Raw genomic sequence first — 57,671 nt, forward strand, 5'->3', positions numbered from 1 at the left:
GAATTTCACGCAGGACTTACAGAGGATGGAAAAGAATCATTTGTTTCCAAATCCTTTCAACAGATCCGCAACCGCGCAGACAGCGCTCCGCTTTACGAAGCTGCTCAGGCTCTCGCTTCCCTTCAATCCCTTCCCGTTTCCACCATTGTCCGTACGAATGAATACAGCCTGCACCACCTTGCATAAAAAAATATACCAATCACCTAAAGGAGCTGTCCCCTATAATGAATAAACGACTTGAACTGCGCTTTGAGAACGAAGAAGGAAAACTAGTAACCATCACGTTGGAGCAGCCTATTGAACCGGCTGACCCCATTGCTGTAGAAGCCGCAATGGACGCTGTTATTGCCTCTGCCGCTTTCACTTCTTCCGGCGGACTATTCGTCGGAAAGCGGGATGCCCGTATTGTAGACCGCAGTGTCGATGTTATTTTCGAAGCATAAATTATCTCTAAAAGCCGGGCCGCACCCGGCTCCCCTCTTTTTTTATTCAGACGTAAAGGAGATACAGTTGTGAATGCAGATCTCTGGATTCAAGTAGTGAGTGATCATGGCATCTCAGCGGCTATTGCTTTTTATCTGCTGCACCGCATGGAAAAAAAGCTGGATATGCTGATTTATACCGTTCATCAGACTCCGCCCCGTTCCGCATCCCATTCTGAACCCCATCCTTCCCCCTCATCCCCATTCGTGAAAGGAGATTTTTCTTAATGACTGATATACAGCAATCCCGATTAGTAATTGAATTTTACACCGGTATGAACAGTGCCGGAAAAGATACATTCAAAAAGAAGACGTTTCCCAATATCTCAAGCTATTGTGAGGACGAAGCGCTGGCCGGTGCCGCCTCCGCTCTTATCAGTCTTCAGCAGCATCATATGATGACGATTATACGCTCCAACGAGTATATGCTGGAAAATACAGACAGCTAACCAAAAACCCCTCCGTTTATAAAAACGAGAGGGGTTTTTCATGCTTTATAAATAGGTGGTTCCTAAAAAAATAGCAATCGGAAGCACAAGCAGACTCAAGAGAGACGACAATAATATAGCTGTAATACCTAAATTCTGTGAACCATCTCCTAAATACCGTTCAAACAGAACAATCGCCAGAATAAATGTCGGCATAGAAGCCTGAATAACAATAATATAAGCCAGCTCCCCTTCAATCGGCAGAAACAAAAGAGCGGTAAAAGCTATTGTCGGAAGCAGAAGCACTTTGATAGAAACCGCCGCACCGATAAAGCGTTTGTAGGCATCACGCACCGCCTTGTAGCTCGAAGAGGGAATCGTCGGGATAAGCAGGCCCAGATAAATCATGGCAAGCGGCGCAGATATTCCAGCGAGCGTACCGGCCAGCTCTGTAAAGTACATGGGGATTTCCACCCCTGTAGAGACAATGAGCAGACTCACAACAAGCGTTATAAACGGGGCATTGACTAATGAACGCAGCTGTTTGACAGAAAAGCGCTCCCCTTTTAACAGCAGCACTCCTACTGTAAATACGAGCGTCATCGTAGAGGCGTCATAAATGGCTGCATATACACCGATCGTCGAGCCAAAAATCATATAGGCCACAGGAATTCCAATAAATCCCGTATTTCCACAGCCTGCTAAAATCGCAAGCTGCCGCCTGGAGCTGCTGTCGTATCCCATGCTTTTGGCTGCAAAATACCCAGCAGCCATTCCTATACTGCTTAAAACCAAACCGAATATGTAAATAACGGCAAAGTTATTCCACATTTCCCGGTCCAGCGGAGTTTGAAAAATACTGTTCGCAATCACCGCAGGAAGGGCAAAGTTAATTACGGTAAAAGATAAAAACTTTCGGGTCTGAATCGATATATCCATCTTTTTTGTGATGAAAAATCCGACAAGCACGATGGTCGCCATCACAAAAACAGGGGTCATTAAGCAGCATAAAGTATGAATCCTTTCTATTCTTCAAACTTTTTCATGAAAAAAATAGAGCTTATGCCGGGCTCTGTTTCTTAAAGAATAAACAGCCGGCATCACTTAACAGATTGTACGCCCCTTCGTTTAGGCATGCAAGCGAAAGTGAGCTTTATCCCTTTCATGACAGCGCTTAAACCAATTTCAGCGCAAAAAAACCGGCTTCCCATTCAGGCAGCCGGTTCTCTTTTCCTATTCTACAGCTGATGCAGTAACTACCAGTCTTTCCCGGTGGGTACCGGCATCATTATCAAACTCTCCCGTACATGTGATCAACTGAAGCTTTCTATCATTTGATGCACCGAAAATCTGCTGGATTGGTGCATCGTCATATGGATAAGACGCAGAAGATTCCATTTCAAATGTAATAGCTTCTCCGTCCTCTCCAGTCACTTCAATTAGATCTCCCGGCTTTAGTTTATCCAGATGATAGAATATGGCCGGTCCGGACCGGTCATTTACATGACCAGCTATAACAGCATTTCCCTGCTGGCCCGGCTTGAATCCCGGCGAGAACCAGCCGGTCTCCTCTCCGTTATCCGGAACTTCCATTCCCCCGCTCTCTGTATAACCCATCTCATCCACGGCTGTATCGAGTTGAATAGCATCTATCTTTATTTCAGCAGGAACTACAGACTCCTTCTGAGATACAGACACTGTTTCTACCTGATCCCCTGTTTCTGCCGCTTCAACTTCTTCTATTGCCGTTTCTGTAAATGCTGTTTCTGCTTCCCTGTATTCTTCTGAACTGCCGCTTAAAAAAAGAATCAGAAGCGCGAAGACAATACTATGAAGAAGCGCCCGCGCGGCGGCGTACATAGTATCCAGCTCCAAGACCAGCTGCCAGCATGCCGGCCAATACATACATCATGGTGTTATCAGTACCGCCTGCACCAGTCTGCGGCATTTCAGATGGCATGCTTTCACTGGACGGAGTAGCAAGAACAATGGCATCAAGAGCAGGATCGCCCTCTGCAAAGCCGACAGCCAATACAGAGTAGCTCGTGCCGCCTTCCAGCTCGGTGCCGGCAAGATCAAGTACTACATCTTCCGTACCTGTAGGACGTACTTCCAGATCATAAGAACCTGCTTCTACTTCAAGATAGTCCGTTACGCCGGTAAATGGTGCATCTTCAAACAAAATATCTCCACCTGTTAACGCTACATCTACATTAGGTGCGTCAAGAGAGAAGTGTGCCACTCTTACGTCTGACATGCCTTCTGCTGTATCCTGTTTATCTTCAAGCACTGTCAGCTCAAGCTCGTCAAGCGTGTTCGTTGCTGCAGCTGTATACGCTTCTCCACCCTCTACATCAAGCGTAGCTGCAATCACAGGATCTCCTTCACCCTCTTCTCCAGCTGCAAAAATTTCTACTTCACGTTCCCCTTCGGGTACGTCTAAATAGTCTGTTGCATCCTTAAACGCCGCCCCTTCGACCACTGCCTCTCCATCAACATATACATCAACTTCCGGTGCATCAGGAGACGCGTGAACGATTCTTACCATTCCACTATCTTCCGATGCTCCGTCGTCTGTATCGTGACTGTCGGCTAAAGCTGTGCCTCCTCCAACCAATCCAAACGCCAGCACACCTGTTAACATCGATCCTGCAAACTTTTTCATACCTTTCCCTTCTTTCTATTAAGATACGCGTCTAAGGGACGGGAAATGTACAACTAACTATTAAACATTAGTTGTACATACTATATCCATTTATTATACGCCTCAAACATTAATTTTTCAATTTTCAAACAACTAAGGAAATAAAAACATAAAAAAAGCCTGCTCCGTTAGGAAGCAGGCTTGCTGACTTTTATTTAGAAGCTGACATAGTTTCTTGGATCCACTGCATTTGATTTCGCACCGTTCCATGCGCCTTCATGAATTTCAAAATGAAGGTGTGTACCCGTAGACTGTCCTGTGTTCCCCATGATACCAATAGATTCGCCCTGACCGACGCTGTCTCCGGCAGAAACATTAATAGAATCCAGGTGCGCATAGAGCGTTTCGAATGTTTGACCATTTACTGTGTGTTCTACAATTACGGTATTACCATAACCGCTCATCGTCGTAGCCTGCTTTACTGTGCCGGATGCAGATGACTTAACCGCTACGTTGGACTGGCCGCCGGATGCAACGTCAATTCCGTGATGCATGCCGCCGCCGCGAGGGCCGTATTCAGAGCTTACGGGTCCATTTGCCGGATTTACAAATCCAGTGGACTGAGAGGCTTCTGTTGTAGAAGCTCCCGCTACTTTTTCGGCAGAAGCACTTGAATTAGATGCAGCTGATGCTTCCAGATCCATTGCGCCGAATGTGTTGTTTCCAGCAATTCCATCCACGCTCAATCCTTCAGAAGACTGAAGAGACTTTACAGCGGATTTTGTGTTCGGTCCGAAGACGCCGTCTACAGATCCTGCTTCATGGCCGTTTTCGTTCAACCACTCCTGCAGTTCGGATACGTCTGAATGATTCATTCCGTCACGAAGTGTCTGGTCACCTACTGCAGCATCTGCACCTGCAACGGGTCCTGCTAAAAGGGCTGCGCCCACGATTGAAGTTAAAACAAATTTTTTCATAAATGTACGAAGCGTTATTGATCAATTCGCCGTTGATACCACATAGTTCCGAATTCCATAACTCGATTAATCTATGTATTTCCTTTTTACGGCTTTCTTGAATAACGCTCGTTCACCTCCTGAGTTTATTATTGTGTTTCGCTGATTGGCAATAGTGTCTGTTTGACTAGTTGAAGTATAGGCACTCTAATCTGCTAATTCAATAGATGATCGATGCTTGTTAGAAGAGTGTAATCATAAAACGAAATCCCGTCATTTCCTCGTTAAATATGTAATACTTTGTAATTTAAGCATCCATTTCACTGGAAGTTCACTGTATAATGCCCTCACAGCGAACGATGCGGCCTGTATTTTCATGTAATATATCTTTAATTCTGGTTTTCCTTCATTTAATAAAAGGCGCAGAAAGCGGTTTTTTTCCATTTTAAATATTACATATGTTTAGACAAAAAAAAGAAACCAGCTGAACTGGTTTCCGGGAGACTGGTAACTATTTTTCAGAAGCATTTTGTTCTGGTTCAGGTTTTGGCAGGTATTTCATAAAGTAAGCACCCAGCAGCAGCAGAATCGTAAATGCTGTCCAGCTGATAATCGACGGCCATTCCATCCACAGCACGATCAAGTTCATTATCGGAACGAGCAGAAAGCAGAGTGGCGTAAGTGCACTTTTGAAATCGCTGAGACCCTTTTTCCGGCGCATCATATAAATGCTGTAGCCTACGATAACGATAATAACCAGATAAGCAATGGTTAATGTAATGGGAAACACAAATGATCACTACCTTTCCTTACTGCCTCCAGTATACAGGCGAAAGGCAGCCTTGTTAAACCTAGGCTTTCTGCCTGGCGAGAAGATAAAGAAAATAAGGCGCGCCGATGACGGCTACAACTACCCCTGCTGGAATTTCGGATGGCTCAATAATCGAGCGGCCGATCGTATCTGCTGTCAAAAGCAGCAGACCTCCGAGAAGAGCTGAAGCAGGGAGCACCATTACATGCTGGCTTCCGACCAGCCTTCTTGCTAAATGCGGGGCAATCAGTCCGACAAATCCGATACCGCCGCTCACAGACACCCCGGCGGCGGCAAGAGCTACGGCGGATACAGTAAGAATGATACGTTCTTTTTCCACCGTGACGCCCAGACCGGTCGCCATTTTATCACCAAAGGCCAGCGTATCGAGGTCTCTCGCCCGGAACATAACAACAGTGAATAAAATAAGGAACCACGGCAGCAGCGACAGCACCTCATTCCAGGTAGAGCCGCTGATGCGTCCGGCCAGCCAGACAGCTACAAAGCTGTACTGCTCCGGTGCCAGACGGAGCATAAGTATTGTCATTAAAGCGCTGATTCCTGCCGCAATAGCAATTCCATTCAATATCATCCGATAGGGAAGCAGCCCGACATTTTTTTCATAGGATAAAACGTAAATAAGAAAAGCAGTTATCGATCCACCGAGCAGGGCAAGAAAAGGCAGCGTAAAAGCAGAAGCCGCTTCAAAAGAAGACGAATAGGAAATATACAACACAACAAATAATCCGGCACCTGTCGTAATGCCTAAAATACCAGGGTCTGCCAGGCTGTTGCGCGATACTCCCTGTAAAATACAGCCGGAAATGGCCAGGCAGGCTCCTACGAGCAGAGCAAGCACAATCCGAGGAAGACGGAATTCAAATAAAATCAAACTGCTCTGAGTGTCTCCCATCCCTACGAAGGTTTGGATTACTTCTATTGGAGACAGGCTCGTAAAACCTGTATTCATGCTGTAAAAGAAGACGACCATAATAAGAAGAATAATAACGGCAAAGAAAAACAGCTGTTTTTTCCGCAGTTGTTCCTGAACGAATGATTTCATAAACTCTCTCTCCTTTCTTTACGGGCAATATAAAGAAAGAACGGAACGCCGATCAGCGCAAACAAAGCGCCGATAGGTGTTTCATACGGAGGATTGATCATTCGGGCACCGATATCAGCCAATGTCATAAAAATACCTCCAACGATAATAGAGCCTGGAATAATCAGCTGATAATCGGCTCCGACAAAGTAGCGTACGATGTGAGGAATAACAAGCCCCACAAATGCAACCGGGCCGACGATAGAAACGGACAGCCCTCCTAAAATAAGGACGGCAATCACACAGAAAAGCTTGATCCAGCGCACTCTCGCTCCCAGTCCTGCGGCAATATCCTCCCGAGGCTGAGCAGCGTAATAGAACGGGACAGCACGACGGCCATCCCAAGACCGACAGCGAGCCACGGCAGCGCGGGCAGCAGCTGCTCCCATCTCACACCTGCCACTCCTCCTGCATACCAAAAAGCCAGATCCTGGCTCAAATTGTAGTAAATAGCGATTCCTTCACTTAATGCAGTAAACAAAGCGCTGATAGCCGCTCCTGCCAGTACAAGCCTGACCGGAGAAAGCCCTCCTTTTGTCATCGCGCCGATTCCAAAGATCAGTCCGAGACTCATCGCGGCTCCTGCAAAGGAAAATAGAATAAGATTGCTGTAGGAAAGACCCGGAAAAAAAGCAAAACATACCGCCACCATAAAGATGGAACCGGCATTGATACCAAAAATTCCGGTTTCCGCCAGCGGATTGCGCGTCATTCCCTGCAGAATTGCTCCGGCCACCGCAAATCCGGCCCCGACCACTACATCAGCTGTAGAACGAGGAAGGCGCAGCTCCTGAATAATCACATGTTGATTATTAGAAGCATCAAAGGAAAAAAGCGATGCCCAAACTGTCTGCAGATCAATATCTGCGGCTCCTACCGAAATAGAGAGCATAAACATTAAAAACAAAAGCGGCGTTCCAATAATAAATAGGAAAGCCGCAGAAAGCGGTTTGCGCTTCACCTTATCTGATCGTTTATCTTTCATATGTAACCCTCATTAGTTTGTATTATTTTGAGTGAGAATCATTTTCAATCATAAAAAGCTTAGCAATAACTACAGCAAATGTCTAGGTGTTTCCTCATAATAAATAAGTTGCAAATTAACGTAAAAGATTATACGATAATGATAATCTTTATCAATTAAGAAAAAAGGAGATTTACTATGCATAAATGGATACATAGAAGTATGTTTACTGCTTCAGCAGCGGCAGTAACGCTTTTGGCAGCATGCGGCGGCGGAACAGACAATGAGGAAGAGACAGAGGATACAGAGTCCTCTGCAGAAGAAACACAGGAAGAAAGCTCCAGTGATACCGTAACGTATGAAGGTCCCAACGGTTCCTTTAATATACCGGAAGATCCGCAGAATATAGTAGTACTTGCCCCTTCCTATGTAGGGTATTTTCTCGCGCTTGATGAAAAGCCGATAGGCGCCACCACTCAGGCCCTGGAAAACCCCTATTTTGACGAAGAGATGACAGAAGGCATCGAAGATTTAGGAGATGGCACCTCCGTTGAACAGGTACTGTCCCTCGAACCTGACCTTATTGTGACATTAAGCTCAGATGAAAATCTGGAACAGCTTCAGGATGTCGCTCCAACTGTTACCATTGATTATGGCCAGCTCCCCTTTAAAGAGCAGCTTCAGGAATTTGGTACGATGACTGGTGAGGAAGAGGCAGCCGAAGAATGGATTACGGAGTGGGATTCCTCTATTGAGGAAAACCGCGCTTCCGTCGAAGAAAGCGTAGGAGACCGCACCATCTCGCTGATACAGCCATTTGAAAAAGGTGTTTATGTATTTGGCAATACATTTGCCCGCGGGGGCGAAATTATCTATGATGAATTTGGCCTGTCCGCACCGGAAGCTGTACAGGAGGATGCTATCGACAGCGGAGAAGGTTTTGTAAACGTATCGCTGGAAGCACTGGATGATTACGCCGGAGATATTATTTTTACGAGCCCATGGCAGGAATCAGAAACCGGTTCTGCTGACGAGGTTTATGAGAGTAATGTTTGGCAGAACCTGCCTGCCGTAGAGGAAGATAATGTATACGAGCTGGATACAGCTGCATCATTCTTCAATGATCCTGTTTCTCTCGAAAGCCAGCTTGATTTTGTCGTTGAAAGTCTTGAGGCCAGCGCGGAAGAATAAACCTGCTCCTTGTTATACTAAAAGCACGACCGTCCCAAAAGAATACCAGTGATCAACAAAACGCAGCCAATCCAACCAGGCGCACGCTTTCGGCAGGCCATGCCTGAGTCGGCGCCTGGTTATTTTCATGAGGATTTATAAGAATCAGCTAAAAAAATACAAACCTCCACTACGTGAAAAGAACCTCGCATCCCTTGTAACAAGGGTGCGAGGTTCTTCATATATTTTCTCATAACATGATAAAAATAATTTTGGGACAGCCCTTTTTTATTTTTTAATAGAATTGTTTTCTCTTTCCAGTGATCTAATGGTGGCAAGGCTCTCTTTATATTGTTCTTTATAGTCCTTCCAGCGCCGGCGTTCCTGTTCTTTCTGGTATTCTGCTTCTTCCTTATCGTTCTGGAGATCTTCTACCTTTTTCTTCTTTTCCAGTGCAGCCGTTTTTTTGTAAGGCTCATAGGAGTGCTCTGCTTCGATAAATTCATCCACCATTTTCCGCATCGCTTCGTTGGCTTCCCGCTTTTCTTTCTTTTCATCCATATACGTTGTTACGTGCGCCGCCGTCCGATTCATCATGCTTCGAAAGCCGGCCCTGGGGTTATGCTTTCTGCGCTGTCGTTCGATTTCATTTAAACGGTTCATGGCTTCTCTGTATTCCCGGCGGTAGGAAGCAAATGTTTCATTAATCTCCCACTCTTTTAACCCACTCGTATATAATGACAGCCAAATATCATTTTTAGCTTCATCCAGAATAGACATGCTTCGATCCATTTCCTGCTTCAAAGTCTGTACTTTCTGCTCCTGGGAACGAATGACTGCTTCCTGGGATGATATTTTATTCTTCAGTTGTTCGGCGCGTTCTAATTCTTCCTGATAAAAAGCCATCCGTTTCTTCCACGCTTCCAGTATCGGCTCGCAGGTTTCTTCTTCATCTGCATATGAAGACAGCAGCGAAATGTACACGATCGTACTTGGCACCAGCAGTTTCTTGAAATAAAAATGCTGGGCACCATGAGAAAAGAAGCTGTTTCCTAAAATAACCGGCAGAAAAAAGAAAGGTGAGGCAAAAGCTGCCGTCAAATAAGAGGTATCCGTTTGTTCGGCAAACGGAACCTTTACTCCTTTGCGCTTTAACAGCACCGGAAGCAGCGTTTTCACTCCCAGGTAAGAAGAGACGCCTTCAATTTCTGTGGATGCAGAAAACAGCGTGCTAAGCTCGGATCGGCGGATGATACGTTTCACTTCTGCGGTGGTCGATACAGGCTTTCCAATCTGATAAGCCAGTTTCTGCTTCGATTCATCCGGCAGTTTTTCGAGATAGCTATGAAGCGCTTCCGCCGATTGTTCCAGTTCTTCTTCCGAATATTCTCTCGATTCCGTATCAATGATGTCGAGCAGGGACAGCATAATAAAATGAATCATATGGTCGAGCTTTGTACCGCTTTTCTGCACTTCGGCGAACTGCTTAAATACTTTATTCTGCTTCTCTAAGTAAGAATAAGCGTGCTCTAAAATACTGTCCGCCTGTTCTTTAAATACATCCTCACTCGTGAGCGGAGACTGCGTTATGTTCATCAGCCGGCCAAGTTCTGAAAAGATATCCAGCTGGAGCAGAGCATCGTCTTCCTGCTCCAGCTGGCTGATTTCTCTTTCCAAATGTGATCCGAAAGCATCTTCGCTTTCGGGAGAAAGGGCCTCCCTGCCTCTTGAAATCAATAAATCAATGGTATTTGTTCTCTGCAAAAGAGCATATACCAGACGAAGCTTGTGTCCTTTTAATGATATCAGCCCTTTGCATAAAGAACTTCCATCCATCGTATTCACCATCCCATGTCTTAAGAATTACATGATTTACAGCCATAAGGATATTTTATACAACTCGAAGCTATTATTCTATCCATTTATGAGAATAATTGTTAATTATGACGCTTTTTTTATGCACATTATGAACCTTTTTTCCATTCTGCTGACAACCTCTCTGTTCTGACTGCATGGAAATGGGAAGCTATTTCCGTCAATGCATCGGCCGCCTGCGGATAATATCCTAGTTTGTCTACGAAAGCGTGGTCCATTCCTTTATATTCCCACATGCTTACAGGAACACCGGCTTCCGCTACCTGTCTGGCATATTCCTGTCCTTGTATTTTCAAATAATCATATTCGGACGTTACGATAGCCATTGGCGGCAGCCTGTGTTTATTTTCACTGAGAATAGGAGAAACGAGCGGCGAATTAGCATCCGTTAAATCCTGGAGGTACAAGGATTGAATAAATACGGTCGACTGCTGCATACTTGTTAATTCCTGCCGGATCAGTGCTTCGTCGTTATAAAATTTGTACTGGTCAATTTTCCACTGTTCTCCGGTAAAATCTGCCAGGTCAACAAGCGGATACAGAAGAGCGATATGCTTAATATCCCATTTTTCTTCAAGGCTCAACTCACTTACGCCAAGTGCAAGGTTAGCACCGGCGCTCTCACCGGCCAGACTAATGTTATCTGTATCTATCTGCAGCTGTTCTGCCTGCTCCCATACCCATCTTGTGCCCTCCAAACAATCATTTAACCCGTCAGCAAACGGATGCTCCGGCGCAAGGCGGTAGCCAACCGAAATGACAACGGCTTCTGCTTCCTGCGCGAGCCATTTACATGGATTTTCAACCATTTTTATATTACCGCTGAAAAATCCGCCGCCGTGAAAATATAACATGACCGGCTTTTTTCCACCGCCTTCATTGTATATGCGAACAGGAATGCTCCGATCCTCCAGTTCAATTGATAACTCGCGGCTGGAAATAGAAGGAGCTATATCTGTATTCGGAAAGCCTTCATGCTCACGAATTTCCTCCAAATCATCTACTTCCAAAGGTCTTCTCGTTTTGTCAGGTTCTGCTGTCACCATCCACTCTTTCACTCTAGGATCCAGTCCTCCGGTTTCTTCCTGGTCCGGAATATGCTTGATGATTTTCTCCATGTTTCCTTGTATGTGACGCGTTTCTTTTTCCTGCATCTGTTTTCTTAACTGATCATGGCTTGCCATAGTTTCCATCTCCTTAAAAGAGTTCGGAAGCAGTATTATATCTTTCTGCCTGCCTCTTTTATTTATATATTGCCGCTGCCGCACTTTATAGTTCTTCTGTCCTCTTCCCGTATCCACTTATTTTTAATCAGCTGCTGCACATTTTTTTTCATACAAAAAACCACCTTCATAAAATGCCGGTGGTTTTAAGATAAGCACTATATATTTTCTTTAAAATGACGGGAAATTTCTGTGATCGCATCGGCCGCCTGCGGATACCAGCCCAGCTTTTCTACAAAAGCATGATCCATTCCTTTATATTCAATGTGGCGGACAGGGACCGATGCATCGGCCATCTGCCTGGCAAATTCCGCCCCCTGAATTTTTAAATAATCGAATTCTGCTGTAACAATGGTTACAGGAGGAATATTTTGTTTCACTTCACTCAGTACAGGCGATACAAGTGGCGACATAGCCTGTTCAAGATCGTTTAAATAAAGGGACTGAATAAAAAAAAGAGACTGCCTCATATTAATAAGTTCTCTTCGGATTAATGCTTCGTCTTCCGAAAAGTCATAGGCTGACGTATTCCATTTCTCTCCTGAAAAATCCGATAGATCCACAAGCGGATACAGCAGGCCCAAATAAGAAATGGTCCAGGGCTCACCAGAACTTAAATGATTTACGCCTAGCGCCAGATTCCCTCCTACGCTGTCACCGACGAGGCCAATGGTATCCCGGTCTATAGAAAGCTCATCAGCAAATTCATATACATAGCGGACTGCTTCCAGACAGTCCGTCAGTCGGCGGCATACGGAAATTCCGGGGCCAATCTGTACTCTACGGAAATAACGACGGCGCCCGTCTCCTGTGCGAGAAGCTTGCATGGGTTTTCCACTACGTCCATATCGCCTTCAAAAAAGCCGCCTCCATGGTAATAGATAATCGCAGGTTTTTTTCCTCTCCACGGTTATAAAGGCGGACACGAAGTGTACTGTCTTCCTGAAAAATATTTTTGTGCTCCACGCGGATTCCCCGGCTTAAGTCATCGTTCTTAAAACCGCCGCTGCTGCGGATTTCTTCAAGATCCGCCAGTTCAATCGGTTTTTTTAATTTTGTGCTTTCCTCATCCAGAATAAGCTGCTTTACTCTTGGATCCAGTCCTTTTTTACCTTCTTGAAACGGAATTCCTTTTTCTATCTTTTCTAAGCCGTTGCTGTAAACAACAGCGTTCGTTTTTAAACGTTGGACTAGTTCTTCCTGGGTATACTGCATAACCGGTCCTCCTTGTGTGACCTCATCTTTGTTCTCTGTACTGCTAAGCAGAGTCTGCTTGTTCACTATAACTATTACTTCCCGAAATAAAGACTCTCTTAACATCTGTTTTTCCGAAAACAACAAAAAAAGAGCCGCACCGGCTCTTTTAGTCTGCCTCTATTTATACAGCAAAGTAGGATATAAAAGGAAACAGCCCCTTTACTTCTGCCTCAGCTTCATGTTTATCCAATATTTCACCTACTACATCGTCCTGTGTTTTTCCATTTACATCTATGTTGAGGACATCCGCTGCCTGCTTTACCTGTACCGATTGAATATCTTTTATCACATCAACTGGTTCTTTCTCTCTTATCGTTACGTCGTAACGAAGAGCCGCTTCCTGAAGAACAGCGGCTTCGATTTCTTCGATCACATCAAGTCTTGCTTTGTTTTCTAAATCAATATCATATTGGGAGGCAATCTGTTTCAGGGCTGTCTGCCACTGATAGGCGATGGTGTCGTCTTCTGCTTTTTCTTCTGTAGAAGCAGTGGACTGATCGGCTGCTCCTGCCGCCTGGGCAGGAAGAACGCCGGATGTACCTATAGCAAAACCCATTGCTGCTGCAAGCATCCATTGATTGTCCATATCGTTACCTCCCGAATGGTTGTTCTCTTTCTTTTATAGTAAGTGTCTTCTCCTGCTGTGTCCAGTGCCTGCAGGCTTATTTATTTTTTTATATTCTATTGTTTTTGAAAAAAACGAGAAAACAGTCTGTTCATGTATTTTCTTATTATATATATACTTTCATATAACATCAACACGTCGATCACGTGTTCAAACCTCTATTTTATTGTTTAAGCTCATTTTGAGTGTTTAGTCCTATTTAATTTCTCGTAAATTGTAAGCGTATAAGGTATAATGAGTGGTAGTGTTTTTGCGAAGAAGCTGTGTGAACTATCTGATATTAGTCAAAAAGCGTTCACATATTATTGACAACATCCCGAACTCTTTCTTGATTTCAGGATTTGATAGTATTAATATGATACATTGGTTACATAACATTTCAACACAAGGGGGAAGGAGACGCAGATGAGAAGTGAAAATATCGAGCATAACGCTCAACAGGACTCTCTCCTCGTTCCACAGCAGGCACTCCGTAAAGTACTTGCTGAGACGATAAAAACCGGAATTATTAAATCCAATTTAATTGTCATGTTCGCGGGGATCAGCCTTGCACTATTTATAAATGGCATTTCTTTTTTTGATCAAATAGGTACAATCATTCTTGCTGTTATAGGATCGGGACTCGTTATCGGGCCGCAGGGACATTTAACAACGTATATGACCGGGACATTGATAAAGTGATGGACCGCACAAAAAACAGGCCTACGGTAACCGGACGTATGAATTCCAGGAACGCTCTTATTCTCGGGACCATCATGTCACTCTCCGGAATCGGTTTTCTGGCCTTCGCTTCACCACTTGCTGCTCTCATGGGATTTCTGGGGCTGTTTCTTTATGTTGTGCCCTATACCATGTGGACGAAACGCCGGACAATTTATAACACAGAAGTAGGCAGCATCAGCGGGGCAGTGCCGCCGTTAATCGGCTGGGCCGCTATTACAAATGACTTTATGCATTTAGAAGTATTAGGTCTATTCATCGTTATGGTTATCTGGCAGATGCCGCATTTCTATGCGATTGCGATCCGTCGTCATGATGAGTACAAAGCAGCCGGCATCCCCATGCTTCCTGTTGTGAAGGGCAATCGCCGCACGTATATACAAACGAATATTTACCTTATTGCACTTGTGCTTTCCAGCTTTCTTTTCATTCAGCTCAGCTCTTTTATTGTAGCTGTTGCTTTTATTTTAAGTGCCGCCTGGTTGATTACAAGCATTGCTACCTATAAAAAAATGGTTCCGGAAAAATGGGCAAAAACGATGTTTATTTTTTCTTTAAACCACATGACACTGCTTTTTGCTGTCATTATCGGCTATTCGCTTATTATGCCATTTTTCCAGTAATCGATACGAAAGACCGAAGGGCTCGTGCCCTCCGGTCTTTTTTTTATTACATAATATTTGTTTTCTTTTCGGTTAACAGGAAAAAGGCAGTCATGCCAAGTATCGTTGTGCTGAACATAATCGCTCCCATTGGAACAGCTGTCGTTTCATCAATACCAGCAAGCGGCGAAACAATCGATCCAATTAACAGCGGCAGCATACCTAAAAGAGCACTAGCACTGCCGGCCCGATGTCCCTGCTTGGCAATCGCCAGCGTAAAGGAGCTCGTTAGTATCATGCCCATTGCCGTCATGTAAATAAAAATAGGAATAACAATGAGCGCCAGCGGCCCTTCTATTATAGTCATCATAAGAAGAAATGCCGTAGCTCCAGAAGCAATCAGAACGGCAGTACGCAGAAGCGTCCGTTCCGTTACAATGCCGGAAAGACGACCGATCAGGAAGCTTCCTATAATAATAGCAATACCGTTAATACCAAACAGGACGCTGAATACCTGCGGAGATACATTATAAATGCCTTGGTAAACAAACGGCGTACCGGAAACATAAGAGAAGCTTCCGCCATGCACAAATCCTAGTGTAAGGGCGTAGCCGATAAAAGCTTTGTCCTTCGTTAAGTCAAAAAGCGTTCCGACCGACTGTTTGAGTGTACTCGGCATCCTCTTTTCCATAGGAAGGGTTTCTTCCAGCCGGAGACTGATAATATAACAATAATCAGTCCAAGAAGGCCGAGAAAAATAAAAATAGTCGACCAGTTGGCGAAAGGCAGAAGCAGGATAGCACCGCCGGCGATCGGGGCTGCCATCGGGGCTGTAGCATTGATGACCATTAGAAGCGAGAAAAACTTCGTAAGCTCGCGGCCGCTGAATATATCCCGAACGACCGCCCGGGATAAAACGACCCCTGCCGCTGCAGTGAATCCCTGCAAAAACCGTCCGATGATTAGTGTAGTAATATTCGGCGCAACCGCACAAAGAAATGAAGCGATCGCAAATAAAACTAAAGAAATGATCAGCGGCCTTCTTCTTCCTTTCGCATCACTGATCGGTCCGACAACGATCTGGCCGACGGCAAGACCAATTAAACAGGTGGTTAAACTGAGCTGGACCATGGAGGCACTGGCGTTCAACTCTTCAGCAATGTTGGGAAAGCTGGGCAGATACATATCAATATTAAGCGGCCCAAGAATAGCAAGCAGGCTCAAAAGCACTGCCAGACCGAGCCGCTGCCTGCCCTGCGGGTTTTGTATCATATACGTTGAACACCTTTCTATTCCTAGCATCTTTTTTCCTTCTATAAGCATACCTGTTCCCTTCTGTCAGTTACAGCCCTTAATTTGGAAAAAAAAGAAGTAAAAATAATCGGAAAAAAAAAAAAGACTCCTCTCAGTGAAAGGAGTCGTTCCTGTTAACTATTCTACATCAGACAATTCGTCTTCAGACACCCCATTATGATTGGATACTTCTTCTCCGCCGTCTGTTGGAGTGACGTAATCATATAAACGGTCGTCATTCAGCTGAATCTATTTCCGCTTCTGTTCCCATCATACCTTCCATGTGATCTGTGTTCATCACGGCAGTATCACGGGCTGAAGAGGCTCTTCTCCTGGTTCCTCCAGCTCTTCGTGAACGACCCATTTATGATTCTCTACAGGATCTCCGCCATTTTCCGGAGTGTACGATACAGCATAGGCTGTTGTATCATATGCGCCTTCAATAACAGCTTCCGCCCCTTCCATTCCTTCCATGTGGCCTGTTTCAATCATGGCAGTGCTGCCTTCTTCATATTCAGGATTGTCTGCTTCCTGGAGATCTTCCGGCACTTCTCCCGAACTGGAGTGGTTCATGTGGCCTTCTGAGTCTTCGCCCATCATTTCCTGTTCAGACATATCCTCATCCATCATTTCCTGCTCGGACATATCCTCGTCCATCATAGTGTCCTCATCCATCATATTTGTTGGCTCTTCTTCGTTCCCGCAGGCTCCTAAAGCTATAATGGCTGCAAGCAGCGTACTTCCTATTGTGATTTTTTTCATCGGTAAGGTGCCTCCCTCTTTTTTTCTATTTCTCTGTACCTTTACAGCGTACCGTACATGTATGAAGAATTCGTGAAGAATGCAGATTTTTTTCTGGTACTTATTGACAGAATAATAAATTCGTATATAATTCTTTATAAAGAACTTTTACATACTATAAAAAGAAGGTGGTTATCGATTGAATCTTTCTAATGACACCGTGATTCAGTTCATTTATGTTCCCGCTGACCCAAAAACAAAGCAGCAGATTTTGTTTTTTGATACAGTAGAAGCCCTGCGGACCTCTCCCATGCTGGAAGACAGCCTTGATGAGTGGGACGGCTTTGAACTTGGAGAAGAGTTTAACATTGGTGCCTATGAAACGAAAGTGACTGCTATCGATACTACACCGCATTCCAATGCATCTCTCATTATTTCCTATTATATGATGCCGTCTGCTCTTATAATATAAAAAAAACCGCCCGGCCATTCATTGGCCGGGCGGTTTTTAGGAGAAGGAGCGAATCTGGATATTTTCTTCCAAAAGCATCCTCCGGAGAGATCTGGTAAAGCTGAGCGCCTGGGGATTATCCCCGTGCACGCATAGTGTATCAACTTCCAATGGAATAACCTTTCCATTTACAGCCGTGCAGGTTCCCTCTAAAATCATCTGCTTCACATGACGAACAGCTGTATCTGCGTCGTGAATGACAGCATTATCCCTGCCGCGCGGTGTCAGGGAACCATCAGGCTGGTACGTCCGATCTGCAAATGCTTCCTTTGCAACCCGAAGCCCCTGCTTTTCTCCCGCTGTTATGAGTTCACTGCCGGAAAGGCCAAAGAGAATAATGTTTTTATCTACATCCCGAACCGCTGCGGCTACTGCTTCAGCCAAAACCGGATCCTTTCCTGCCATGTTGTACAATGCGCCGTGCGGCTTTACATGCTGAAGTTTTGTTCCTTCAATTCGGCAGAAGCCCTCCAGAGCGCTGATTTGATATACCGTCAATTGATACACATCTTCAGGAGTTGTCTGTATCTCTCTTCGTCCAAATCCCTGCAGATCCTGAAAAGCCGGATGTGCTCCGATAGAAACACCGGCAGCTACCGCCTGTTTCACTGTCTCTGCCATCACCTGATGATCTCCTGCATGATAGCCGCAGGCAATATTTGCCGATGTAATTTCTTTTAACACTTCTTCGTCATTTCCTAATACGTAGGCTCCAAAGCTTTCACCTAAATCACAGTTTAAATCAATCTGGGGCACCATACTTTTCCTCCTTTAAAATAGCTGCGGAAGCATATTTATCAAGGTATAAATACCGAGATACGCTGTTAGACCGACGACAACTGCTCCGAATACGGTCATCCAGATCGGATGCTTATAATCTTTCACAATGCTGACACGATGAGCGGCCAGCAGAATGGAACCGAGGGTTAATGGCAGAATCAAGCCATTTACCGCGCCTGCCAGTACAAGAAGCGTCACCGGCTCCCCTACAATCGCCAGAATAGTGGTTGATAATACAATAAAGGCTACCGTCCAGTAATTTTTATAACGCTCTACGCTTTTGTGAAACGTTGTTAAAAACGACACCGACGTAAACGCTGCTCCAATAACAGAAGTAATCCCCGCACACCAGAGAACAAGCCCGAATATTCGATAGCCAATGTCTCCTGCCGCTATTTGAAAGGCTGAGGCTGTCGGATTATCAGCGTTTAACGAATATCCGGCGGCTACTACCCCCAGGATCGCTAAAAATAAGAGCGTCCGCATAACAGATGCAACAATAATGCCGGATACTGCCGTTCTTGTAACATATGTTAAATTCTCTTTTCCTGTAATACCTGCCTCCAGCAGACGATGACCGCCGGCAAATGTAATATATCCGCCTACCGTTCCGCCTACGATTGTAATAATGATCAGAAAATCCACCTCAAGCGGAGCGACCGTGCGGAGAGCGGCTTCTCCATATGGCGGATTGCTGATAATCATAATATAGGCAGTAAACCCAATCATGACTATTCCCAAATACCGGACAATCTGGTCCATGGCGGCATTGGCTTCTTTTAATAGAAAGATCACGATGCAGATAATACCTGTTAAAATCGCACCGATCGTGGGATCAACGCCGAGAAGAGCGTTAGCACCAAGCCCGCCGCCGCCTACATTCCCTATATTAAAAGCAAGGCCTCCCAATATAATAAAAAACGCTACCACATAGCCAAGTCCAGGGAAAACCGCATTGGCTATGTCCTGCCCTCTCATTTTAGCCACAGCGATGATCCGCCAGATATTAATCTGAGCGCCGATATCCAGAATAATTGATACAAGGATAACGAAAGCAAAGCTTGCCAGAAGCTGCTCTGTAAAGACAGCCGTCTGGGTTAGAAACCCCGGCCCTATCGCGGAAGTTGCCATGAGAAATACCGCGCGCGATCATTGCATTCATCCGGCGTTTCGGAGACATGCCTGTATCCGCAAATGGATCTTGTTTCATATGTATTTCCTCCTTTCTATTCTGTTTTTCAGAATATCGCAGTCTTATTTTAATAGCCATCTTTTTTTTCCATTTTAACAGGAAAAGAACGTTAATCGAGTGTTGACACGTTTTCTATGACATGTACAATATAAGAGGAGACTTTTTAGCACTCGAACATGATGAGTGCCAAATATACAGACGAGGTGACGATAATCTATGACTACTAAGCCATTTCAGGCCGAATCGAAGCGTTTTGGAAATGATGATTAACTCGATTTATTCGCAGAAAGAGATTTTCATCCGCGAATTAATCTCCAACGCAAGTGACGCCATTGATAAAATGTACTACCGCGCCCTTACCGATGATTTCCTGACGTTTAAATCAGGACGATTCTATATAAGCTCAGCACCGATCAGGAAAAGCGCGAGCTGACGATCACAGACACCGGTATCGGCATGACCGAAGAAGAGCTCGAAGCAAACCTTGGAACGATTGCCAAAAGTGATCTCACGCGTTTAAGAAAGAAAATGAAATTAAAGACGGCCACGACATTATCGGCCAGTTCGGCGTAGGCTTCTACTCTGCTTTCATGGCTGCCGAACCGTCACGGTTTATACGAAATCAGCTGACAGCAGCCAGGCTTACAAATGGGAATCCAATGGAGCGGACGGCTATACGATTGAACCTGCTGAAAAAAGAAACAGTCGGCTCAGAAGTAATTATTATGCGTGAGAACAACAGAAGATGAGAACTATGATGAGTATCTGGATGAGCATAAGCTCAAGTCGATTGTGAAGAAATACTCCGACTACATCCGCTACCCTATTAAAATGGAAGTATCCGTCCATCAGCCAAAAGCAGATAATGAAGAAGAAACAGAAGAAGTACAGGAAGAACAGATGTTAAACAGTATGATCCGATCTGGAGAAAAAATAAAATGAATTAACCGACGCAGACTATGAAGCATTCTATCAGGAAAAGCACTATGGCTTGATAAGCCGTTAACCATATTCACTTAAGTGTCGATGTGCCGTCCGTTACCAGGCGATTCTATTCCTTCCAGAAAATACGCCATTTGATTACTACACAAAGAATATGAAAAAGGACTGGAGCTTTATTCCAACGGCGTGCTGATTATGGAAAAATGCGGAGACCTGCTTCCCTGACTACTTTGGATTTGTGAAAAGGTATTGTCGATTCAGAGATCTTGTCCTTAAACATTTCCAGAGAAATGCTCAGCACGACAGACAGCTGAAGCTGATCGCCAAAAAACATCAAAAAAAATCAAAACCCAGCTGAAAACGCTGCTTAAGGAAGACCGCGAAAAATACGAAACGTTCTTTCAGGCATTCGGACGTCAGCTTAAGTTCGGTATTCAAATGGACTTTGGCGCAAATAAAGACGACTTAAAAGACCTTCTGCTGTTCCATTCTTCCAAAGAGAAGAAGCTCGTCACATTAGCGGAATATGTGGAAAGAATGCCGGAAGACCAGAAGTATATATATTATACAGGTGAATCCTACAACCGGATTGAAAAACTTCCGCAGACAGAAATGGTTCTCGACAAAGGCTACGAGATTCTCTATTTCACAGAGGATATTGACGAGTTCGCTATTAAGACGCTTACGAGCTACGAAGATAAAGAATTTAAATCAGTAGCCGCCGGTGACCTTGGTATTGAGTCCGAGGAAGAGAAAGAAAAAGAAGAATCCGAAGAAAAAGAGAACGAAGAATTATTTACAGAAATTAAAAACCTTCTCTCCGGCAAAGTAAAAGACGTGCGTGCGTCTAAACGTTTGAAGACCCACCCGGTCTGCCTTTCTGCCGATGGTGAAGTGTCTATTGAGATGGAAAAGATTCTGCAGCAGATGCCGGATTATAACCAGCAGGTACAGGCGGATAAAGTACTTGAAATTAATATTAATCATGATGTGTACCAGTCTTTGAAAGATGCCTACACACAGGATAAAGAAAAACTCGCGCTTTATACGAACCTTTTATATAACCAGGCGCTTCTCATTGAAGGGCTTTCTGTTGAAGATCCCGTTGCCTTTACCAATGACATGTGCAAAGTAATGATATAATAATGAGCAAAGAGCTGTTCCCGGCATTATAGCCGATCAAGGAACAGCTCTTTTTATAGACAGGTTTAAGCCGTCCTGCTTTAGGGAAAATTTGATTTAATATGTCTCTTTATGATTCTGCCTGGATGCAGGCTTGAAAATAAATCGACAACATTAGACTTCGGGAGGTTCTTATGGCTAAAGATAAAGTCGAAAGACGCTGGAACAAGGAACTGGATCATTACTTAAAATCGGTGGAAACCAACAGCTCTGTAGCTGTAGATGTGATTGCGCAAAAGCTCGAGGCTGATTTAAACAGTCCGCTTAAGATTGGCTTTTTCGGTTCACCCGGCTGCGGAAAATCCGCTCTCATGGACACACTTATCGGCGAACAGAAAACCGATACCGGTGTAACGCCGGGTACGAATGTTACTACCCATACGTGGGGCGAAAATGACTCGATTATGTTTGTAGACCTTCCCGGCTACGGCGGACTGGACGAAGATCATACGGTCAGCGAGTACTGGGATAATTTTGACATTGATTCGTTTGATGCCCTTCTCTGCTGCTTTGAAACGAAGCTCAATCAGGACGATGAGAACTTTTTTAAAGAAGCTATCGCGGAAGGCATTCAGGTTATCTTTGTCCGCACCAAAACAGATACGCTTCACGATGAAGAAAAAAAAACGCGAGCTGAAGCGGGAAATCCGCCAGCATCTTATTTATGACGTATTCGGCAGTGACAGCGTGCTTATCTTTACGAGCGCCCGCACAAAAATGGGAATTGATAAGCTGAATTTCGCTATTATCGATCACCTCGATACCGATAAAAAAGCAAAATACTACCGGAACGCTAAAGCCTACTCTGATCTGTTCCTTGAGGAAAAAGCAAAAGCTGCCCACCGTGTTGTAATGTATTATTCCTTTATATCTGCCGGAAGCGGCGCAGTGCCGGTCCCATTTTTAGGGGCTGCTATTGATATACCGGCCGTTATGCGCATGACCAACCAGATCGGACGCCAGTTCGGCATTACCGAACGCCGCCTGCGCCAGCTTACTTCGGAACAGGAAGACAAGCTTAGAATGTATGAACAGCTGATCCGCTTCATGGCAAAAGGTTCCAACCAGAAGATCATGACAAGCTGGCTTTCGAAAAACGCCGCAAAGGAAGCGACAAAAAACTTCTCCAAGCTCGTACCGATCGTCGGCGGAGCAGGACTTGGATTTGGTTTAACGTATTATACCGGCCGGGAAGCTATTGAAGGCTGCCGGGAAATTGCTTCTGAAATTCTTGAAGCAGAACTTCATAAAAAAAGATCATAAGCCATCATAGGCAAAGAGAACAAGGGGGTTATGGATGGTGGGTGTGAAACGAAGAAATCAATGGGATAAGGAATTAGAGCAGCTCTTTCGGGAGCTGCAGGTAGAAGAGGACACCCCGGTAGAGGTTATTGCCGAACGGGTGGAATCAGAGCTCAGCACGTCGCTGAAAATTGGCTTTTTCGGCTCCCCGGGAAGCGGAAAGTCAGCGCTGATGAATGCAATGATCGGCGAACGAAAGACGGATACGAAAGCCCGGGACAAACGTGACTACACATATCTGGGGCGAAGACGACACGATGCTGTTTGTCGATCTGCCCGGATACGGCGGACTGGTTGAAGAGCATACGGTTGATGACTACTGGGTTAACTATGATATTGAATCGTTTGATGTGCTTCTCTGCTGCTTTGAGACAAAGCTGAACCGGGATGACGAAGCTTTTTTTAAGGAAGCAAAGGAATACGGCATCCAGGTTATTTTTGTACGCACAAAAAGCGACAACTTATACGATCCTTATAAAAGCCGTCGTGAATTAAAGCGGGAGATCCGCCGCCATTTAATTTATGACGTTTTCGGACGCGACAGCAAGCTCGTATTTACAAGCTCGAAGACGAAGCTTGGCATCGGGAAGCTTCATGATGCCGTCACCGAGCGTCTTGATACGAAAAAGCAGGATATCTTTTACCGTAATGCAAAGGCGTATTCGGAATCCTTTTTAAAACGCAAGTCCAAAGCAGCGCATCGTCTTGTCTTTAAATATTCGTTCCTTGCCGCAGGCAAAGGAGCGGAATATGAAGAGGTGCTTGATACTGCCGTCGATGTAGATGTGGTCACTGAAATGATTGAAACGGTGTCCGATCAGTTCGGCCTGACGGAAGAAAGACTGCAGAAAATGATGCAGGAAGACCAGGAAGAAGTAGAAGACTTCGACCAGATTGCTGCTTTGTCATCTGAAAATGACATCAGCGAGCAGATGGTCCTGGAATACATGGCTAAATTTAAAGGCCAGCGCCGCGTAACCAATATTACGAAAGCTGTTCCTATCGTCGGCGGCATGACTGCGGGCTTCGGCCTTTCTTATTACACAGGCCGGGAATTCATACGCAGCTGTGAAGAAATAGCCGAACTGATTCTTGACGCAGAAATACAGGAGAAAAGATAGATTCATCTCGAAATCTTTATACAGGCGGACGCTTTCCGCAGGCCATGTCTCAGCGAAAGAGGAAAGCACTCTTTATATCCACCGATAACTGGTCTGCTGAAGCTGCCGCCTGTTATTTTTTACATTATCTTATACTATTCATTACGACAGCGTTAAGGGAGGCTTTCGATTGAAACCTAAAATAGAAGACGTAGCCAAGGCAGCCGGTGTTTCTCCTACTACTGTTTCCCGTGTGCTGAACAATAGAGGCTATATCAGCGAAAACACAAAAAATAAAGTATATCAGGCGATGACAGATATTAACTACATACCTAATGATCTGGCACGGTCTCTCTACAATAAAAAACCAATATTATTGGTTTAATCGTTCCTACAACCAAGAACCCGTTTTTCGGGGAAATTGCAGCAGAAATTGAAAATTACTGCTCGAGTAAAAATTACAAAATGCTGATCTGTAACAGCTTAAATAATATTGAAAAAGAAAAAAAATACTGGGATATGCTGCGCCGCAATCAGGTAGATGGTGTGATTGTAGGCACTTATAACCGGGGAATCCTCAATTATGACCAGCATCAGCTGCCCACTGTGGCAATCGACCATTATTTATCGAAAAATATCCCCGTTGTCGGCTCAGACAATTACCAGGGAGGACAGCTTGCTACGGAGAAACTTTTGGACAGCGGCTGCAGTTATATTGTACATATTAACGGGCCCGGAGAGCTGGAAACTCCTGCAAATTTCAGAAGAAAAGCGTACGAAGATACGATGAACCAACGCGGGCTGTCTCCTATTACCTATGAAATATCCGGAGTATTTGATCAAGTCGAGCAGGACAATATTATTCGTCAAATACTGGATGAGCATCCCGATGTAGATGGTATTTTCGCAAGCGATGATTTGTTAGCGCTTAACGTGCTTCGCGAAGCTCATAAAAGAAATATACAAGTACCTGAAAAGCTGAAAATTATTGGCTATGATGGGACAGAAACTATACGTACCGCTGCCCCTCATCTCTCAACGATCTGCCAGCCTATCTCGACTATTGCAGAATCTGCGGTGGCTATGCTTCAAAAACAAATTACCGATAGACTCCCTTTAGAAAGAAGTGAGACAAGGCACCCTGTATCTTTTTATGAAGGCACCACTATATAACAAAAGCCCGTCAACAGGTGCCTATTGACGGGTTCTTACGTTAGTCTATAACTTTTTTCAAATTCCATGTATTCATTGTGGTCACCGTGGCTTCTGCCTCTGAGGTAAAAAGGGCAGCCTCTGTATGAGAAGGATCTGGATATATTCTATTTGTTATCACTGCATCCCCTTCCTCCGTAAATACTTCAATCGAAGAAGTATCAACGAATATTCGCAGGGACAACCGATCTTCTCTTATTACATGCACTGCACATTTATTGGATGAATTATTTTCTCCAGAACATGTTGTATCGACAATCAACAGCTGTTTTTCCATATCATAGTATACCAGCGTTTGTTTTTCCCCGTCGTTCGAGGCTCTTACCTTAAATCCAACTTTTCCTCTTTTCACTTCTTTATCCCATTTTATTTCTGTTTGTATTTCAAAGCTGTTTTGAAGATTCTTGTTGAGATTGATATCCCAACTGCTGTCGGCGGGCAGGTTTACCTGTTGAAAATTTTCGTTGTCTGTCCGCAGTTCCTCCATTTCTGCTACAGGTAGAAAAACAGGCTCATTCCGGCTGTTAAGCTTTATTTCTCTTGGAATAGTCATTGCCCCGGCCCATCCTTCTTTTTTGGTAGGGAAATCTGTATCCCATGTATCCATCCAGGCGATAAGAATCCGTCTCCCCTTCTCATCTTCAAATGTCTGAGCGGCATAAAAATCAACGCCTTCATCTATTTCTTTATGGGTTTCCGGTATAAATGTGCCCGTTCCATAATCCATATCACCAATAATAATAATATTTTTCCCATTTTTCATATTCATAGGAGACACGATTAACGCATGCTTTTCTCCAATCGGGAATAAATCCGGGCATTCCCACATATCTCCCTGTGTGCCGTCCCCTTCGAGAACCGTACCATCGTATTTCCAATCCTCCAAGTCTTTAGAAGAATACAATGCAGCTGCTCCATTTTCGCCTTTGCTCGTTCCGACTACCATATACCAGGTATCTTCATACTTCCATACTTTCGGATCCCTGAAATCTGCTGCTACTTCTGATGGCGGCCCCGATATAATAGGATTGTTTTCGTTTTTTGTAAAATGAATCCCATCTATCGATGCAGCGGATGCCTGCACTTCCTTAGGCTCCCTGCCTTCTACATGCCCTGTATAAATAAGAACAAGTTCTTCCCCATTTGTTACGGCACTCCCTGAAAAACAGCCGACTTCCGTTTTTCCAGCCTCGAACTCATAGGCTTCCGACGGAGCAAGAGCAAGCGGTTCGTGCTGCCATGTTATCAAATCTTTACTGGTTGCATGCCCCCAGTGCATCGGTCCCCAATTTTCGCTGTACGGATGATGCTGATAAAATAAATGATAAATTCCTTTATGTTGAATTAAACCATTGGGGTCGTTCAGCCAGCCGGACGGTGCCATAAAATGATAATTGAGCCGGTATTTCGTATCTTTTAACTGGTCTGTGTTTTTCTGTAAAGCAGTCTGGCCTTTTATAAGCATCTGTTCATGATTGTATGTTGTTTTCTGCATAGTAAGAAGCTCCTAACTAATTGGTTTAATTTTTATTATTTCTGCCCTGATCCGGAACTGCTTAGCCCCTGGAGCAGATACTTCTGCGCTACGATGTACACAATAATTAATGGAATGGTCGAAATGGTAAGTATTGCCATCACTTGATTAATAAAGACCGGCTCTGTCGCGTTAATACTCGTTATAGCGACCTGCAGAGGGTACTTATCTGAATCCGTTAAAATCATTAAAGGCCAAATATAATCATTCCAGCTTCCAATAAACGCAAGCGTTCCTACTGTAGCTACTGCAGGCTTGGACATCGGCAGCATAATTCTCCAAAAAATGGTCCAGTGGCCGGCTCCTTCCATCTTTGCCGACTCAATAACAGAGTCCGGGACCGCGATAAAGAAATTCCGGAAGAGATAGATAAAAAAAGCATTCGCTATCAGGGGAATAATCACGGCCAGCCGGTTATCTACGAGACCTAAATTATGGATAATAGTAAACTGGGTAATAATGATGGTTTCCACCGGAATAATAAGCATGGCCAGAAGCAGACTAAACATGATGTTTTTCCCCCGGAAGCGGAATTTAGCAAATGCATAGCCTGCCATCGCATTTACGACAATTGCTCCTACTGTAACTAAGAGGGCATAAAAAACACTGTTAAATAGATACGTCCCAATATCAAACCTGCTGAACAGCTCCGTGTAGGTCGACAGCCATTCGGTGATTTGAAAAGACGGTAGAAGCGCCTGTACAGAATTTAAATCCTGATAGATACTTTCTTCTGACTTCAGGGAAGAAGAGACCATCCACAAAAGCGGAAAAATAAAGAAGAATGCCAGCAAAGTGAGAAGCACATATTCTACTGTTTTTTTTGTATTTCTCATCTATAAATCCTCCTTTGCAAATCTACGCTGCACAAACGTTACGATTACAATCAACAGTCCAAATACTACTGTCATAGCACTTGAGTATCCGACCAATCGATCGGTAAAGCCCGTCTGGTAAATATAATAAATCGGCGTCATCGTTGAGTTCAGCGGTCCGCCCTGGGTCATGATCATCGGCTGAATAATCAGCTTGAATGCCGCAATCAATGTAGTAAAAACAATTAACGTCGTTGTGGGCCGAAGGAGAGGTATCGTTACATGCAGAAAGCTCTTCCACTTGCCGGCACCATCTATTCTAGCTGCTTCATACACATCACCAGGGATGTTTTGAAGGCCTGCGAGAAAAATAAGCATCTGGTACCCTGCTCCCTGCCAGACAGACACGAGAATAATAGCGTAAATTGCCTGGTTCGGACTTGTTAAAAATGGCTGGGCATTGATTCCCACTGCCTGCAGCATGGAGTTGACCAATCCATCTGTTGGATTTAACAAATAGAGCCAAAGTACAGATATAACAACCAGTGACATGACCACTGGAGAGAAAAATGCTACTTTTAAAAATATATTTCCTCTGCGCTGTTTATTAATAAGTAAAGCAAGCCCGAGAGACATTCCTACTTGAAAATAATGATACCTACTACAAAAATGGTGATGTTCTGCAGACTTCTTAAAAATACCGGATCTCCAAATATCTGCGTGAAGTTTCTTAAACCAACGAACTGACGCTGGTCAGGCGTTAATAAATAATAATCGGTAAATGCGTAATAAATAGTTAAGAGAGCCGGCAGAAATAAAAACAATCCAAGAAGTATAATAGCTGGAAGCAGAAAATAAAAAGGCTGAGCCTGAAATGCCAAAGAGCTGGATTTCCAGCCTTCCCACCGTTTTAAGCGAGACTGTTTTTTGTAAGATCCATGTTATTCCCTTCTTTCTAGTGAAGTCTGCATCTCTTGTGATTTTTCATCCATCAGCTCCTGCAGTCCTGCTTGATTTTCGTAGTAAGGAAGACCGCTTATTGTCTGCTGAAAAGAACGGGTAATCTGCGGATATTCCGGCAGGACCGGTCTGGCTTTTCCGGAAGCTTCATTTTGTTCAATCAGTGTATTCATCTGCGGGGATACTTCGTCTTCAATTTCTTCTATAGCCGAATATCTTGAAGGCAGCACACTGTTTGCCAGGCTGATATCCGCCACTGCTTCTGTAGACGTTAAAAAGTTAATTAATTCGCCGGCTCCTTCTTGATTCTCCGCTGCAGTGGACATGGCATACTGCCAGCTGCCGGTAGGGGTAACTAGTTCACCAGTGTCCGGCGAGACCGGGTATGGCATAATATCATAGTCTATGTCCTGATAGTTTGTATCGAGCTGCTCCATTGTCCACGAACCGCTCATCTTCATCGGATACTGTCCGGTTTCAAATCCATTCTCAGCAGGAGAAATCGTCGTATAATCGTTATTGAGCATATATTGAAGAAAAGACATCGCTTTTAGATTATTTTCACTATTAAATACCGTTTCTGCCTGTCTGCCGTCTTCAGAGACAATTTCGCCTCCCTGTGACCATAAAAATGGGGAAAAAGCGTACATTAACCACTCACTGTTGTCGTTAAGCCCCATATCTATAGCAGGAACTTCATAATAAGCGGTGAGTTGTTCCGAGAGGTCAATAAACTCATCCCATGTCCACGGGTCCTCTACGGTAGGCAGAGTCTCGAGATCGACACCCGCTTGCTGCAGCATGTCCTTGTTGTAGTAGATACCAACACTGGATTCAGAATACCCAACGGCATACATTTCATCATCATATGTGCCCTGCTCTATAATACTTGGCAGCAAATCATCTTTATTGGAAATGAAGTTATCCAAAGGAGCAATAATCTCCGCATCTGCATATGCCGCTGTATTTGGTCCATCCAGAGTCAATACATCCGGCAGAGTTCCCGTTGAAACCGCGGCATTAACCTTATCTTCGTACCCTCCGCCGCCTCCGCCCCGTGGAATGAACTCTATATCGGCGGTATACGTCCCTTCAAATTCTTCATTGAATTTTTCCACCGATGTCTGCATAGCCTGCCCTTCAGGACTTTCACTTGATGTTTGCACCCATAGACTGATTTCATTATTATTCCCATCGCTTTCTGCCTGGTTTCCGCAGGCAGATATTAGTAAAGCAGTCGATAACAATCCAGCTGTCAAAACTCTCAACTTCCTCACTCCCTATCTGTAAGCGTTTTCTTATTTTCAGTATATTACTGGTTTTATTTTATGTCAACCGGATGACATAAAATAAAAAAATAGTGCTTTCTCTTTTATAAAGAAAGCCTTGCAGCCGTTCTATCCTTTTCCCCAGGGAAAAAGCTTTTTCCCTTTTTGCGGCATAGGCAGGGGGTCGTATACTACAACCGGCATATCTTCGATGATCTGGCCGGTATTTGTCTGTAGAAACTCAGTCCAGTCCGTTCCGAACTCCAGATCAATATGATCATATGCCTGCTTTAAGCGGAACGGCTCCAGTGCCGAACGGGGAGAAGAAGAAAGAACGTGGGCCAGATTGCCTTGAAGAAATTTCATCGCCAGCTGCTGGGTATCTTTCCCATGAATACGCAGGATCGATTCTGCCGACAGCATGCTGATAGCTCCACGATTAACAAAATAGTGCAGAAATCCAGGATTATTGATAAACATTGGTGCAAATTCCGGGAAAATAAGAACCGTATGATAGCCTTCTTTCTGTAGACGGTCCAGGAGTGTTTTAGCAAAAACAGCAGAGGAAAAACCACTCAAATCCACATACACATACGATGTTCCGTTCACCGTTAAGAGCTGCTGCTCTTTCTCTTCGTCCGTGATCCGTTTGCGGGAACGAATACAGTGACCGGGAAGCACGGTCAGCTTCATGTTCTTTTCCTCTAGAAGGCAATGCAATTCTTCCCGGTCCTCCACCGTCAGACCAGTCGAATTCCCGTTTCCACGTATAACAAAAGGCGGTGCATTTACAAAAGTTGTAATGCCGTTTCGAACGGCCCGTTCCGCAATCCCCAGGCTTTCTGCCCACGGGTCTTCCTGCTCCTGTTTTTCCAGAACGATTTTGGAGTATAAATTAATCACTCGTCAGCATCCTCTCGTGTCGAACCCCATATACTTTATTAAGAACATCATACCATATTTGGAAAAAAAGTAATACGTCCTCCCTTTTCTGACAGCAGACTGCGGTTACGAAACGTCTAAAAAGGGAATCTTAGACTATACAATTATTTTTCAATTGTGGATGGCGCGGCTTGAATCCCGCCAAATAAGGAGGGCTTCCCTTGAACATATTAGTGCTTGGTGATTATGAAAATATATATTCTTCTTCCCCTGCCGCCCGCCTTCTTCATCAAAAGGGCTGGAATCTGGAAGCTGTAACGATTCCGGTCAAACCAGAGCAAATCCCTTCTCTTGCGCAAGGCAAAAAAGCCGTCATCCTTGTAAGGGAGCGCACTCCTTTAAACGCTGACGTGATTAACGAGCTGGATGATGTAAATCTGATTTCCCAGACCGGTAAGGGCACCGCCCATATTGATATGAAGGCTCTTGAGAAAAAGGGGATCGATATAGTAACAACCCCCGGAGGTTCCCGGCCATCCGTCGTTGAATTAACCATTGGTATGATGATCGGGGCTGCGAGACAGTTTCCAGCTCATCAGGAAGCTTTCCGCCGCGATCAATGGATTCAGCATACGGGCACAGAACTGCATGGCAAACAGCTTGGGATCCTGGGCTTTGGATCTATCGGCAGAGAAACCGCACGTGTCGCACAGGCACTGGGTATGAACGTCAAAGTATGGCGTCCTACCGGCGGAGATGGCTCGGAAAAGGAGCTCGGCATCGAACAGATGTCACTCGAAGATATTCTAAGCTCATCTAATGTTATCAGCCTCCACATGCGTCTTACACCAGAATGGAGAGGATTTTTAACCAAAGACAAGCTGGCTTTAATGAAAAAAGATGCTATTTTCATTAACACGTCGCGCGGGGATTTTGTCGATGAAACCGCTCTGGCCGATCTTCTCCGCACCCATCATTTATCGGGGGCCGGCCTTGATGTCTTTCAGGAGGAACCCATCCGGGAACACGCTTTTCATGACTGTGACAACGTCATTCTTACGCCGCACATCGGATATGTTACCTATGAAGTTCTCGAACGATTTGCCGATCAGGCGCTTCACAATGCCATAAATTATTTTGAAAAATAAGCACAAGAAAACAGAAGTCTGCTGCGTGACTTCTGTTTTTCTATGTTTTTACCATAATTTCCAAAAAACATGTCATGTTATCTTACAACTGTGCTGAACGATTCTTTCTTCCATGATACGATGCTTTCATGAATTGCAGTAAAGCAGGTGACCCTTATGCTTAAGATTTCCAAGAAAGAGCTGGCTCTCCGTTACAATGAGATTAATAAAGAATTTTACCAGCACGGCGTGCAGAGTCAGAAAATTGAGCTTTCTGAAAGTCAGATTATTATTTTTGCTTCTGTTAGCCGGACACCGATGCTCGATACGCTGGCTGATCGTCCCGATCTTGTCCTGTTTATTGATGCTTCTCTGAACCATAAGTACAAAGAGCGTATCAAGGATATTCTCGCTTCTGAATTTGATTTGGCGGTTAAAGCCATTTACAAAGATTTTGACCAGGAGACGAACACCTCCTGTACCGTTATTCTGCTTCATACATAATCTGCCGCTGTCAGGCGCTGCGTCATTACGCAGCTCCGGCAGCAGACAGAAGCAATACAGTGCCGTTTCCCTACCGTATACGGTAGGCAGGAAGCCGCAGCGAAGACTCTGTAAATTCTATTACAGGCTTTCTGCGGCTTTTTTTGGTCTCTTTTTCCGGAATACCCTATCTTATTTATCAGGAGGAATTATGTAATGAGAACGTTCACCCTTGGCATGCAGCACGTACTTGCAATGTTTGCCGGAGCTATTCTGGTCCCTATTCTTTTATCTCAGGCGCTGAATCTTACAAGCGAACAAACGGCCTATTTAATTGCCATTGATTTATTCACCTGCGGTGTCGCCACTATTCTGCAGAGCTGGAAAACCAAATATTCCGGGATAGGCCTGCCCGCAGTGCTTGGAGCCTCTGTTGTTGCGGCGGGACCGATGATTGCTATCGGCGGAGAGTATGGCATGACAGCGATTTATGGATCGATTCTTGTCTCCGGCCTGATCGTCGTACTGTTCGCTAAATACTTAAGCCACGTGATTCACTTTTTCCCTCCGGTCGTAACCGGTACCGTGATTACATTGATCGGTCTCACCCTGCTTCCCGTTGGTATTAACAACATGGCAGGAGGCGCCGGCAGTGACAGCTTCGGAGATCTGGATAATGTTCTATTGGGTCTTGGTGTGCTTGCACTGATCCTTATTCTTCAATCTTTTTTCAAAGGACCGCTGCGCTCTCTCTCCATTCTAATCGGACTCATAGCAGGTACCATTTTTGTTGCTGCGCGCGGTACCATCAATTTCAGCGAAGTAGCAGAAGCCTCATGGGTCAGCATGCCTCAGCCTTTCTATTTCGGGATGCCGACATTCGAAATAGGAGCGATTATCCCGATGTTGATTGTGACGCTGATTATTTTATTCGAATCCACAGGGGTATTTCTTGCTCTGGGAAAAGTGTGCGACGAAAAAGTAGAAGCTGCAGATCTGGAGCGCGGCTACCGGGCTGAAGGGATCGCATTTCTCGTCGGCGGCCTGTTTAACGGATTTGCATACAATACATTTGCCCAGAATGTCGGCCTCGTGCAGCTGTCCCGTGTCAAAACAGTTACCGTTACATTTACCGCAGGATTTATTCTTATTGCTCTAGGCCTGACGCCTAAAATCGCAGCCCTGATTAAACTGATTCCACCTCCTGCTCTAGGCGCTGCGATGGTTGTTCTGTTTGGGATGGTTGCTGTATCCGGCATTCGGATGCTGACTCAGGTCGATCTTGATGATAACAAAAATGTTCTCGTTATCTCGGTTGCGCTCGGGCTTGGCCTTGGTACCACTATTGTTCCTGAGCTGTTTGCGCAGATGCCGGAACAGATTTCCTTCTTATTCCATGACGGCATTATTACCGGCAGCCTTGCCGCTATCGGCCTGCATCTGCTGAATGTTACAAAAGAAGTGTTTTCCCACCGTTTTCAGGAACAGGTCAGTTTTAAAAGATCATTACAGCTTACGCTTGAAGAAAACAACAAGCACGCATAATTCATAAAAAAGGATGGGATACAAATGGAAACGAAAATCAAAAAAACAGAAGCAGTGAAGCACCCAACTGAACAGAACCGCACGATGTACTATGGAAAAGGAGATGTGTTTGTCTACCGTACCTTTGCTTCCCCTCTGGAAAACATTCAGCCGATTCCCGAGTCTTCCTTTGAAGGACGAAGTAACATTATTTTTGCGATGGATATTCAAATTGCTTTAAAAGGAGAAGCATTTTTCAGCTCTTTTTCAGAAGGTGACAATTCGAAAGTGATTGCGACGGATTCGATGAAAAATTTTATTCTCCGCCATGCAGGAAGCTATGAAGGATCTACAATGGAGGGCTTTCTCGAATATATCAGCGCCCGCTTTTATGAAACTTACAGCCATATTGACGGCATTGTGGTATCTGCTGTGCAGAAGCTGTTTAACGAAGTAGATATAGGTAATGAATCCGGTATCCGGAAAAGCCCGCTTGTGTTTGACGAAAAGGAGCGGGAACTTCCGGTCGCCTCGCTTGAAACCGAGCGCAGCACAGAGAAAGACTACACCATTGCGTCCCGCCAAAGTGGAGTAAAGGATCTTCATTTAATTAAAGTAAAGGGCAGTTCGTTTCAGGGATACATTAAAGATGAATACACGACTCTTCCGGAAACGACGGATCGCCCCCTTTTCATTTATCTTGATATCAACTGGATTTATAATGACCGCCGTGATTACCTTAACAGCTACGTCAGCTCCGAGCAGGTCGCAGGAATCGCACGTACGCTCTTTCACGAATTGAATTCCCCGAGTATTCAAAGTCTGATCTATTACATCGGCCTGCGCGTATTGGAGCGTTTCCCACAGCTTGCCGAAGTGTCCTTCGAATCTAACAATCGGACATGGGAATTAATCGTAGACGAAACCAGCTCCGACGAAGGCCGGGTATTCACCGACCCCGACCGCCCTTCGGATTTCAGGGGTTTTCGCTCCGACAGTCCGATTTGGAAGAATATAATCAATCCAATAAATAAAACGATTTCTCTGCACCGCCGGTCTATAGACCGGCGGTTTTTCCTGGTACCATAAATATTTTCAATTTGGTTCTTTTTATCCAACCAAATAACGGGATAATAAAGAGTATTAAGAAGAAGGAGGAGTTATGTATGTCATCGACTGTTACGATCAAAAACCCGGCTACCGGAGAGGCCATCCGGGACGTTCCGCTTCATTCAAAAAAAGAGGTGGGAGCGGCCGTTACACGTCTGCACGAAGCGTTTCCTGCGTGGTCCCGACAGGCTGCTTCCCACCGCGCCGGTCTGTTGAAAAAATGGCACCAACTTATTCTGGAAAATCAGGACATGCTTGCTTCTCTTATTACAAAGGAAAACGGAAAGCCGTTAAAGGAAGCACGCGGTGAAGTGATTTATGCGGCAAATTATATTGAATATTACGCCGAGGAAGCACGGCGCATATTCGGAAAAACGCTTCCGGGAGCCGCGAATAAACGATTATATGTTACGAAAGAAGCGGTTGGTCCGGTTGCTGCGATCACTCCCTGGAACTTCCCGGCTGCGATGATTACAAGAAAAGCGGCTCCGGCTCTCGCAGCAGGCTGCACTTTTGTAATTAAGCCCGCCCCTAATACACCTCTGACCGCCATCGAACTCGTGCGTCTCGGCCATGAAGCCGGCATTCCCGAAGATGTGCTTCAGTTTGTGAACGGCGATGGTGCCGAAATAGGCGAGGTATTCACGAGCAGCCCGCTCATCCGCAAAATCACCTTTACAGGTTCGACTCCGGTCGGCAAACTGTTAATTAAAAACAGTGCCGATACAGTTAAACATGTGTCTATGGAACTCGGCGGCCATGCGCCGCTTATCGTAGCAGAAGACGCGGACATCGATCTCGCGGTCGAGCACACCATGGCTTCCAAATTCCGAAACGCCGGTCAGACGTGCGTCTGCGCCAACCGTATTTTTGTACAGGAAAACGTGCTTGAAGAGTATGCAGCCAAGCTTGCTGCCAAAGCAGAGGCACTTCAGGTGGGTAACGGCCTGGAAGAAGGAACGGATATTGGTCCGCTTATTAACGCCCAGGGATTCAAAAAGGTAAAGGGCCAGATTGAAGATGCAAAAGCAAAAGGCGCCTCTGTACTTACCGGCGCCCGTTACGAGGAAGATACAGAAGCAGATACCTATTTTGTTCACCCAACGGTACTTACCAACGTAGATTCATCGATGGATATTATGCATGTAGAAACCTTCGGACCGGTTGCTCCTATCGTTTCTTTTACCACTCTTGATGAAGCGATCGACATGGCCAACGATACTCCATTTGGTCTCGCGGCTTACTTTTTTACGGAAAATTACCGTACCGGCCATTATCTCCACGAGCGTCTTCACTACGGCATTGTCGGGTGGAACGACGGAGCCCCGTCAGCTGCAGAAGCACCTTTTGGCGGAATGAAAGAAAGCGGGCTAGGACGAGAAGGCGGCAGCGAAGGAATTGCTCCGTATTTAGAAACAAAGTATCTTTCCATGGGTCTATAAAGTAGTTTTACTTACTTTCTTTCCGGTAATAGAGAGCATATCATGCTTTTTAAAGGAGAGAATGTACTATGGCTCAGGAAAAATACGAGGAACTGCTTCGCACGCTTCACGACAGCATGACTGCAGCCAACAACTGCTTCAATGAGTGTCTGCAGGAAGACGATGTTACAGCGATGACCGGATGTATCCGTCTGGCAAGAGAGTCCGCTGATATATGCGGCTATTTGGAACAGGCAATCACAAGAAAAAGCCCATTTGTTAAAGAATTGGCATCTATCTGCGCTACTATCTGTGAAGCATGTGCTGCAGAATGTGAAAAGCATGATGATGATCACTGCCAGCAGTGTGCCAAAGCCTGCTTTGACTGTGCTGAAGCATGTCGTACAGCTGCTTAATATCACTACTATATTTTTTATAAAAGAAGCGCGGATCGTTTAGTTAACGATCCGCGTTTTTTTCTATTAGTTGTATAAAATGCCTCCATCAATGAGCACGCACTGCCCGGTCATATAATCAGAGTCTGGAGATGCGAGGTAGGACACAAAGTTAGCCACGTCTTCCGGCGTCTGGGCCCGTCCAAGCGCAATTCCTTCTGTGAATTTCTTAAAGGCATCTCCGGAGCTTGCAAGCCCCATCTCCACAACAAGCCTGGCATCGATCCGTTCCCACATCGAGGTGCCGACGACACCTGGGCAGTACGAATTAACCGTAATTTTTTCTGGTGCCAGCTCCTGTGCCGCAGCCTGGGTTAGGCCGCGCACTGCGAATTTGGTGGCTGAATAAACTCCAAGCAAAGCAAATCCTTTGTGACCGGCAATACTGCAGGCATTAATAATCTTGCCTCCACCCTGTTTTTTCATTTGTTCGGCGGCTTCCTGAATGCCGTATATTGTTCCATTCACATTTACATTGAAAATAGTATTTATATCATCTTCTGTTGCATGTAATAAAGGGCAACCTGATCAATGCCGGCATTGTTTACAAATACATCCACGCTTCCAAACTCATGAACGCTCTGCTGGACAAGATGGTGAATGTCAGCTTTGCTGGTCACATTCGCTTTGACCGATACAGCTGTGCCTCCCGCACTAGCAATCTCCTTCACTACATCTGCTGCTTTTTTTCATCAATATCACTAATAACAATATTAAATCCGTCTTTTGCCAGCCGAAGAGCGATACCTTTCCCTATTCCCTGACCCGAACCTGTGATAACAGCTGTTTTACTCATCCTTACACCAACCTCTCTATTATAATTACGGAAAACGATACACCACTAGTATACTCCCAATATTCATAAAATTCAGTTTTTAATAAAATTTGTTTTAGGAACAATTCAGCTCGTTGCTTCCATTAATTGATAATAATATTCAGGTTTATGCGTTTTATTCAAGTAATACCATGCATGCAGCGTATTTGGTGTAAAGACATCCATTTTCTTCAGTACTTCCCTGGCAAATTCCAAAGGAGCTATTCCTGATGCGGTAATAACGTTATCATCCGTTACAGCGGGTTCCCTTTCGTATAACGCTTCTCCTTTGTAACCCGGGCAGACCATCTTTAGGTAATCCAGGTCATTGCTTGTATGTCTTCTCGTATCAAGATACCCAGCTTGAGCAAGACCTATCGTGGCTCCGCAGATCGCCGCAATGACAGCGCCGGCCTGTATGGCCTCCCTGATTTTTTTCATAGCAGCTTCGTGAATGCTGCCGCCCCACGTGTCCCCTCCTGGCAGAATGAACAAGCTTCCCTGTTCAGCTAAACATTCCTCAATAGAAAGTTCTGGCTTTATACTTACTCCTCCCATTGTAGTAATCATTTCTTTGTCCGCTCCTGCTGTGATTACGTTCAACGGTTTTGTACCCTTTTTAAAACACCGTCCCGAATTCAACTCAGCCGTAACATATCCATATTCCCAATCTGCCATCGTATTAAAGACATAAAGGTACACATTTTTTATGTTCATTTCACAGCACTCCATTCATGTTTTTTCTGGAAACAACAAGTAGAATGACCGTATGATGAAGATTTTTCTTGAGGCTTTTCCTTGTTTTAAACATACCTCCTTCTTCTCTTTCCGACAATTCTTTTTGCATTTTTGCATAAAAAAACACCAGCATTTCTGCTGGTGCCGCTGTCTTATTTCCACTGCTGATAATGGGCTTTCGTACGCGGCTCCATTTCGGTTAGTGATTCGGAAAGTACTTCGGAAAAACCGGAGAGGTTTGTTTCCATCCGGCCGGGAAATTCAGACTCGATAAATGCAAGGTTATCTTTTTCCGGCTCATGCCAGATCGCTCCGTGTTTTTCTGTCTGCGTATAGCCGTCCTGTTCCCCTATTTTCCAATTGGTTGCTTCAAAATAGCCGATATCAATACCAGCCTCCTGAAATGGGGCATGATCACTCCACAGCCCGGTCGTCCCTTCCGGATATTCAGGATTCAGGCCTGGGTTGGTCTGTATATCAACACCCGCATCCTCTGCCAGCTGCTGGGCAAAATTACGGTACCAGCCGCTTCTGCCTTCGCCTCCGTATACATACATCTGATCACCGGCAGCCAGGCTGTCGAGGTTGATCATCGCGTGCGTATTATTTTTTTCTTTATTGGACATGCCTTCTACATACTGCTCCGACCCGTTCAATCCGCCTTCTTCTGCACCAAAGGCAACAAACCGGACCGTAAAGGGTATGTCAATGCCCTCCAGACGCTCAGCTGTCTCAAGCATCACGCCTACACCGGAGGCATTATCATCCACGCCTTCGACTTGCGCAACAGTATCATAGTGCGCCCCAACGATGATTTCCTTTTTGAATTTTCCTGGCTTTACGGCAGAAAGGTTCTCAGATTCAAGTTCTTCCCCATCTCTCGTAAACGTAAATGCCTCGGTTTCTGTTTCGTACCCCATGCCTTCCAGCTCTGTCTCTATGTATGCTTTCGCTTCGCGTTCGCCTTCTGTCCCTGCCAAACGTTCACCAATGTCCTGGGACAAATAGTTCATATGCTCCATTGCTTTATCTCCATAGGCTCCTTGAGCCTCTGCCGCCTGCGGCCATAAGAGAATTCCTGCAGTAAGAGCAGCTGTCAAACCAATACCTGCTTTTTTCATCAGAAAAACCTCCTAACTTATAGTAAATCATATAATCAGAATCTTTAGTATCGGTCCAAGCTCTCTATTTTATTGAAAAGTTCAAGCGCTTTGTCTACACCCCTCTTTTATTCCCGTACTATAATAGGTTTAATAATAAAACTTAGGAGGCGCTCATGCATTTCAGCGATATTGTATTAAGTGAAGGATATCTTCCTGCCGGCAGCATGTCCCTTTTAACATTAAAAACATATTACTATGATCATGATACATGTACGCTTCCTGTCCTGGAAAAGGAAAAAGTGGTAAATATACTTTCTCTGTCCGATTTGGAAAGCAGCGGTCTTCCCGCTATTTCCAGCGGTTCTTCAGCCGATCCTATCATTTGTGCCCACCCTGAAGACCTGCTGGAAACATACGTTGATCTTAAGCAGTCCATTCTGCCCGTGGTGGGTTCAGACGGTACATATGCTGGATTTATATCCCTGCTTCATCTTCGGCAGATTCTCCAAGTCTCTCAATCGCTTCGTTCGAAGCAGAAACATCTGGAAGAAATCAATGAAGAATATGAAATGATTCTTGAAACATCCCATGATGTGGTGCAGGTAACCGATGAAAAAGGAACAACGTTAAGAATGAGCAGATCCAGCGAAACAATTGACGGTATCTCCCCTTCACAGCTTTTAGGGAAGAGCATGAAGGAGATGGTGGATCAGTCATTGTACTCGAAATCGGCCGCAATGGAAGTTCTTAAACTGCAAAAGCCGGTTACAATTACGCAGTCGGTCAACAACGATAAAGAAGTATTAGCAACCGGCACGCCTTTTTTTAAAGACGGCCGTCTTTACAGAGTAGTAGTGAATGCACGCGACATTACGGAATTAAACAAACTTCGTAATGAAGTGAAAAAAGTAGAATACATTAAAGAAGAGCTTCAAATGCTTCGAAGCAAAACACTCGCTCTTCCCGATACTGTGGTTAAAAACAAAAAAATGCAGAATATTTTTTCGATAGCCTCCCGCGTAGCAGACGTCGATTCAACCATTCTGCTGTTTGGAGAGTCCGGTGTGGGAAGGGTGTTATCGCTAAATATATTCATAAGAACAGCCGTCGGGCCGATGGTCCTTTTATTAAAATAGACGTATCCGCCATCCCTGAAAACCTCCTGGAATCGGAATTATTCGGCTATGTGAAAGGAGCCTTTACCGGCGCTGCTTCTGAAGGCAAGCCCGGGATGGTAGCGCTTGCTGAAAACGGCACCTTATTTTTAGATGAAATTGGCGAGCTTCCTATTCAGCTTCAGCCTAAACTGCTGCGGCTTATTCAAGAAAGAACCTTTATCCCTGTCGGCGGACAGTCCCCGCGGCCAATCAATATTCGCGTTATCGCTGCAACTCACCGCAATCTGGAAGAAATGATAAAGGAAGGAACCTTCCGGGAAGACTTATACTACAGGCTGAATGTAGTTCCTTTTCTCATTCCTCCCTTAAGAGAACGCACAGAAGAAATTCTGCCTTTTGTTTTTTATTATTTAAAACAATTTAATACAAGGTATCATTTAAAAAAAGAAATACAGCAGGAGGCTCTTCATTATTCACCAGCTATGACTGGCCCGGGAATATTAGAGCTTCAAAATATCATTGAACGCTTAGTCGTTACCTCTAAAGAAGACTTAATCAGTAAAGAAGAACTGCCTGACCTTATCCTTCATTCAGGTGGAACGGAAGATTCCCAGCTGCTTCTGGAGCAGCAGCTTTCGCTCAAGAAACTGATGGAACGCTACGAAAAAAACATACTAACGAAAATAGCCGCTGCATCCGGTGATACGAAAGAAGCCGCGGACTGGCTTGGGCTGGATAGAAGCACCATACGGCGCAAGTTCAAGAAACATGCTATTCCCTTTCCCGAAAAAGGAAATATCTAGAAGGCAGAAAATCCTCCAGAGGCATTTCTGCCTTCTTTTCTTATTCCCTATTCCCAGCTTTTAAAAAGGAATTGAAATATCTGGAAGGCACTTCTGCTTCCTATTTTTATTACTCCCCCTTTATGTAACGGGATTTAATGATGGCACGATAATTGCAGTTACTAATCATTAAATAAAGGAGGATGAGATATGAACAACTCAACGACGAATGGATTAACCTCTCCCCGATTTTCCAACACCGGGAATTTCATGAGGATGCCTCACGTAACAACTGCAGAGAATACGGATTTTGTTATAGTTGGAGTTCCTTTTGATACTGCCTCCTCCTTTCGGACAGGCTCGCGCTTTGGACCTAATGCCGTACGTACAATTTCTGCGATGATCAAGCCCAATAACGTTCAGCTGAAAGTGAATGTGCTCGAGCATCTCGAAGGAGGAGATTACGGCGATATTCCTATTGTTCCAGGGTATATGGAACCAACTTTTCAAAGTATTGAAAGGGAGCTCGATACCATACTAAGCCATGATTCGATACCAATTACTATAGGCGGCGACCACTCTATCGTCCTTCCCGAACTTCGGGCCATTGCGAAAAAGCACGGGCCGGTCGCTTTAGTTCATTACGATGCACATGCAGATATTAATGACACGGTTTTCGGAGAAAAACATAACCACGGCACTCCTTTCCGCCGCGCTATTGAGGAAGGGCTGATTGATCCTTCCCGATCCATTCAAATCGGGATGCGGGGCTCCCTTTACTTTGCTGATGAATTTGAAGAAGCGGCCAGGCTCGGTCTAAAGCTGATTCCTGCCCACGAAGTTAGAGAGCTTGGCTTTGAGAAAATAGGCCAAATGATTCGGGAACGGGTCGGCGATCACAAAGCATTTTTTAGTTTTGATATTGATTTTGTTGATCCTGCTTATGCACCCGGCACCGGTACGCCTGAAGTGGGCGGTTTCACCTCTTTTGAAGCTTTGGATCTTATTCGAAAAGTAAAAGACATCAATTTTGTCGGCTTCGACATGGTGGAGGTTCTTCCCGCTTATGATCATGCAGAGATTACGGCTTACCTGGGTGCTAATGTATGCTTTGAATTTATGTCCATGATTGCCTATAGAAAAATAAAGTAAGAGAGAGCGTTTTGGAGAGCTTCTGTTATTCCTCGTTATTTATCTTTCAAAATAAGAGGAGGAAGCTCATGAAACAACAAACAGCAGATACCAGAGAAAAAACGGCTTTTGATAAACATGACATTAAAAGCTCTACAGAAGGAAAAGACCTGGATCAATTAGAAATGGATAAGAAAATGTTCCGCACTGGATTAAGTAAATCTATTTTCTATTCATTGACTGCGGTTATCTGCTTTTTTGTTCCTATCACAATAGACGGACAAGTGGACGTCGTTTTTGGTTATATTTATAACTTTTTTCTAGCCGTGTCAGGTCCCTTCAGCTTATGGGGCGTTGCACTGCTTATAACGGTGCATTCTCTTCTCAGCACTTACGCTCACGTGGGGTCATTTAAAAATAAATCACTTCAATCTTATTATCAACACGATACGGCTGTTCATACGTTCTTTTATTTATTGGGTGCTTTCTACGTTAACATTTATGTACTGCATGTCGGCCTGTCGGGATTTACTGCACCAGAATGGATAGTTGGAGAGGGTACCGGCGGCACCGTGATTCCTTCTATTGTTCTTACGGTTGCCTGGATTATACCGATAGCAGCTATATTAATGCCTCTGCTGCTTAATTACGGCGCTCTGGATTTTGTCGGTTCTCTTCTGGAGCCGATTATGCGTCCCTTGTTTAAGGTACCGGGAAAAAGCGCTATCGACGCAATTGCAAGTTTTATCAGCTCTTCTTCTGTTGCCATTTTAATTACGAGCAATCTGTATAAAATGAATATATATACAAAAAGAGAAGCCGTTGCTATTGCTACAAGCTTTAGTGCAGTCAGCGTCGGCTTCGCCATTTTAGTTATTAACACCGCTGAAATGGGCAGTGATTTTATTCAAATCTATTTCACGGCGCTTCTGATCGCGTTTATTATTTCATTTTTTATGATCCGGATTCCGCCTCTATCCAGACAGACCGACCGCTACTATGACGGCAGTATGCAGTCAGAGGAAGAAAGGTCCAATGAAGCAAAGTTTGAACTGGCTGTTCTTCCGAGAGGGATTTCGAGAGCTGCCAAAAGAGCTTATTCCGCTGATTCTCTGCTTCATGAAATGAAGGTTAGTTTAAAAGGGGCATTGGCCGTTCTTCCAAAAGTATTGGCAATGCTCGCTTCTATTGGCATAACCGGTCTGATCGTGGCAGAATACACGCCCGTATTCAACTGGCTCGGCCTTCCCTTTATCCCTCTTTTGGAGTTATTGAATGTTCCGAATGCTGCACTCATCGCGCCTTCCATTCCGGTAGGAATTGCAGAGATGTTTCTTCCAGTGCTCTTAATTGCCGGGGAGCTTAGTATTCTGGAACCGGGAGCCATTTATTTTGTAACCACATTGTCTTTGGTTCAAATCATTTTCTTTTCAGAATCTATTGTCGTCATTAACGCTACCCGCCTGCCGATTAAACTTTGGGAGCTGGTCGTATGCTTCTTCCAGAGAACATTAATCGCCATTCCTGTTATTGCCTTCTTTATGCACCTGATGTACTAATAAACAGGGGGCTGTCTTAAAAGAATATTAATGAAAAATAAAGATTTCTACCAGACGCACGCTTTCGGCAGGCCATACCTCAGCTAAAGAGAAAAAACACCTCTTTTACTTCACCGATGACTGTTCTGCCAGAGTCGGCGTCTGGTTATTTTGATGATTTTCCATATAAATCATATTTAAAAAATAGTTATGCTATTTTAAAAGCACCTCTTATTCCTTATAAAAGGGATACGAGGTGCTTTGTTTAACTTCCCTTTTTATATCGGAAAGAAAAGACAACGTTTTTAAAAAGTAGTTTTGGGACAAACCCTTTCAGCGTTTTAGGATTACCATCTTGCTTTTTTAATGACGATCTCCCCAATGCCTATATCAGCCTGGAGATACAGCCTGTGTTCCGGATCCGTGGGCGCCCGGTGTTCAAAGTGAGCATTGGAGAACATGCCGCCTTCCTTCTGCTTGAGCATGTTGACTTCGCCTATCCCTACTTTTGTCTGAACATCCGCATCCCATGTGTCAGGGAGGAATATTTTTATTTCACCGACGCCGCCTCTTATGTGCAGATGTAAATCCTTTTCTTTCACTTCCGCTTTGGATAAATCAATGACGACCTCTCCAATAAAAAATTCAATCGCTGTAGACGGCAGCGTGAACGGGATTTTTGTCCATTTGATTTCTCCCATCAGCATCTTTTTTTCTTTCATGTCTGACGGGGTGTCTGCAGGCTCTTTTTCCTCTTCAATCCGCCCTCCCGGCAGGTCCCTGTCAATATCTACGACCGGATTGCGTCTCGAATAAATAAACATTCCACCTGCCACTGCCGCTGCCACAAGAATAGCTGCAATAACGAACACAAAAAACATTCCTTCTAGATGACGGGCCAGGTGAATAACTGCAAGCCCGATAAATAATAACGAAAGCCAGCCCATTCCTCCCTTATAAAAATAATAAGCAAGGCCAAAAGCAATGACCGGCCAGATAAGAAATCCAAGACTAATACCAGCCTGAGAGGATAATAAATTGGCGCCGACGATAACAATAATCAGAACGACCCACCATATATTATTTCTCATATTTCCCCCGCCCTCATGTTTAAATTTGGAAAAAAATACCCTTTTTCATTATTATACGCTTCCGCCGAAAAGAAAAGAAGGTTCAATTTACGATGTATTTCTTTTTGCGGCGCATATAAGAAGACTGGGATAAACCAAGTGCCGCAGCTGCTCTTCGGGTAGAGGAATGCTTTGCTTCGGCTTCAAGAATCATCTTCTGTTCCAGTTCCTCCACGGCCTCCGCCAGCGTCCGATTTGCACCATCGGCAAAGGAGTATCTGCCTCCCGATACCTCCCGGATAATATCATCAGGCAGGTCACTGGTATTCATGTCGTCTTCCTCTGCCGTAATGACCATTCGCTCCACAACATTCTCCAGTTCGCGGATATTCCCAGGCCATGAGTAATCCTGCAGCAGTTTCAAAACCGCGGAAGTAAAGCGCCGCTGTTTTGCATGCTGGCTGTTGAAACGATCAAGAGCCACCTGCAGCAGCGGATAAATATCCTCTCCTCGGTGGCGCAGAGCCGGAAGATGTACAGGCAGCACGTTCAACCGGTAGTATAAATCCTCGCGGAAGGCCTGACGGGAAATCATCTCTTTTAAATTTTTGTTTGTTGCCGTTACAATCCGGGCATCGACGGTCCGCGGCGCCGTTTCACCAATCGGCAGATACGTTTTATGCTGTACTAGCTGCAAAAGCTTCGACTGGATGTGCATGGGCACTTCTCCAATTTCGTCCAGAAAAAGCGTCCCCTTATCGGCGAGCTCAACGAGACCGACCTTCCCGCCTTGATAAGCACCTGTAAATGATCCCTTTTTAAAGCCGAACAGCTCGGATTCCATTAACGCTTCGGGAATGGATCCGCAGTTAATAGAGATAAACGGTCCTTCGTGCCGATCGCTGAATTCATGAATTTTACCGGCGGCCGAGCTTTTCCCTACCCCTGTTTCACCAGATAAGAGGACAGTCGTGTCTACCGCAGCCACTTTCTTTAATAAGTCCAATGTATTCGTGAATGCTTTACTTTTTCCGGTAAACTGTTCTCCCTTTTCCTTATTCCGCTGCAGACGTATGCCCCGGACTTCCTGGCTGTAAAAACGAAGCAGATTCTCAGCCTGTTCGAGCTGTTTGGTCGTCTGCATGTCTTTTGTAATATCCCGGGAAACTACAATGACCAGCTTGTCCTCCTTCCACGGAATAATATAGCCGCTCACAAAATACTGCCGGCCCTGCCAGGTCGTCTGCACTGAACTAACGGATTCTCCTGCCTCGAGCACCATTTTCGTAATAGACGGATTCATAATCCCCCTGCCTTCGAGTTCCCACACATTCTTCCCTTTCAATTCTTCTCTTTTCGATCCAAGTATTTTTTCGCTCGCATCGTTATTCCAGAGCGTTTCTCCCTTTCCATTTGAAAAATAAAAACCATCTTCCAGCGCATTGAATAGATCTTTTATCATCGGTGTCTCAAACAATGTTTTCAGATTCATTTTTTTCCCTCCTTACTGCAGATAATTATAAATTTTTAGATTATTCTTTCATTTTGAACCGTTATTGATTCATTTATTCAAAATGATCCATAATTCCGAATCATATTTGGTTCAATCGAACCGAATATGACAACCGTTTTCTATTTTTCAGTGTACCGATTCTGCAATGCCCTGTCAAAACAGGGTTCAAAAGCTGATAAACCTCATAGAAGTTGGCACGCTTCTTGCTTATGTATAAGGGTAGAACGAACCTGGAGGTGAACGTAATGAATATTGATGTATTCGTATTGTTTTTAAATGCGTTTTTAACGACTCTTATTTCTTCCGTTATTGTTGTCATTATTTTAAGAAGAAAATACCTGCCTGCCATCCGGAAAATGGAGCAGGAACAAAAAAATTCCGGGCAGCAGCCTGAATCAGAAAGGAGCGGTACCGAGTGACTACGACGATATTTTTTGTTGTACTAATCTTTTATGTAGTAGCCGGCGGCCTCGTCGCCAGACTTGTTAAAAAAAATCCGACTTCTATGTGATGGGAGAAAAGGGCTCCACACTATTGATCGTTGGTACGCTTGGCGCTACATATTTAAGTGCCGTTACGCTCCTTGGCATTGCGGGGCAGTCCTACGCTGAAGGGCCTCTCGTTATTGCTGCCCTCGGTTCTTTTGGAGCCTGGATCGGCACCTTGATTGCCGTCGTTTACATAGGCCGCAAAATGAAAGCATTAGGCTGTATGACCATGCCCGACTTTTTCGAAATGCGTTTTAAAAAATAAAACGGTCAGCATTATCGCCCTTATTATTATGATTGTCGGCCTGCTCGGCTACGGCGTCATCCAGCTTATTGGAGCGGGTCTTGTACTGAGCCAGGTGACCGGCATTTCCTTTCCTCTCATGATCGTACTGTTCACGCTGGCACTGCTCGTATTCTGTGCACTCGGCGGCATGTACGGCGTGGTCGTGACTGACACGATTATGCTGTTCACGATGCTTGCCATCTCCTGCCTGATTGCCCCTCTATTAATTGGCCAGGCCGGCTTTGATAACATGAAAGCATTAAGTGAAACGATTCCCTTTTACTGGACGATCGGCGGAGCCGAACAGCGGCCGCTGGGCTGGTCTATTTCCCAGTTTCTCGTCTGGATATTGTTCTTTTCCTGCACCCCTGCTCTTGTTTCACGAGTATTTCCCGCTAAGAACGATTTTGTTATTTTAAAAGCTGCCGTAATCGGCGTATTTCTCGCGCCGTTTATGCAGGTCATCGTTTTTCTTGCCGCAGGCGGCATGCAGGTTATCCAGCCCGGCATTGAGACAACGGACAACGTCATGATTATCGGCTTTATGAACCATGTGCCGGAGGCGTTGGGCGGACTCGGTCTCGCCGGCCTGATGGCTTCTATTATGTCCACAGCTTCCACCCTGTTTGTACTGACGGGTTTTGCCCTTGCCCGCGATTTATATGAACATTTATTTGATAAGAAATTAAGCGAAAAACGCAGCCTGCGTGTCGGCCGCTACGCTCAGGTTTTTGTAGCAGTAATTGTCTGTGTGATTGCTATTATGCAGCCGGCAGCCATTTACTGGATTTCCATTTATGCCGGGGCGATTTTCGGCGTCGGCTGGCTTCCTACCGTTGTAGGCGGGCTGGAGTGGAAACGCATGAACAGTCAGGCGGCAATTGGCAGTATGACGGCCGGAACTACCGCTTTTATTGTAGTAGATGAGCTTGTCCGAAGAGATATTATGACGCTTCCGATTCATATTGATTCGTTAATGGTAGCCTTTGCGGTCGGTGTACTGACACTGTTTATTGTCGGCTTCACTACGAGCCCTTCTGCTCATGAACAGGCTTTTTACAAAAAAATGAAACAGACAAGCATGTCCGGCATCACGATCAAAGACTTTGCCAGCCGTCCGGATGGTCTCGCTCAGCTGAAGAAGCAGTACAAGCAAACTATGATTATCTGCATCAGCTTTGTGTTCATTGCCGCGATTGTCTGGGGCTACTTCCTTATGATGCTAGGCTTTTAAATCCCACTATAAAAGGAGAAATGTACAATGCCTCATTTACAGAACGCTCTCACCGATATTCATCAAGCCATTGATAATCACTGGGAGGAACAGCTTGATTTTTTAAAAGAAATCGGCCGCTTCTCTTCTACGCTGGGCAATGAACAGCCGCTGCAGTCCTATATCGCCGATTACCTGGAAAGAACGCTCGACATGGAAGTCGACCGTTTCACGCCGGACGTGAAAAAGCTTTCCACCCATCCGGGCTTCTCGATTCCGGAGCATCCTTACGATGGACGGGAGGTCGTCGCAGCCGTTTCTAAAAGCCATGGCAGCAGCGGCAGCAGTCTTCTGTTTCAAAGTCATATTGATGTCGTTCCTCCGGGATCGCTTCGGTTTTGGTCAACGAACCCATGGGACCCTGTTCAGCGGGGCAATAAGCTATATGGCCGGGGCATGCAGGATATGAAATCCGGCGCCGCTGCCATGATCTTTGCCTACCGGGCTATTCGGGAAGCAGGCTACGAGCCGGATGCGCCCTTTATGCTGCAGACGGTTATTGAAGAGGAGTGCACCGGTAACGGAGCGCTCGCAGCGCTTGACAGAGGGTGGCACTCGGACGCCGTACTTATTCCGGAGCCATTTGGAATGAAAGCCTCCACCTCTCAGGTAGGCGTTGTCTGGTTCCGCATTACGGTCCTCGGCGCCGGTGCGCATACAGAGCGGGCCAGCGAAGCCGTAAACGCGATTGAAAAATCATACAAAGTCATTGAAGCGCTGAAAAGCTACGAACAGATGATCAACAAACGGGACCGCCCGGATGCCTATAAGAACCATCCCCATCCGTTAAACATTAATATCGGCACGATTCAATCCGGCGACTGGCCTTCGAGCGTTCCGGCTGAAGCCGTCATTGAAGGCCGGGCCGGACTGTTTCCCGGCCAGGATCCCGCTGCCATAAAGAAAGAGCTGCAAGCATGGGTGCTGGATCACGTGAAAGAGGACGAGTGGCTTGCTTCCCATCCGCCTGATGTATATTTTTTCGGCTTTCACGCCGAAGGGGCGGAAGTAGAGAAAGATTCCCCGATGATGGAGACGCTCGGCCGGGCGCATGAAACCATCCATAAAGACGCTTTATCTTTCCAGCCGATTACGGCAACGACGGATACGAGGTTTTACACGTTATATTACGATACCCCTGCCACCTGCTACGGCCCAATTGGCGGCAACATGCACGGCGGCGATGAATGGGTGGATCTGGAAAGCGTGAAGCAGGTAACAAAGGTATATGCTGCTTTTCTCGCAGATTGGTGCGGATTGAAAAAGCGGGAAGGTGACCATTCATGACCAATCGTATCAACGTCGATCGTATTCGTGACCGTCACGATCAGATTGCTGGCATTGGTGCCCTTTCCAGCGGCGGAGTATCACGACTTGCGCTCAGTGACGAAGATAAACAGGCAAGAGACGTTTTGCGCGGGTGGATGCAGGAGCTCGATCTTGTCATCACACAGGATGACCTGGGCAACATGTATGGCCTTCTTGCCGGCACGGACTCTGCGCTCGATCCGATTGTACTTGGCTCCCACCTTGACTCCGTTCCAAACGGCGGTACGTTTGATGGGGTCCTAGGCGTTCTCGCCGGACTGGAGGTGCTTCAATCCGTTCTTGAAACCGGACAAAAGCCGAGACGTTCGCTTCTGCTCGTAAATTTTACAAACGAAGAAGGCGCCCGTTTTCCCATTCCAATGATTTCTTCAGGTGTGCTTTCCGACACGTATACGACTGAAAAAATGATGGAGCTCCCGGATCAGAACCATATCACGATAGAGCAGGAGCTCCAGCGGCTTGATCTGCTGGGAGACAAAACCAGCCGGCTAAAGCGGGCGTATGCTTTTCTCGAGCTTCATATTGAACAGGGGCCTGTTCTGGAGGATAAAAGCAGACAAATCGGCATCGTTAGAGGTATTCAAGGGCTGTCGTGGCACGAATTCACGATTGTCGGCGATGCCGATCATGCCGGTCCCTCGCCCATGGCCTCCCGGGCAGACGCCGGTATTATGGCTATGAAAGTGATGCTTGCCCTACATGAATGGATCCTTCATTTGGAAGATCAGACGACCATTACCTTCGGGCAGATCAAAACGGAGCCTTTTTCCATTAACGTGATACCTGGAAAAACAACATTCAGCGTCGATATCCGCCATCCGGATAAAACGGTGCTGGACGAACGTCTTGTAGAAATGATGACACTTGTGGAAGAAACGATGGCACAGGAGCCGGGAAGCTGGGAGGAAGCACCGCTTTCCTACATGCCCCCGGTTACGTTCCACCTCCCTTTTCTGGAAGAGCTGGAATCCATCTGCCGCGAGCAGCGCTTTTCCTATTCCACCATGTTCAGCGGTGCCGGACACGATGCCATGCACATTAGCAAATTCATTCCAACGGTCATGCTGTTTGTGCCGAGCATCGGCGGCAAAAGCCATCATCCTGCTGAACTGTCGCGCTGGGAAGACATTGACCAGGCCGTGCAGCTCATGTATGAATGGACGACAGGGCACTGTTATTAATTATAAAAAAAGCAAAAATCCCGAAAGATGGGATTTTTGCTTTTTATTTAATCCTCACTGTTTAGAAATTTAAGTGTTTCCTCAGATACTGTAATACCCTTTTCTTTGTTTTTCTCTGCGTTCATCTGTTCCAGCTCCCCTGGTACAAACACCCTTTCTACACCTTCTTTGGCAGGTGCATTCCGCAGTTCCTGAATCATTTGATCCATCTTCTTTAAAAACTCTTGTTTGTCTGTAAAATAAGCAGGGTCTAATGCACAGAAAAAATGGCCCAGCTCTCGTTTTTTATCCAATTCCCCATACATTTTATTGATATGGGGTCCAAATGCGGCTCCTGCTAAAAGTCCTGAAAAGATATCAACAACCACTCCAAGACCATAGCCTTTCGGTCCTCCAAATGGAAGTAAGGCGACAACATCCCGTGGATTTGTAACGGCTGCACCATCTTTATCCACACCCCAGTCTCCTGGAATATCCTCATTTTCATCTACTGCCTTTAACACCTTGCCCAATGCTGCATTAGAAGTAGCCATATCAAAGATAAAGGAGTTTTCTTGTAAAGCTGGAGCGCCTATGGCTATCGGGTTAGTACCTAAAAAAGATTCCTTGCCTCCGAAAGGTACTACCGCTTTATCGGTATGAGTAAGAGCTGCTCCAATCAAGCGCTTTTCTGCCGCTTTGTTCACAAAATAACTCAAAGCACCGCAATGACTGCTGTTGTATGCTGTAACTACACCTACACCATTTTCTTCTGCCATGCGGATGGCTTCGTTCATGGCCTGCTCAGCTACCACATGACCGAAACCACCATCACCATCCAGCACTCCAGTTACATACCCTGTTTGTTTAAATGTAAAATCAGGACTAGGGTTAAGGCCTCCGCTTTTCAATCGATTAATATAATGCTCTAAACGAAGAACTCCGTGGGAAGAGACGTTTCGTAAATCAGCGTGAATTAATACGTCTGCAATAGTAGCAGCGTGCTCTTTGTCAACACCGTTATGAATCAACTTTTTCTGCGTTTTCTCTTTGGCTTCCAACCACTGTAAAGAAGGCATTCGATTCCTCCATTCATAAATTAATGAGCTGAGTTTATGGAAATAAAAGAACAGCTTTTCTGACAGCTTCCGGATCATCCTGCAAAAGACGGAATGCTTCATGAACGTCTGTAAAATTAAACGTATGCGACACAAGGGAACTGCATCTAACTCATGATTGTTTAACTGCTTTATGATTTCAGGGAACTTATTTGCCTGCAGACGGGACCCTACTAATTCTATTTCTTTTTTCGTAATAGATAATGAAGTGAAGCTGGACACAGCATCTGTGAACCCTAAATTAACTACCCGGCCGGCTTCTGATGCCAGGCTTACAGCCTGCTCTATCGTTCTAGCTGTTCCAACAGCGTCGATAACAACATTTGCAAGCTCCTCTTTTGTTATTTCTTTAACTCTTTCCTCCAGCGGTTCATTCCCTGGGTTTATGATATAATCCGCACCGATGCTTTTTGCATAGTTCAATCTTTCTTGATTGTAATCAGATATCAGCACCACAGCTCCTTTGGCCTTGGCAATCTGCAGGCAGCTTAATCCGGTCGGTCCTGCTCCAATAATCAAGACAGTATCCCCCTGCTCTACTTTCCCCCGGCTGGTAGCCTGGGCTCCGATAGTAAGTGGTTCTGCCAAAACGGCCTGTTCCGGCTTAATGCTGTCATCTATCTTATGCCAGTTTTTCTGCGGTGCTGTTACAAATTCGCGCATTCCTCCTTCTCTATGCACGCCGTATACTTCAAGTTTCCTGCAGATATTTGGTCTTCCTTTTCTACATGCATAGCAGATGCCGCAGCTTTCAATTGGCTCCAGTACTACCTGGTCTCCCTTTTGTAAACCCGTAACCTCTGAACCTGTTTCCTCTACTATGCCTGTCACTTCATGCCCTATCACTCTAGGATAAACGGTAAAGGGATTGCTCCCATGATAAATATGCATATCAGAACCGCAGATGCCTGCTGCCGTTACTTTAACAAGTACTTCTTCTTCTGATTGTAAAGCGGGCTTCTCCACTTCCACTATTTCCAAAGTACCGGGCTCCGTTACTCGTATAGCTTTCATATTTGTTCCTCCTATTCAAATAAACCTGGTAAAAATAATGACAATGACGGAATAAAACTTACACATAAAAGCACTATCAGGGCCACTCCCAGAAATGGAATCATTTCTTTAAAGGCTTCCCCAATAGATACATCTGCTAAATCAGAAGCTACAAATAAGCAGACTCCTACCGGAGGTGTAGATAGTCCAATCATCAAGGTTAATACCATAACAACACCAAAATGCACCGGATCCATACCAATGGATGTAGCGATAGGCAAAAGCACTGGAAAAAGAATCGTAAGTGCTGCAATAGTTTCTAAAAACATACCTACTACTATTAAAAGCAGCAGCAGAAGCAGCGTAATAAGAATTGGATTTTCTGTTATCGACAGTATGCTTTCAGCTACAGCTGTTGGAATACCTTCACTCACTAAAATCCATCCAAAAAGATTAGCAAAGCCTACCAGCAGAAGAATAGCTGCTGTCGCAATAATAGTGTCTGCTAAAATTTTTGGAACTTCCTTCCATTTTAATTCTCGGTATATAAGTCCTCCAATAATCAGTGCATAAATAACTGCTACCACGGCCGCTTCTGTAGGTGTGAAATAACCGCCCAGAATTCCCCATAAAATGATAATAACCATCAGCAATGCCCAGAAAGACCCCAAAAATGATTTCAATACTGCCTTTAATGGCTGTGCTTCTTCCTTTGGATATTGACGTTTAACGGAAATGATGTACGTTACAATGAGAAAACCAATAGCGAGTAAAATTCCCGGTACCGCACCGGCAAGAAACAAATCGCCTATAGAGACGCCGGCCAATGTTCCAATAATAATCATAGGCAGGGAAGGAGGAATCATCGGGCCTACAGTAGAAGACATGGAGGTGACGGCGGCAGAGAAACCAGCACCGTACCCCTGTTTTTTCATAGCTGGAATCATTACAGATCCGATGCTGGCTGTATCAGAGAGCGCTGTTCCGCTTATCCCTCCGAAGCCAAGGGACGAAGCAACGTTAGTTAACCCCAGACCCCCTCTTATTCTTCCTACAGAAGCGTTGGAAAATTGAATAATCCGGTCTGTAATTCCTCCATTATTCATAAGGTTACCTGCCAAAATAAAGGCAGGAATGGCAAGAAGAACAAAAGAATTTATTCCAGCGAACATTGTCTGTGGAACAATGGTCAACGGAACGCCGCTTATTAATAAGTAGATTAGGGAGGAAACAGCTAAACTAAAAGCAATCGGTACCCCTATGCCCATCAGAATTAAAAACAATCCTATCAACAATACAGCTGTCATGATGACTCCTCCTCCGCATTTCTGCCATTACGCCGATCCAATATAGAGATAATACAATAAACAATCAGCAGGATAGCTAACAACGGAACGGAAGCGTATATATAACTCATCAAAACCCCCACTGTTGGAGAACTAAATAAAGTACCCAAAGCAAAGAAACGAATACCTTCCACAAGTAAAAAAATGCTGAAAATTAATATCAAAATATGGATAGCGCTTTCATATATCTTTTTATTTTTAGCTGACAGTATTCTAAAAAATAAGTCCACCTTAACAAATTCGTCTCTCCTCAATGCAAGCGGAGCTGCTACGGCGATTGTATAAACGAAAAGATACCTTGTTAACTCTTCCGTCCAAATAAATGAGAAAGGAAGGTAGCGGAGAACGATTTGCAAAACAACAACTCCAAGAAGTATGACAAACAAGCTTCCTGCTATACATTTCAGTGTTTTATCCAGAGTGTCTGCCCATTTCAATTCTCATCCTCCCCTTCCTCTAGAATCTGCCTGTACAGTTCCTGCTGCTCCGGCTCTAAATTTTCTTCAATCGCCGGGATCATTGCTTCGCGAAATGCTTCCTGGTCAACATCTTCGTTAAATTGAACTCCTTCTTCACGAAGAGTATTTTCCACTGTTTCCACATCTTCTTCATAAAGCTCTCTTGCAAATTCCTGAGCATCTTCAGCCGCTTCGAGTACTCCCTGCTGCTGGTCTTCCGGCAGTGATTCCATCTGCTCATTGCCTACTGTTATATAAATCCATGAACGGACATGTTCTGTCTCATTAATATAATCCTGTACTTCATAAAAACCATTACTTTGAATCAAATCATTCGGGTTTTCCTGGCCCTGAATAACACCTTGCTGCAATGCTGTAAAAACTTCACTTAAGCTGATTAATTGAGGATTGGCACCCGCTTCTGACCACACATCTACAAAAAGAGGTACATTCGGCACTCTCATATCAAATCCTTGTATATCTTCCGGAGAATGTATGGGAGCATTTGATGTGAGGTTCCTTGGAGACCTTTCAATATAAAGTAGTGGGGTAAGACCGGCATCTTTTTGAATGTCTTCTTCAATTGTTCTGCCTATATCTCCTTCAATAATCCTCCTCATGTGCTCCTGACTTTCAAAAGCATATGGTGTTGCCATCAAAATAGCATTTGGTGTCCAATTCTGAAGTGTTTCTCCAGTAATAGTTAAATCAATAGCGCCGTATTGAATACTATTGATTGTGTTTGTTTCGTCACCTAATTGACCGCTCGGATAAATATCAATAACGACCTGACCATCTGTGTTTTCTTCTACTCTTTCTGCAAAAAACTCAGCTGTTCTATGCCAGTTATGACTCGTATCAGAGAAATGATTCAACTTCCAGGTGGTTACTTCTTCTCCCTGCGTCTCTTGACTGCATCCGCTTACAAAAATAAGTAAAGCTGTCAATGCTGACAGCCATCCCGCCTTCTTCATGGCAAACCCTCCCCGCCTGAATGTCTAAAGACTTAGACTTTAATATTTTTTATGACTCGTCCGGCTTCTTCCGCCACTTTTTCTCTAGTCGACTGGTATAAACTGCTCCCAATACTGATTGCTGCTGCTCCTTTATCGAGCCATTCTTTTGCATTTTCAGCATTAACTCCTCCAGAAGGCATCAATTGAACCTGCGGGAGCGGGCCTTTCATTCCGCTGATAAAAGAAGGAGAAACCGTGTTGCCCGGAAATACTTTAATCACATCTGATCCATATTCCAGAGCTTCAATCATTTCTGCCGCCGTGTAACAGCCAGGCAGATAAGGAACCCGGTAGCGATTGCAAAGAATCGCTACCTCCTTATTAAAGCTTGGCGATACAATAAAAGCGGCTCCCGCAAGAATTGCCAAACGAGCAGTGATTTCATCAAGAACCGTTCCTGCACCAACAACAGCCTTTTTGCCGTAAGTGTCGCTTAATTTTTGAATGAGCGTTGAGGCGTTGGGAACAGTGTACGTAATTTCCAGTATGGAAATACCTCCATCTACTGAACCATGGGCGATCATTTCTGCTTCTTCTGTTGTATTTCCACGTATTACAGCTACAACTTTTTTCAAGCAGTGACTGCAGTGTTTCTAATTTAGCACTCATTGTTTTCACCCTTTCTTATACTCCAGAATATGCCATGAACCCGCCATCTACAGGAACAGTAATGCCCGTAACAAACGCTGAATATTCAGGGTCTGCCAGCCACAGCAACGTACCAAGAAGATCTTCCGGAGTGCCAAAGCGCTCCATTGGCGTATGATCCATTATTTTTTTAGACCTTGCCGTATAATTTCCACTCTCATCCAAAAGCAGTTTTTTGTTTTGATTGGTTAAGAAAAAACCAGGAGCTATAGCATTGCAGCGAATATTTTCTTTAGCCATGTGAACAGCAAGCCACTGGGTAAAGTTTTCAATTCCTGCTTTAGCTGCACTGTAAGACATTACTTTTGTCATTGGGCTTGGTGCGCTCATGGAAGAGATGTTAATGACTGTGCTTCCCTGCTCTGAGAACATATGCCTCATGAATACCTGAGTGCTTAATACAGCACCAGTAAAATTTAAATCAAATACATGACGGATCGCATCCTCTTTTAGATCAAAGAAGGAATTTTTACTGGCATCTTCCACTTCATCCCATCCAAATATCTCTTCTGAAGTAGAAGCGTCTGGATGATTGCCGCCGGCTCCATTAATTAGAATGTCATAAACAGGATAATCTTTTTGAATCTCCTCATTTACTCGTTCAATATCTTTTTTATCCAATACGTCGCAGGCATAGGCCTTTGCTTCTCCACCTGCCTGGGTGATATCGTCTGTTACGGACTGGGCATTTTCAAGCTTTCTGCTGACAACGGCTACCTTCACGCCCTGCCGTCCCAGTGCTCTGGCCATTTCTCCGCACAGTACGCCGCCACCGCCCGTTACAATTGCTGTTTTTCCTTTCAACTGCTTATGTTCTGCTGCCATTCTTAATTCCTCCTCTTTTCTCTCTCATCCCAAATACCGAGCATATACATAATTCCTAAGGCACGATCATACAATCCATATCCCGGCCTGCAGCTTTCATTCCATAGGTGACGTCCATGATCGGGCCGGATGCAGCCTTCAAATCCGATATCGTGATACGCTTTGATAATATCGGTAATCGGTACAGATCCATCCTGCTCCCGGTGTGATGTTTCAATAAAGTCTCCATTT

General features: G+C 44.9%; 57 protein-coding genes and 8 pseudogenes (1 of these 65 running past the window's edge). 28 read left to right on the forward strand and 37 right to left on the reverse strand.

Annotated elements, in window-relative coordinates:
• From MMY81_RS19795 to MMY81_RS19810, 4 genes are all read left to right on the forward strand, one after another.
• Positions 1-186: DUF1659 domain-containing protein (locus tag MMY81_RS19795; RefSeq protein WP_252314204.1), on the forward strand; the 186-nt coding region annotated here is incomplete at its 5' end.
• 38 nt (positions 187-224) lie between these two features.
• Positions 225-443 carry a DUF2922 domain-containing protein gene (locus MMY81_RS19800; protein WP_252314205.1) on the forward strand — a complete coding sequence of 73 codons (219 nt, stop codon included), beginning with the start codon at positions 225-227 and terminating at the stop codon, positions 441-443.
• A gap of 69 nt (positions 444-512) precedes the next feature.
• Positions 513-710, forward strand: coding sequence for a YvrJ family protein (locus tag MMY81_RS19805; RefSeq protein WP_252314206.1), 198 nt, complete (start codon positions 513-515; stop codon positions 708-710).
• Positions 710-931, forward strand: coding sequence for a DUF1659 domain-containing protein (locus MMY81_RS19810; RefSeq protein ID WP_252314207.1), 222 nt, complete (start codon positions 710-712; stop codon positions 929-931). Before MMY81_RS19805 ends, MMY81_RS19810 begins: the two co-directional genes overlap by 1 nt.
• Positions 932-976: 45 nt before the next feature.
• Here MMY81_RS19810 and MMY81_RS19815 read toward each other — a convergent pair whose 3' ends face one another.
• The 7 genes and pseudogenes from MMY81_RS19815 to MMY81_RS19845 all read right to left on the reverse strand — a co-directional run bounded on the left by MMY81_RS19815 (position 977) and on the right by MMY81_RS19845 (position 7,408).
• Positions 977-1,909 (reverse strand): AEC family transporter, encoded by a 933-nt coding sequence (locus tag MMY81_RS19815; protein WP_256497965.1) that lies wholly within the window; start codon positions 1,907-1,909, stop codon positions 977-979.
• Positions 1,910-2,143: 234 nt separating this feature from the next.
• Positions 2,144-2,770: a class F sortase gene (locus MMY81_RS19820; RefSeq protein ID WP_252314208.1), complete on the reverse strand. Its 627-nt coding sequence runs from the start codon at positions 2,768-2,770 to the stop codon at positions 2,144-2,146.
• Positions 2,739-3,575, reverse strand: a complete 837-nt coding sequence (locus MMY81_RS19825) for a DUF4397 domain-containing protein (protein ID WP_252314209.1) — start codon at positions 3,573-3,575, stop codon at positions 2,739-2,741. Before MMY81_RS19825 ends, MMY81_RS19820 begins: the two co-directional genes overlap by 32 nt.
• Before the next feature lie 194 nt (positions 3,576-3,769).
• Positions 3,770-4,531 carry a peptidoglycan DD-metalloendopeptidase family protein gene (locus tag MMY81_RS19830; protein WP_252314210.1) on the reverse strand — a complete coding sequence of 254 codons (762 nt, stop codon included), beginning with the start codon at positions 4,529-4,531 and terminating at the stop codon, positions 3,770-3,772.
• 490 nt (positions 4,532-5,021) lie between these two features.
• The gene (locus tag MMY81_RS19835) at positions 5,022-5,300 is read right to left on the reverse strand and encodes a hypothetical protein (protein ID WP_252314211.1); all 279 of its coding nucleotides are present in this window, start codon (positions 5,298-5,300) and stop codon (positions 5,022-5,024) included.
• 61 nt (positions 5,301-5,361) lie between these two features.
• On the reverse strand, positions 5,362-6,384 hold the full coding sequence (locus tag MMY81_RS19840) for a FecCD family ABC transporter permease (RefSeq protein ID WP_252314212.1): 1,023 nt from the start codon (positions 6,382-6,384) through the stop codon (positions 5,362-5,364).
• Positions 6,381-7,408, reverse strand: a pseudogene (locus MMY81_RS19845) (FecCD family ABC transporter permease). The gene MMY81_RS19840 and the pseudogene MMY81_RS19845 overlap by 4 nt, the downstream one beginning before the upstream one ends.
• Before the next feature lie 177 nt (positions 7,409-7,585).
• On the opposite strand from MMY81_RS19845, the gene MMY81_RS19850 reads away from it, so the two are divergent.
• Complete coding sequence (locus MMY81_RS19850) at positions 7,586-8,578, forward strand: ABC transporter substrate-binding protein (protein ID WP_252314213.1); 993 nt, start codon at positions 7,586-7,588, stop codon at positions 8,576-8,578.
• Between the two features lie 267 nt (positions 8,579-8,845).
• On the opposite strand, the gene MMY81_RS19855 is transcribed toward MMY81_RS19850, so the two are convergent.
• The 6 genes from MMY81_RS19855 to MMY81_RS19875 form a co-directional block, all read right to left on the reverse strand.
• A complete protein-coding gene (locus MMY81_RS19855) occupies positions 8,846-10,393 on the reverse strand; it encodes a hypothetical protein (RefSeq protein WP_252314214.1) in 1,548 nt (515 codons plus the stop codon).
• Between the two features lie 128 nt (positions 10,394-10,521).
• A complete protein-coding gene (locus MMY81_RS19860) occupies positions 10,522-11,616 on the reverse strand; it encodes an alpha/beta hydrolase (RefSeq protein ID WP_252314215.1) in 1,095 nt (364 codons plus the stop codon).
• Between the two features lie 197 nt (positions 11,617-11,813).
• Positions 11,814-12,428, reverse strand: coding sequence for an alpha/beta hydrolase fold domain-containing protein (locus MMY81_RS19865; RefSeq protein WP_374562442.1), 615 nt, complete (start codon positions 12,426-12,428; stop codon positions 11,814-11,816).
• A complete protein-coding gene (locus tag MMY81_RS35570) occupies positions 12,395-12,502 on the reverse strand; it encodes an alpha/beta hydrolase fold domain-containing protein (protein WP_374562415.1) in 108 nt (35 codons plus the stop codon). The genes MMY81_RS19865 and MMY81_RS35570 overlap by 34 nt, the downstream gene beginning before the upstream one ends.
• Entirely contained in the window at positions 12,493-12,870 is a 378-nt protein-coding gene (locus MMY81_RS19870) for a hypothetical protein (protein ID WP_252314217.1), read from the reverse strand. Before MMY81_RS19870 ends, MMY81_RS35570 begins: the two co-directional genes overlap by 10 nt.
• Positions 12,871-13,033: 163 nt before the next feature.
• Entirely contained in the window at positions 13,034-13,498 is a 465-nt protein-coding gene (locus MMY81_RS19875; protein ID WP_252314218.1) for a hypothetical protein, read from the reverse strand.
• 444 nt (positions 13,499-13,942) lie between these two features.
• Here MMY81_RS19875 and cyoE point away from each other — a divergent pair.
• Positions 13,943-14,880, forward strand: a pseudogene (cyoE, locus tag MMY81_RS19880) (heme o synthase).
• A 46-nt stretch (positions 14,881-14,926) separates the two neighbouring features.
• Here cyoE and MMY81_RS19885 read toward each other — a convergent pair.
• The 3 genes and pseudogenes from MMY81_RS19885 to MMY81_RS19890 all read right to left on the reverse strand — a co-directional run bounded on the left by MMY81_RS19885 (position 14,927) and on the right by MMY81_RS19890 (position 16,914).
• Positions 14,927-16,131 (reverse strand): annotated as a pseudogene (locus MMY81_RS19885) (Bcr/CflA family efflux MFS transporter).
• Between the two features lie 256 nt (positions 16,132-16,387).
• Positions 16,388-16,450 carry a DUF1541 domain-containing protein gene (locus tag MMY81_RS34350; protein ID WP_308215415.1) on the reverse strand — a complete coding sequence of 21 codons (63 nt, stop codon included), beginning with the start codon at positions 16,448-16,450 and terminating at the stop codon, positions 16,388-16,390.
• Positions 16,450-16,914: a YdhK family protein gene (locus MMY81_RS19890; RefSeq protein WP_308215412.1), complete on the reverse strand. Its 465-nt coding sequence runs from the start codon at positions 16,912-16,914 to the stop codon at positions 16,450-16,452. Before MMY81_RS19890 ends, MMY81_RS34350 begins: the two co-directional genes overlap by 1 nt.
• A gap of 178 nt (positions 16,915-17,092) precedes the next feature.
• Between MMY81_RS19890 and MMY81_RS19895 the strand changes: the two genes are divergently transcribed.
• Complete coding sequence (locus tag MMY81_RS19895; RefSeq protein WP_252314219.1) at positions 17,093-17,365, forward strand: hypothetical protein; 273 nt, start codon at positions 17,093-17,095, stop codon at positions 17,363-17,365.
• A 36-nt stretch (positions 17,366-17,401) separates the two neighbouring features.
• Here MMY81_RS19895 and MMY81_RS19900 read toward each other — a convergent pair whose 3' ends face one another.
• Together MMY81_RS19900 and MMY81_RS19905 are read right to left on the reverse strand one after the other, a co-directional pair.
• Positions 17,402-18,160 carry a LamB/YcsF family protein gene (locus MMY81_RS19900; RefSeq protein WP_252314285.1) on the reverse strand — a complete coding sequence of 253 codons (759 nt, stop codon included), beginning with the start codon at positions 18,158-18,160 and terminating at the stop codon, positions 17,402-17,404.
• A 15-nt stretch (positions 18,161-18,175) separates the two neighbouring features.
• Complete coding sequence (locus tag MMY81_RS19905; protein ID WP_374562418.1) at positions 18,176-19,315, reverse strand: NRAMP family divalent metal transporter; 1,140 nt, start codon at positions 19,313-19,315, stop codon at positions 18,176-18,178.
• A 277-nt stretch (positions 19,316-19,592) separates the two neighbouring features.
• Between MMY81_RS19905 and htpG the strand changes: the two are divergent.
• The 6 genes and pseudogenes from htpG to MMY81_RS19935 all read left to right on the forward strand — a co-directional run bounded on the left by htpG (position 19,593) and on the right by MMY81_RS19935 (position 25,075).
• Positions 19,593-21,461 (forward strand): annotated as a pseudogene (htpG, locus tag MMY81_RS19910) (molecular chaperone HtpG).
• A gap of 173 nt (positions 21,462-21,634) precedes the next feature.
• Positions 21,635-22,168, forward strand: coding sequence for a GTPase (locus MMY81_RS19915; RefSeq protein ID WP_252314220.1), 534 nt, complete (start codon positions 21,635-21,637; stop codon positions 22,166-22,168).
• Complete coding sequence (locus MMY81_RS19920; RefSeq protein ID WP_252314221.1) at positions 22,113-22,763, forward strand: hypothetical protein; 651 nt, start codon at positions 22,113-22,115, stop codon at positions 22,761-22,763. Before MMY81_RS19915 ends, MMY81_RS19920 begins: the two co-directional genes overlap by 56 nt.
• Before the next feature lie 34 nt (positions 22,764-22,797).
• Positions 22,798-23,100, forward strand: a complete 303-nt coding sequence (locus MMY81_RS19925; RefSeq protein WP_252314222.1) for a hypothetical protein — start codon at positions 22,798-22,800, stop codon at positions 23,098-23,100.
• The gene (locus tag MMY81_RS19930) at positions 23,027-23,923 is read left to right on the forward strand and encodes a P-loop NTPase family protein (RefSeq protein ID WP_252314223.1); all 897 of its coding nucleotides are present in this window, start codon (positions 23,027-23,029) and stop codon (positions 23,921-23,923) included. Before MMY81_RS19925 ends, MMY81_RS19930 begins: the two co-directional genes overlap by 74 nt.
• 169 nt (positions 23,924-24,092) lie before the next feature.
• A pseudogene (locus MMY81_RS19935) lies at positions 24,093-25,075 on the forward strand (LacI family DNA-binding transcriptional regulator).
• 40 nt (positions 25,076-25,115) lie between these two features.
• Here MMY81_RS19935 and MMY81_RS19940 read toward each other — a convergent pair.
• The 6 genes from MMY81_RS19940 to MMY81_RS19965 all read right to left on the reverse strand — a co-directional run bounded on the left by MMY81_RS19940 (position 25,116) and on the right by MMY81_RS19965 (position 30,594).
• Complete coding sequence (locus tag MMY81_RS19940) at positions 25,116-26,609, reverse strand: glycoside hydrolase family 32 protein (protein WP_252314224.1); 1,494 nt, start codon at positions 26,607-26,609, stop codon at positions 25,116-25,118.
• Between the two features lie 35 nt (positions 26,610-26,644).
• Positions 26,645-27,484, reverse strand: a complete 840-nt coding sequence (locus MMY81_RS19945) for a carbohydrate ABC transporter permease (RefSeq protein ID WP_252314225.1) — start codon at positions 27,482-27,484, stop codon at positions 26,645-26,647.
• A complete protein-coding gene (locus MMY81_RS19950) occupies positions 27,485-28,099 on the reverse strand; it encodes a carbohydrate ABC transporter permease (protein ID WP_252314226.1) in 615 nt (204 codons plus the stop codon).
• Positions 28,100-28,101: 2 nt separating this feature from the next.
• Positions 28,102-28,344 carry a hypothetical protein gene (locus MMY81_RS19955; protein ID WP_252314227.1) on the reverse strand — a complete coding sequence of 81 codons (243 nt, stop codon included), beginning with the start codon at positions 28,342-28,344 and terminating at the stop codon, positions 28,102-28,104.
• Between the two features lie 60 nt (positions 28,345-28,404).
• Positions 28,405-29,682: an ABC transporter substrate-binding protein gene (locus MMY81_RS19960; RefSeq protein ID WP_252314228.1), complete on the reverse strand. Its 1,278-nt coding sequence runs from the start codon at positions 29,680-29,682 to the stop codon at positions 28,405-28,407.
• Positions 29,683-29,820: 138 nt separating this feature from the next.
• Entirely contained in the window at positions 29,821-30,594 is a 774-nt protein-coding gene (locus MMY81_RS19965) for a CpsB/CapC family capsule biosynthesis tyrosine phosphatase (RefSeq protein ID WP_252314229.1), read from the reverse strand.
• A 200-nt stretch (positions 30,595-30,794) separates the two neighbouring features.
• On the opposite strand from MMY81_RS19965, the gene MMY81_RS19970 reads away from it, so the two are divergent.
• The 6 genes from MMY81_RS19970 to MMY81_RS19995 all read left to right on the forward strand — a co-directional run bounded on the left by MMY81_RS19970 (position 30,795) and on the right by MMY81_RS19995 (position 36,654).
• Positions 30,795-31,721: an NAD(P)-dependent oxidoreductase gene (locus MMY81_RS19970; RefSeq protein ID WP_252314230.1), complete on the forward strand. Its 927-nt coding sequence runs from the start codon at positions 30,795-30,797 to the stop codon at positions 31,719-31,721.
• Between the two features lie 156 nt (positions 31,722-31,877).
• Positions 31,878-32,204, forward strand: a complete 327-nt coding sequence (locus tag MMY81_RS19975; protein ID WP_252314231.1) for a Na-translocating system protein MpsC family protein — start codon at positions 31,878-31,880, stop codon at positions 32,202-32,204.
• A 195-nt stretch (positions 32,205-32,399) separates the two neighbouring features.
• Positions 32,400-33,728 carry a nucleobase:cation symporter-2 family protein gene (locus MMY81_RS19980; protein WP_252314232.1) on the forward strand — a complete coding sequence of 443 codons (1,329 nt, stop codon included), beginning with the start codon at positions 32,400-32,402 and terminating at the stop codon, positions 33,726-33,728.
• Between the two features lie 24 nt (positions 33,729-33,752).
• Positions 33,753-34,796, forward strand: coding sequence for a factor-independent urate hydroxylase (gene pucL, locus MMY81_RS19985; protein WP_308215413.1), 1,044 nt, complete (start codon positions 33,753-33,755; stop codon positions 34,794-34,796).
• 77 nt (positions 34,797-34,873) lie between these two features.
• Positions 34,874-36,259, forward strand: coding sequence for an NAD-dependent succinate-semialdehyde dehydrogenase (locus MMY81_RS19990; RefSeq protein WP_252314233.1), 1,386 nt, complete (start codon positions 34,874-34,876; stop codon positions 36,257-36,259).
• Between the two features lie 68 nt (positions 36,260-36,327).
• A complete protein-coding gene (locus tag MMY81_RS19995) occupies positions 36,328-36,654 on the forward strand; it encodes a four-helix bundle copper-binding protein (protein ID WP_252314234.1) in 327 nt (108 codons plus the stop codon).
• Positions 36,655-36,720: 66 nt separating this feature from the next.
• Here the strand turns inward: MMY81_RS19995 and MMY81_RS20000 are convergent.
• From MMY81_RS20000 to MMY81_RS20010, 3 genes and pseudogenes are all read right to left on the reverse strand, one after another.
• Positions 36,721-37,489 (reverse strand): annotated as a pseudogene (locus MMY81_RS20000) (acetoin reductase).
• A gap of 105 nt (positions 37,490-37,594) precedes the next feature.
• Positions 37,595-38,224, reverse strand: a complete 630-nt coding sequence (locus tag MMY81_RS20005) for a type 1 glutamine amidotransferase family protein (RefSeq protein ID WP_252314235.1) — start codon at positions 38,222-38,224, stop codon at positions 37,595-37,597.
• 173 nt (positions 38,225-38,397) lie between these two features.
• The gene (locus MMY81_RS20010) at positions 38,398-39,366 is read right to left on the reverse strand and encodes a M28 family peptidase (RefSeq protein ID WP_252314236.1); all 969 of its coding nucleotides are present in this window, start codon (positions 39,364-39,366) and stop codon (positions 38,398-38,400) included.
• A gap of 155 nt (positions 39,367-39,521) precedes the next feature.
• Here MMY81_RS20010 and MMY81_RS33440 point away from each other — a divergent pair, with 155 nt between their 5' ends.
• From MMY81_RS33440 to MMY81_RS20030, 4 genes are all read left to right on the forward strand, one after another.
• Positions 39,522-40,484, forward strand: coding sequence for a PAS domain S-box protein (locus MMY81_RS33440; protein WP_252314237.1), 963 nt, complete (start codon positions 39,522-39,524; stop codon positions 40,482-40,484).
• Positions 40,439-41,269 (forward strand): sigma 54-interacting transcriptional regulator, encoded by an 831-nt coding sequence (locus MMY81_RS34355; RefSeq protein ID WP_252314286.1) that lies wholly within the window; start codon positions 40,439-40,441, stop codon positions 41,267-41,269. Before MMY81_RS33440 ends, MMY81_RS34355 begins: the two co-directional genes overlap by 46 nt.
• 189 nt (positions 41,270-41,458) lie before the next feature.
• A complete protein-coding gene (gene speB, locus MMY81_RS20025; RefSeq protein WP_252314238.1) occupies positions 41,459-42,400 on the forward strand; it encodes an agmatinase in 942 nt (313 codons plus the stop codon).
• A 68-nt stretch (positions 42,401-42,468) separates the two neighbouring features.
• Positions 42,469-43,938: a YjiH family protein gene (locus MMY81_RS20030; RefSeq protein ID WP_252314239.1), complete on the forward strand. Its 1,470-nt coding sequence runs from the start codon at positions 42,469-42,471 to the stop codon at positions 43,936-43,938.
• Between the two features lie 326 nt (positions 43,939-44,264).
• Here the strand turns inward: MMY81_RS20030 and liaF are convergent, their stop codons facing one another.
• Both liaF and MMY81_RS20040 read right to left on the reverse strand, forming a co-directional pair.
• Complete coding sequence (gene liaF, locus MMY81_RS20035; RefSeq protein WP_252314240.1) at positions 44,265-45,008, reverse strand: cell wall-active antibiotics response protein LiaF; 744 nt, start codon at positions 45,006-45,008, stop codon at positions 44,265-44,267.
• An 82-nt stretch (positions 45,009-45,090) separates the two neighbouring features.
• Positions 45,091-46,479: a sigma-54 interaction domain-containing protein gene (locus MMY81_RS20040; protein WP_252314241.1), complete on the reverse strand. Its 1,389-nt coding sequence runs from the start codon at positions 46,477-46,479 to the stop codon at positions 45,091-45,093.
• A 266-nt stretch (positions 46,480-46,745) separates the two neighbouring features.
• Here MMY81_RS20040 and MMY81_RS20045 point away from each other — a divergent pair, with 266 nt between their 5' ends.
• The 5 genes from MMY81_RS20045 to MMY81_RS20065 all read left to right on the forward strand — a co-directional run bounded on the left by MMY81_RS20045 (position 46,746) and on the right by MMY81_RS20065 (position 51,057).
• Positions 46,746-46,919: a hypothetical protein gene (locus MMY81_RS20045; RefSeq protein WP_252314242.1), complete on the forward strand. Its 174-nt coding sequence runs from the start codon at positions 46,746-46,748 to the stop codon at positions 46,917-46,919.
• A 91-nt stretch (positions 46,920-47,010) separates the two neighbouring features.
• Positions 47,011-47,253, forward strand: coding sequence for a sodium:solute symporter family transporter (locus MMY81_RS20050; protein ID WP_252314287.1), 243 nt, complete (start codon positions 47,011-47,013; stop codon positions 47,251-47,253).
• Positions 47,254-47,281: 28 nt separating this feature from the next.
• Positions 47,282-48,508, forward strand: a complete 1,227-nt coding sequence (locus MMY81_RS20055; protein ID WP_252314243.1) for a sodium:solute symporter family protein — start codon at positions 47,282-47,284, stop codon at positions 48,506-48,508.
• 27 nt (positions 48,509-48,535) lie between these two features.
• Positions 48,536-49,834 carry an ArgE/DapE family deacylase gene (locus tag MMY81_RS20060; RefSeq protein WP_252314244.1) on the forward strand — a complete coding sequence of 433 codons (1,299 nt, stop codon included), beginning with the start codon at positions 48,536-48,538 and terminating at the stop codon, positions 49,832-49,834.
• Positions 49,831-51,057 (forward strand): Zn-dependent hydrolase, encoded by a 1,227-nt coding sequence (locus MMY81_RS20065; RefSeq protein ID WP_252314245.1) that lies wholly within the window; start codon positions 49,831-49,833, stop codon positions 51,055-51,057. The genes MMY81_RS20060 and MMY81_RS20065 overlap by 4 nt, the downstream gene beginning before the upstream one ends.
• Before the next feature lie 47 nt (positions 51,058-51,104).
• Here MMY81_RS20065 and allD read toward each other — a convergent pair whose 3' ends face one another.
• The 8 genes and pseudogenes from allD to uxuA form a co-directional block, all read right to left on the reverse strand.
• On the reverse strand, positions 51,105-52,115 hold the full coding sequence (gene allD / locus MMY81_RS20070) for an ureidoglycolate dehydrogenase (protein ID WP_252314246.1): 1,011 nt from the start codon (positions 52,113-52,115) through the stop codon (positions 51,105-51,107).
• Positions 52,116-52,149: 34 nt separating this feature from the next.
• A pseudogene (locus tag MMY81_RS20075) lies at positions 52,150-53,168 on the reverse strand (zinc-binding alcohol dehydrogenase family protein).
• A gap of 11 nt (positions 53,169-53,179) precedes the next feature.
• Positions 53,180-54,454, reverse strand: coding sequence for a TRAP transporter large permease (locus MMY81_RS20080; RefSeq protein WP_252314247.1), 1,275 nt, complete (start codon positions 54,452-54,454; stop codon positions 53,180-53,182).
• A complete protein-coding gene (locus tag MMY81_RS20085) occupies positions 54,451-54,930 on the reverse strand; it encodes a TRAP transporter small permease (protein ID WP_252314248.1) in 480 nt (159 codons plus the stop codon). Before MMY81_RS20085 ends, MMY81_RS20080 begins: the two co-directional genes overlap by 4 nt.
• Positions 54,927-55,925, reverse strand: coding sequence for a TRAP transporter substrate-binding protein (locus MMY81_RS20090; RefSeq protein ID WP_252314249.1), 999 nt, complete (start codon positions 55,923-55,925; stop codon positions 54,927-54,929). The genes MMY81_RS20085 and MMY81_RS20090 overlap by 4 nt, the downstream gene beginning before the upstream one ends.
• Positions 55,926-55,957: 32 nt before the next feature.
• Positions 55,958-56,542, reverse strand: coding sequence for a bifunctional 2-keto-4-hydroxyglutarate aldolase/2-keto-3-deoxy-6-phosphogluconate aldolase (locus MMY81_RS20095; protein WP_252314250.1), 585 nt, complete (start codon positions 56,540-56,542; stop codon positions 55,958-55,960).
• A 49-nt stretch (positions 56,543-56,591) separates the two neighbouring features.
• Positions 56,592-57,440, reverse strand: coding sequence for an SDR family oxidoreductase (locus MMY81_RS20100; RefSeq protein ID WP_252314251.1), 849 nt, complete (start codon positions 57,438-57,440; stop codon positions 56,592-56,594).
• Positions 57,441-57,442: 2 nt separating this feature from the next.
• Positions 57,443-57,671: pseudogene (uxuA, locus tag MMY81_RS20105) on the reverse strand (mannonate dehydratase); it runs 834 nt beyond the window's last position.

The sequence above is a fragment of the Sinobaca sp. H24 genome, from assembly GCF_023845525.1.

Coding starts and splice junctions, on each gene's coding strand:
- liaF (WP_252314240.1), bottom strand. CDS start 45,008: ATGAGAAATAATATATGGTGGGTCGTTCTGATTATTGTTATCGTCGGC.
- speB (WP_252314238.1), top strand. CDS start 41,459: ATGAACAACTCAACGACGAATGGATTAACCTCTCCCCGATTTTCCAAC.
- MMY81_RS20080 (WP_252314247.1), bottom strand. CDS start 54,454: ATGACAGCTGTATTGTTGATAGGATTGTTTTTAATTCTGATGGGCATA.
- MMY81_RS19820 (WP_252314208.1), bottom strand. CDS start 2,770: ATGTACGCCGCCGCGCGGGCGCTTCTTCATAGTATTGTCTTCGCGCTT.
- MMY81_RS19890 (WP_308215412.1), bottom strand. CDS start 16,914: ATGAAAAAAATCACAATAGGAAGTACGCTGCTTGCAGCCATTATAGCT.
- MMY81_RS19945 (WP_252314225.1), bottom strand. CDS start 27,484: ATGAGAAATACAAAAAAAACAGTAGAATATGTGCTTCTCACTTTGCTG.
- MMY81_RS20040 (WP_252314241.1), bottom strand. CDS start 46,479: ATGAATCTGAAAACATTGTTTGAGACACCGATGATAAAAGATCTATTC.
- MMY81_RS19980 (WP_252314232.1), top strand. CDS start 32,400: ATGAGAACGTTCACCCTTGGCATGCAGCACGTACTTGCAATGTTTGCC.
- allD (WP_252314246.1), bottom strand. CDS start 52,115: ATGCCTTCTTTACAGTGGTTGGAAGCCAAAGAGAAAACGCAGAAAAAG.
- MMY81_RS20050 (WP_252314287.1), top strand. CDS start 47,011: ATGGGAGAAAAGGGCTCCACACTATTGATCGTTGGTACGCTTGGCGCT.
- MMY81_RS35570 (WP_374562415.1), bottom strand. CDS start 12,502: ATGGACGTAGTGGAAAACCCATGCAAGCTTCTCGCACAGGAGACGGGC.
- MMY81_RS19915 (WP_252314220.1), top strand. CDS start 21,635: ATGGCTAAAGATAAAGTCGAAAGACGCTGGAACAAGGAACTGGATCAT.
- MMY81_RS19990 (WP_252314233.1), top strand. CDS start 34,874: ATGTCATCGACTGTTACGATCAAAAACCCGGCTACCGGAGAGGCCATC.
- MMY81_RS33440 (WP_252314237.1), top strand. CDS start 39,522: ATGCATTTCAGCGATATTGTATTAAGTGAAGGATATCTTCCTGCCGGC.
- MMY81_RS19995 (WP_252314234.1), top strand. CDS start 36,328: ATGGCTCAGGAAAAATACGAGGAACTGCTTCGCACGCTTCACGACAGC.
- MMY81_RS19925 (WP_252314222.1), top strand. CDS start 22,798: ATGGTGGGTGTGAAACGAAGAAATCAATGGGATAAGGAATTAGAGCAG.
- MMY81_RS20030 (WP_252314239.1), top strand. CDS start 42,469: ATGAAACAACAAACAGCAGATACCAGAGAAAAAACGGCTTTTGATAAA.
- MMY81_RS19860 (WP_252314215.1), bottom strand. CDS start 11,616: ATGGCAAGCCATGATCAGTTAAGAAAACAGATGCAGGAAAAAGAAACG.
- MMY81_RS19825 (WP_252314209.1), bottom strand. CDS start 3,575: ATGAAAAAGTTTGCAGGATCGATGTTAACAGGTGTGCTGGCGTTTGGA.
- pucL (WP_308215413.1), top strand. CDS start 33,753: ATGGAAACGAAAATCAAAAAAACAGAAGCAGTGAAGCACCCAACTGAA.
- MMY81_RS20065 (WP_252314245.1), top strand. CDS start 49,831: ATGACCAATCGTATCAACGTCGATCGTATTCGTGACCGTCACGATCAG.
- MMY81_RS19940 (WP_252314224.1), bottom strand. CDS start 26,609: ATGCAGAAAACAACATACAATCATGAACAGATGCTTATAAAAGGCCAG.
- MMY81_RS20005 (WP_252314235.1), bottom strand. CDS start 38,224: ATGAACATAAAAAATGTGTACCTTTATGTCTTTAATACGATGGCAGAT.
- MMY81_RS19815 (WP_256497965.1), bottom strand. CDS start 1,909: ATGACCCCTGTTTTTGTGATGGCGACCATCGTGCTTGTCGGATTTTTC.
- MMY81_RS19975 (WP_252314231.1), top strand. CDS start 31,878: ATGCTTAAGATTTCCAAGAAAGAGCTGGCTCTCCGTTACAATGAGATT.
- MMY81_RS19870 (WP_252314217.1), bottom strand. CDS start 12,870: ATGCAGTATACCCAGGAAGAACTAGTCCAACGTTTAAAAACGAACGCT.
- MMY81_RS20055 (WP_252314243.1), top strand. CDS start 47,282: ATGATTGTCGGCCTGCTCGGCTACGGCGTCATCCAGCTTATTGGAGCG.
- MMY81_RS20100 (WP_252314251.1), bottom strand. CDS start 57,440: ATGGCAGCAGAACATAAGCAGTTGAAAGGAAAAACAGCAATTGTAACG.
- MMY81_RS19840 (WP_252314212.1), bottom strand. CDS start 6,384: ATGAAATCATTCGTTCAGGAACAACTGCGGAAAAAACAGCTGTTTTTC.
- MMY81_RS19920 (WP_252314221.1), top strand. CDS start 22,113: ATGAAGAAAAAAAAACGCGAGCTGAAGCGGGAAATCCGCCAGCATCTT.
- MMY81_RS19855 (WP_252314214.1), bottom strand. CDS start 10,393: ATGGATGGAAGTTCTTTATGCAAAGGGCTGATATCATTAAAAGGACAC.
- MMY81_RS20010 (WP_252314236.1), bottom strand. CDS start 39,366: ATGAAAAAAGCAGGTATTGGTTTGACAGCTGCTCTTACTGCAGGAATT.
- MMY81_RS19800 (WP_252314205.1), top strand. CDS start 225: ATGAATAAACGACTTGAACTGCGCTTTGAGAACGAAGAAGGAAAACTA.
- MMY81_RS19810 (WP_252314207.1), top strand. CDS start 710: ATGACTGATATACAGCAATCCCGATTAGTAATTGAATTTTACACCGGT.
- MMY81_RS19905 (WP_374562418.1), bottom strand. CDS start 19,315: ATGGCAACTTCCGCGATAGGGCCGGGGTTTCTAACCCAGACGGCTGTC.
- MMY81_RS20045 (WP_252314242.1), top strand. CDS start 46,746: ATGAATATTGATGTATTCGTATTGTTTTTAAATGCGTTTTTAACGACT.
- MMY81_RS19830 (WP_252314210.1), bottom strand. CDS start 4,531: ATGAAAAAATTTGTTTTAACTTCAATCGTGGGCGCAGCCCTTTTAGCA.
- MMY81_RS19850 (WP_252314213.1), top strand. CDS start 7,586: ATGCATAAATGGATACATAGAAGTATGTTTACTGCTTCAGCAGCGGCA.
- MMY81_RS19950 (WP_252314226.1), bottom strand. CDS start 28,099: ATGTCTCTCGGGCTTGCTTTACTTATTAATAAACAGCGCAGAGGAAAT.
- MMY81_RS20090 (WP_252314249.1), bottom strand. CDS start 55,925: ATGAAGAAGGCGGGATGGCTGTCAGCATTGACAGCTTTACTTATTTTT.
- MMY81_RS19875 (WP_252314218.1), bottom strand. CDS start 13,498: ATGGACAATCAATGGATGCTTGCAGCAGCAATGGGTTTTGCTATAGGT.
- MMY81_RS20060 (WP_252314244.1), top strand. CDS start 48,536: ATGCCTCATTTACAGAACGCTCTCACCGATATTCATCAAGCCATTGAT.